This is a genomic window from Shewanella phaeophyticola (genome assembly GCF_025398315.1).
Classification (GTDB): domain Bacteria; phylum Pseudomonadota; class Gammaproteobacteria; order Enterobacterales; family Shewanellaceae; genus Shewanella; species Shewanella phaeophyticola.
In genome coordinates, this window is sequence record NZ_JAODOQ010000001.1 from 346,029 (window position 1) to 403,699 (window position 57,671).

Genomic DNA, 57,671 nt, shown 5'->3' on the forward strand with positions numbered 1-57,671 from the left:
AAAATTAAATGATGACAGTATCTTACTTGGATATTTGTTGAATGAGTTAACAGTAGATGAAACGCAACTTATTAATGGTGAAACTTTACCGCTAGAGGTGCAACTCAACAGTATTAACGATGACCAATTGCAGGCAACTTTAACATTTATACCCAGTAATAGTATTTGGTCTTGTGAGATAATCCCGGCAGTTCTGCCTCAGCCACATTGAATAAATCCATCTTTAGGTTAATATCGATAACATCGGTGAAACTTTAAATGGTATGTAATTTAAAACAGTGGCAAAAGTTAAAGTAAAACAAGAAGAAGCGTTATCAATCAAATTTAGCCATCAAATGGCTCCAGGGGATCAGCGTACATTTGATTTGTACTTCTATTTACCTACAGAGATGGGGATCGGTTCACACACTCTCGATGAAGAAGAATATTACCACAGTGGTATTTTAGGCCGTCGTTCGTATTACTCTAAAGGGTTGCACCTGCCACTCGTTCAGTCTCGTTTTATTAGTTTAAACAAGCGGACGATGGAAGAGTTTCGTTTATACCTTAATTTATTTGCCTATCAATTTGCTGTCGCGATCGAAACTGACGGTAAAGAGCTGCGCCAAAAAAGTGATGCCAGTGAGTTTTATCTGGCATTAGACGAGCTGTGTGATGTGGTGATGCAATTACTTAAAAAGTTTCGTCGTAATGAACCAAGCGATCCCAAGTGGAAGTCGTATTTTGAACACGCAGATAATTACCTTTCTTGGTTTTGTGAGCAACAATTACTTAAAATATTAGCTTATTCTCCTCGCAGCGCAGACTTTAGCGAAGTGAAAGATAAAGTGTTGGATTTATGTCGGAGCGAAAATTATTATCGCGAACAAGTGTGTAAATACAATTCGATGCAAACCCAGCAAGATGCCAATCGGATATCAAATAAAATGTTGTTGCTGCGACGCCTTATCCAACAAGGCGTGGTATTAAAAGAAGAGCTAAAACCACTTGGTGTTGGGCTGAAAAAATTTGTAACAGGCCTTGCAACCGGTTTAGTGATGTTGGTTGTGTCGGCGTTAATTATTAAAGCCCAAGGCTTTTTTAATGGCCTAACCCTAACCCTTGTCCTTACGCTTGCAGTGATTTATGGCTTCAGGGAAATCTTTAAAGAAGACTTTCGTAATGCCATGTGGCGTTTCATTCAACGCGGTCGTCCACGTTGGAGTCGTATTTTACGCGACACAAGCACTCAAGCTATTGTCGCTAAACAGCTAGTTTGGCTTGAGTTTATGCGCTCACAGGATATTCCTGGCACCGTCTCTGAAATCATGAAACATCGAAATAGCCAAAATAAGGTCGACTCGACGGTGTTGCATTACCGTATTGCCACTAAAGTGGCCAATAAACCCTTTGAGGCCGGATATTCTGAAATTCAAGAACAAGTTAACTTTAGCTTAGTGCCATTTGCTCGTCATTTAGAACGCGGCAAAGCTAAAATCTATAAAGAGTCTGAAGGTAATATCAGTAATGAATCTGTTGAGCGTCGCTATCAAGTGAATCTTGTTGCAGTGTTACGAGATGGCAAGCAACAACCAGAGTATGCTCGCTTCAAAGTCACGATGAATCGCTCAAATATTGTTGAGATTACCGAAAGTAAACTGCCTGATAACATCCAACCTTTTACATCTGAAGCTGACAGTAACTTACACGAAGAGACTCAGGTCGTTGATCATCACCAAGTCGAACCTTAACCGTTTAAGTTGAGTCAAGGTACGACTTATTGTTAATTGAGGTGGTCGGTATAGGTTGGGCGAGTAAATGCTTGGCAAATGTTTTGGTCAACCGACTGCTTAGCCCGCTTTAGCGCAATTTCAGCATTGGCAAGATATTGCTCTAAACTTTGCGGCGACATATACCCTGCAATACCAATATTAATCCCTTCTGCCAACTGGTTTTCCGCTAAACAGTGCATTACATTCATAGCGTATTGATGTGCACTAGTGGCATTGGTGTCGGGCAATAAAATGACCAATTTACCAAGTTGCCACTGGGCTATTTGATAATTAAGCGGTAATTCGATTAACAACTGAAGTTCAATGTCTTTTTGGCGTTTTTCTAGCTGACTCATGTTGCCCATACTACTGAAAATACCTTCTGGGTTAATGTCCATGACTAACAAACTCGATTGAATTTTGGTTTGCTCATTGAGGTTATTAAAGTGATGTTCAAGCTCGGTTAAGCGCAAAACAATGGCGCTACTATGGCCAAATACATTACTGCTATTGTGTACGGCTATCGTGGGAGCCGTTTCTTCAAAGGTGCAAATTAAGTACTCAATATCACCATCAAAGGTAAGTTGCCCAGCCAAGGTTGTTTTTAGGCACTGATTATAACGGCTTTGGGTAAACGGCATGATTTGCGCAGTCCATTCACCTTGTAAGCTAATTTGGGCACAAATGTCTTGCCACTGGTTTTTAAGTTCATTACCCAACAAATCAGTAATTGGGATGTCGGTTTCACCATTGAGTTTCATGAGGTGATCGAATTGACTATTACATTTAATCAATTTGCCGCTCGAGTCAGTTAATGCTGTGGCTACAGCACTGTCACTCAACAGTTGATACAAATAGGCTTGGCGTTGGCTGTCATATAAAATAGTAATATCTTCAAAGGTAACCAACCAATATGACTCTTTGCTATTGGGGCATAACTCACTTCTTATGTGGGTTTGTAACGTGCTATTAACACTCTCAATACTCACTTCGCCGCGCCATTGTTGGTGATGCGCTAACGCTTCTTTTATTTGCTCAAAGCGATCGTTATCGAGTTGCAATACACGTTGGAAGTTACGATCTGTTAAGGTGTCGATCGACAAGGCTAGTGCTTTGGCTGCTTTTAGATTGGCACTGCTTATTCGGCCACTATCATTAACTATCAGACAGCTTATTTCACTGTTAAACAACCCTTGGCTTAACTGTAAGCTATTGAGTTTAGCTCGGCGCTCAAGCACAAACAGATGTCGTAATACGATCAAGGCCGACGCCAGTAAAGCGATTAACACGCCAGCAATTAAAATCACCATGCGCCATTCTAGGTAACGGGCGGCAATATCATCGTGACGGATATACGACAATAAAAAGTATTCTCTCTTGGTTTCGTATTGGCTGGTGAGTTCAACTTTTAAATAAACAAATGTGGCATCGTTACTATAAAACTGGCCAAAATTATTCATTGCCATGTCTTTCCACAATTCGGGATAAGTTTGTTTAACGCTTGACCCTAATGAGTCTGGCATATTGCTTAAAGGTTCAGGTTGATTTGCTCCAGCATATAAAAAGCCTTGAGTGTCGAGAAACAACATAGGCGAGTTTTGATTAAAAAATGCCGGTTTGATTGACTCAAGTAATTTTGTGATTGAGTTGTAAGTGACTAAGTAACCTTTAACGCTTTGGTCGGGGTTTTCTATCCAAGACAATTGATAAAAGTAAGGTTCAAGCCGGCCATCTATTGGTGTGAATGACATGGGCGATGTGTAAATGTCGCTGCCACCCATATTGCGGCCAGAGCCTAGCAGCATGGCGGGTAGTTGCAGGTTGTCGAAACTGTCTGTGGTTGAAAATTGTAAATTTCCTTGCGGGTCGTAAAGAGATAACCCTAGCAGTTCAGGAATGTTCTGTGTGAGAGAGAGCCAACTGTCGGTGACTTTACGTTGTTGCGTTTTTGAAGGCTGTTGTAAATATTGTCTAAGTAACTCAGCTTTAGCAAAAGTTTGAGTTCTAAATTGTAGAAACGCGACTTTATCCGATGCCAACGAGGCGACAGTTTGCAGTTCACTGTAGCGTTGATCTGCCCAGTCTTCTTGCAAACGACGTTCGCCTAAATTAACAACCATATTGGTGATAATAAACACCGCAATGAGCAGGATAATTAATTGGCTGAGCAGCGACAAAATATGCTGCTGTGACCATCGCGCGGCTTGTGATGAAATTAATAACGGATTAGAAGAGCTTACTACTTTGCGTTTAAACATTGAGTTTTTTTTAGCATTCACTTGTCAGCAATATAGCATGAAGGTGCGCTAGGAAGAATGTCTAGTTTAGCCAATTTTATCTAATTCTCGTTGCTTAAATTGAGTACCGTATTGTTCAGCGATAGCGCGGCAACGCTCAATATTCACGTTGTCTAAGCCATTTATGGCCGTGACCTGCACTTGCGAAATGTATTGCGGAGCTAACTCAATAAACTTGAGCAGCGCTTCGTACGAGTTCGCCAACTTAGGTCGGCAGTGCTGCAAATACCCTTCAGGGGTGTCGGCATTGAGTGAAATCGATAAACTGTCTACATACTGGCTTAACTCTGGCAGGATATTACGACGATGAAAATGATTGCCTAATCCATCGGTATTGACTCTGACTTTACCGCCCCGGGCTTTAATTTCTTTTGCGACTTGCAATAAACAGCTCAAGTTTAAAGTTGATTCGCCAAAGCCACAAAATACATATTCTTCAATTTGTGTGACATCGCCAAGTAGCGGAATGATGTCTTCTGCGGTGATGGGCTTACTTAATGATAAGTCGTATTCATGCACCTGTTTTGAGCCATTGTGTTTGGGGCAAAATTGACATCGTAAAGTACATCTAGCAGTAATGTTGAGATAACGATGATGACCGATATCGTAAATTAAGGTGGGCTTTGTAGTACTCATAATGATTGTGATGATTAAATTAACATCGGCATATTGTAGCGAAATAACCGCAAAGACTTTGTTGTTTGGCTCGCATAACACATAAAAAAGCAGAGCGAAAATTGCTCTGCTTTATTAACTCATTCACTTATGTTGAGTTAATGATGTTCTTCTGACCCCAATGGCTCTGCAGCCGTTTTAGGTTGCCACCACCAGATAAAGAATCGTCTTAATGCACGTTTTATATCATCTAAAATAATGTACAAAATCGGCACTAAAATAAGGGTGACCACGGTTGAGAATAAAATACCAAACGCCAGCGATGTTGCCATTGGGATAACAATTTTAGCCTGTAAACTACGCTCCATAATAATCGGCACTAAGCCAACAAAGGTGGTTAACGAGGTTAAGATAATTGCTCTAAATCGGTAACAGCCCGAGTCAATGGCCGATTGCATTAACGACTTGCCTTGTTCTCGGGCGCGGTTAACAAAGTCGACTAAAATCAGTGAGTCGTTAACCACGACTCCTGCTAACGCCACAATGCCGCATAAACTCAAGATACTCATTGATAAGCCAAGAATAAAGTGACCAAATAAGGCGCCAATCATGCCAAATGGAATAACCGACATAATGATTAATGGCTGGGTGTACGACTTAAGCGGAATGGCCATTAACGCGTAGATGGTGAACATGGCAAAGAAAAAGCCTTGTGCCAAACCTAGCATCGCATTTTGTTCGTCTAAGCTGCCGCCATCTAAAGCTGAGGCCACTTTAGGGTACTGCGCGGTTAACTCGGGCAAAAAGTCTTGTTGAATTTCTGCCACCACTTTTGACGGCTCAACATTGTTTTTATTTACATTGGCGCTGATGGTAATAGCTCTGCGGCCATCAACACGAGTAATTGAGGCGTAAGACTCACCTAGCTCGATTTCTGCCACGGTTGAAAACGGTACCGCGACACCTTCAGGTGTGCGGATCAGCATGTTTTCAAGGTCGCCCACAGTACGGCGCTGCTCCAGCGGATAACGCACCATGACTTTGACTTCTTCTTTATTGCGTAAAATACGTTGTGCTTCATAACCATAAAAGCCGTAACGAACCTGGCGCGCTAAGTCTGATAGTGTTAGTCCTTGTGCTTCAGCCTCTGGGCGTATGTTTAAACGTATCTCATGTGAGCCCGATGAGAAGTTATCGGTAATATCAAACACGCCTTCGTAAGTCGCTAATTTTGATTTAAGTGCTTTGGATGCTTCAGACAATTGGGCTAAGTCACTAGAGGTTAAGCGGAATGATAAATCTCCGCCGGCATCGTTAGTGCTGGCATTAATCGTTAATTTTTTAACCGATAACAGTTCAGGCAGTTGCTTGCGCCATTCTTCTGCAATTGAAACGCCGTCGACTTCGCGGTCTTCACCTTTTGTCAGCTCGGTAAATACAAAGGCACTGCTGCGCGAGCTGAGCTCAATGTAGCTGTGTTTCACCATTGGATAACCGTATTGGTCTTCAAGTTTGGCGTTCATTTTGTATAACGCATCTTCAACTTGTTGTAGCACTTTTAAGGTGTTTTCTTCTGAGCTGCCTTCTTCCATTTCAAGCTGCACTTGAATAAAATCTGATGGAATATCAGGGAAAAATACCCAACGCACTTTGCCACTTTGCACTAATGCCAGTGATAAAATTAATACCCCAATAAACACCGCGACCACACTGTAACGTACTTTAATGCAGCGTTCTAAAAAGTCACGGTACCTGTTGTGAATAAAGTGCTGCAACCATTCGTTTAATCCGAATTTTATTCTCGAAAATAAGTGGGTCGGGGCTGTCCGCTTTTTGATTTTCATGTGGGCTAAATGCGCGGGTAAAATCAGTTTTGATTCCACTAACGAAAATGCTAAACATAAAATCACCACCATGCCGATGGATTTCCAGATAACCCCCATAGGACCCGATACCATAATCATCGGGATAAAGGCGGCAATAGTGGTCAAAACCCCAAAGGTGGCTGGCATTGCCACATTTTGCACCCCTTTAATCACATTGTTTAACGAGTGGCCTTTTTCTTCCAGCTCAGTGTAAGCACTTTCGCCGATGACAATGGCATCGTCGACCACGATCCCCAGTACTAGGATAAAGGCGAATAAGGTCAACATGTTGATAGACATATTGAAAGGCTCAATAGGCATCAATAGCATGGTGCCTAAAAAGCATACCGGTAACCCCAGCATGACCCAAAACGCGAGTTTAAGGTCTAAAAACAAGGCCAAAATAATAAATACCAGCAGCGCGCCATAAAACATGTTCGACAACATCATGTTTAAACGGCCTTGCAGGTAGTGTGTTAAGTCACCCCAGGTATCGAGTTCAATATTACTCGGTAGGGTGAGTTTGCGCTCGGCGACATAGTCTTTAACTTGAGAGGCGATATCTAAAGCATTTTGATCATCAATACTGGCTATTTCTATTACCGCTGCCGGCTTGCCATTAAAGCGGGTGTACTCTAAACGTTCTTCAAAGTCATCATTAATGGTCGCCACTTGTGGCAACATAATACGGCTACCGTCAGCCCGAGTTGTGACCACTATTTTGGCAAAGTCATCGGCATTGTAGGCCTGGCCTTTGGTGCGCAATAAAATATCACCATCTTTGGCGCGGATTGACCCACCGGGTAAGTCGATAGATGAGTTTTGTACGGCTAGCGCAACTTGGGTAAAGGTGATGCCATATTCACGAAGTTTATCTTCAGACAGTTCAATGCCAATTTCGTAATCACGCACACCATTGACTGTTGCACGTGTAACCGCAGGCAGATCGGTAATATCATCACGGATTGCTTTAGCCATTTCTTTCATGTCATGTAGATTCATGTCTCCATAGACAGACACCCAAATCACACTGTTTTCAGGCTTTATTTGGTAAATATTGGGTTTTTCAATGTTGTCTGGAAATGTGGCAATCGCATCGACCCTTAGTTTTGCTTCGTCGAGCACTTGCTGTACATCGTAACCATCTTCAACTTCAATTGTCACTGAGCCCACACTGTCACTGGCAACTGAGGTGACTTTGTCAATGCCGCTGATGTCTTGAATGGCTTCTTCAATTTTGATGTTAATCCCTTCTTCAATTTCTTGTGGTGCCGCACCTGGATATGCCACATTGATATTGATTAGGTTTAATTCAAAAGTCGGAAACACTTCTTTATTAATGATAAACGTACTAAATAAACCGCCGATAAGCAGTGCTGCCATGAGTAAGTTTGCCGCGACACTGTTGCGGGCAAACCAGGCAATAATTCCTTTATTGGTATCCATGATTATTCACCTGCTGTCGTAGCAGCTTCTGGGGGTGTCAGTGTTGCTGGATTCTTCACCCAGTATTTTCACTGTTTGCCCAGAGCTTAAGCTGTTGACACTGGTCGTTGATATTCGCTCATTGGCTTTAAAACTGCCTTTGATGTAAAGCGTATCAACGTCGGAGCGGATAATATTAACCTGACGCATTTCGATGATATTGTCTTGAGTCACCACAGCTACCTGACCGTTACGTACAACATGGCGTGGCAATGTGACAACATCATTAACGGTGCGACCGGTGATCACCGCGTTAACAAAACTGCCATATTTAAGCGGTAATTGACCAGAGGTTTTGGTGTTACGAAGATAAGGATCGCGAATTTCGGCCACTAGGTAAACCATGCGGGTTTGTTCATCAATCACGTTTTCGCTGCGCACAATAGTGCCTTGCCAGGTGACTTGTTTACCGGCTAGTTGGGCTGTGAGTGTGACGCTAGTGTCTGGGTTTTCAACTGACTCAAGGTAGGCGAGTTCTTCGTTTGTGAGTGGTAATCTAATTTCAGCAATACTGGTATCGTAAAGTTCGCCTAGGTTAGTGCCCAATGTGACATATTGGCCTAAATCGACATTGCGCGCTTTAATGATGCCGTCAAAAGGAGCACGGATAACAGTACGCTCTAAATTGCGTTGGGCTCGTGCTAATGCCGCCTGGGCATACTTGACGTTAGCTTGTTCTTTTTTCAATTGTGGAATACGTAACCCAAGTGCTGGTGGTAAGCCTTGGGTAAAATCTTTAAATTCTACTTTTGCGACTTCACCGCGGGCTTTTTCTTCGTTTAATGCGGCCGTTGCTTGTGCAAGTGTCGCTTCAGCCTGGATTAAATCGGCTTCGTAGTCGGAGGGTTCAATGATAGCCAGTTGCTCGCCTTTTTTTACCACACCACCGGCAACAAAGTTTGCTGAAATGTTTAGCATGCGCCCTTGGACTTCGGTGACTAATTGCGTTTTGTATTTGGGATTAACCACACCATATGACGGTAAATTGAGTGACAGGGTTTGTGGCGTCACGGTTTGCACATCAACAATAGGAATATTGATGGGCTCATCTTTTTGCTCTGGGGCTTCTTGGGTATTAATTAATAACCAGGCTGCTGCAGCAAACACTGCAATAATAAAGAGTGGTGACAATCTTCTTAGAATTTTTTTATCATTTTTATTGCGTATCCATGCTTAAATAAGACTAACGACAGTTAACTACGTTGGCTAACTTGTTCATTCAGATTCATTTTATTACTCATAGTTCATAAATTAACAGAGTCTTGGGCTTAGCTAAATAGTTTTATGTAAATAAAATGTTTATATTTTTGAGTTTGCTGCCTATTTTGCGATTGAATCTGGATAAATCCTTGTTAATGGCACTAATCAATGAAAATCCATCTTGTGAGGATATGATTAGTGATTTTAAATCAATACTTTAAGTTTGGTCTTGCTGGTGGGTGTTTTTTGCGCGTAAATTGACATTTCTTGACACTATTTGCCGTATTGCATCTAGTTAATTGTGATTTAACTTACTTAGGCAATAAAAAAAGCGAATTATTAAATAATTCGCTTTTTTTATTGGAGACCATATACAGCCCTAGTGTGAAAAATTACTTTTTCTTGTACTTTTTCGACTTCACTTTGGCATCTTTTGCATTGGCTTTTTTCTTGCCTGGCACTTTTGCTTCTTTATGCTTAGGGCGAAGTTCTTCAATCACACGACGCTTCAGTGGCAGTTCGATATATCGCTCAATTTTAGACACAATACGCATGTCATGCGCTTCAACTAGCGAAATTGCGGTACCTTTTGCACCTGCGCGTGCTGTACGCCCAATACGGTGAACATAAGCATCAGCAGAGCGTGGCATATCATAGTTAATCACATGAGTAATGTCGTCAATGTCGATACCACGAGCAGCAACGTCGGTTGCTAGCAATACATTTACTTCGCCTTTTGAGAACTTACCTAACGCCTGGAAACGTTTTTTCTGCTCCATATCACCGCGCATAAAAGCACAGGGAATCTCGGCTTTTAGTAATAGCCCTTCAAGGCTGGCAACAATGTCACGGGTTTTCACAAACACAATGGCACGTTTAACGTTTTCTTGGCGTAAAATATGACACAGTAAAGCAAACTTATGAGCGTTGTCATCGGCAAGGTGGATCCATTGATGCACTTTAGCTTTTTCACTGCGAGGTGATTCAACATCAACCACCTCAGGGTTATTTAATAAATCGCGCGCAAAACGGTTAACGCCGTTGCCCTCAAGCGTTGCCGAAAACAACATGTTTTGCTTACGCCCTTGAGCTTCAATTGCAATGGTTTGTACCACAGATGAAAAGCCCATATCGAGCATTCGGTCAGCTTCATCGATGATTAAAATCTCAACTTCAGTTGCATCAAACTTATCTTTATCTAGGTATTCCATTAATCGACCAGGTGTAGCGATCAATAAATCGATGTTATCTTCTAACGCTTCTTCTTGCGTCGTAAGGCACACCGCCAGTAATGATGGCGATATTAAGATCAAGGTCGGTAGCAAGGTGGCAAGCATAGCGATGAATCTGGCTGGCAAGTTCACGTGTTGGCGTTAATACCAAAATACGCGCTTGCCCCTCAAAGCGGCGAGGAAAGTCGATAAGATGCTGTAAAGCAGGCAGTAAAAAACTGGCTGTTTTACCGGTGCCGGTTGGCGCACGCGCTAAAATATCCCGCTGATCCATGGCCAATGGAATGGTTTGTTGCTGAATAGTGGTAGGGGTGTTGTGTCCCATGGCCTTGAGTGACTCTAATAAGCTAGGGTCGAGCTGGAAATCTTCAAATTGCATGCGCTGGTCTCGCTGAAAAATAGTTGAGTATTATAGCTGACCTAATGAGCAGGCTAAAGCTTTAAGTAGAAAGGGCGGCATAAATCTATCATCGTGTCGCTGTATCCCCCTTGTTTGTTGCGAATAGCCATTTGCAGATACTCAGTTTGCTCTGTTGTATCAGTGGCATGTTTGAGTACCAGTATCGAGCGGTTAGGCGATTTTCCTTCAGCGCTAATGATTTCAAGGTGCTTGGCGACAAAGAGTGTGTGCCCTTTAAGCTGTTGAATAAAACTGGCTAAACTCTGTTGTGGCAAAATAATACTGGCGTGGCCATGTGGCGCAAGTAATTGGCTAATCGCGTGCTGCAATTCTGCAAATGACAAAGTGTTGGTGTGCCTTGCATCTGCGCGGGCGCTATTTTTGGCTTGAGTACCTTGTTCAAAGAACGGGGGATTACAAATTATATGGTCGAATAAGGATGCTGGAATTAGGCTGTTTTGCTGTAAAAAGTCCTGAATTGCGCCTCGATACAATTGCACTTTATTGAGCCAAGGACTTTGTTCAATATTATGTTTACAAGCACAGGCTGCTGCGGAGTCTAATTCAACCGCGGTAATATGTGTGTGTTCTAGGCTGCGTTGTGCGGCCATTAAACTCAATAACCCGCTACCTGCGCCAATATCAAGAATATGACTTGATTGGGTGAGTTGTGCCCATGCTCCGAGAATAACGGCATCGGTACTGACAGCCATGCCACATTGCTCGTCGTCGATATGAAATTGTTTAAACGTAAATGGCATAATTAAGCTTGTGGTTATTGGGTAAATATAAAAGTTACGGCAGATGATAATCGCTTTAAGTTAGCATGTCGTGAGTTAATTGGTGCAAGGATAAATCGTTGAGTTTTTGTTATCAAAAATTAAACTAAAACGGATAACTTGGCGATTATGTACACAAGGATTAAGAGAAACGCATGCCAAAAACATTATTTTAGTTATTTTGTGGAGCAAAGCTTGTGTCAGTTAATGATGTTTGGTATTAGTTTGGCCGTTTTAGTTCATTGAAATGGGGTAGAAAGTCTAACTGCAGCTATTTTGACAAGGATGTAGCTGATAAAAACAGGATTAGATTTACATTTAATCGCATTTCACAGCAGAATTTAATATTTAAAAGTGTATTTTTAACGTTACAAAAATGGGCGCGTTCAGTTCAGCAGTAGCTAATTTTGGCGTAATCAATTAGGTTTGTTAAAAAACATAACAATAAAAAGAGGCAAGTAGTGCAAACAACCAAGATGAGTTTGACAGATACGCTAGGGTTAGGCTTTATGACTTTCGCGTTCTTTTTAGGTGCAGGGAACTTAATTTTTCCTCCTTTTGCTGGCATGTTGGCTGGCGAAAATATGTCATTTGCGATGCTCGGCTTTTTGATTACTGCTGTGGGTATGCCATTGATTGGTTTAATTGCTGTTGCTAAAGCTAATGGCAAGGTCATGGCGCTATTACCTGCGTTTGCAGCTACCGCATTGGCGATTGCTATTTACATTATTATTGTACTCTGCATTTGCCGCGCCGCGTACTGGGTTAGTGGCATTTGAAATTGGTGCAAGACCCTTTATTGATAACCCAGACGCTGTGATGATGTTAGCGGGTAAAGAATTCAATATCGCACAGTTGATCTACACCTTAGTGTTTTTCTTTATTGTGATGTTTTTGTCTTTATACCCAGGCAAGTTGCTGGATAATGTGGGCAAAGTGCTAACACCTATTTTGATTCTATTATTAGTCAGTTTAGCCAGTTCAGTGATTATTTTACCGGGATTTGAAGTTAATCAACCGGTTGGTGAATACATCAATAGCCCATTAACGAAAGGGATTATTGAAGGCTACAACACCATGGATACCTTGGCATCGTTAATGTTTGGTATGTTGATTATTGATTTGTTACGTAAAAAAGGGGTTAACGACACAACAGATCAAACTAAGTATTTGGTGCGTGCCGCCTTTATCGCTGCTGGCGGATTAGCGTTTGTTTATGTGTCGTTATTTTATCTTGGCGCATCGGCTGGTGATTTTGCCATTGGTGCTGAAAATGGCGGCCAAATTCTCACAAACTATGTCACCCATCATTTTGGTAGCATTGGTATGTTGATGTTGTCTACCGTGGTAACACTAGCGTGTTTAACGACAGCGATTGGCTTAGTGACGGCATGCGCTGAGTTTTTTAATGAGTTAATACCAAGTTTGTCGTATAAATTATTGGTTGTGTTGTTAAGTCTAATTTGTGCCACGGTTGCTAACGTAGGCTTGTCGCAATTAATCAGTATTAGTATTCCGGTGTTGATGACAATTTACCCAGTGGCGATTGCTCTGGTATTAGTGACATTTTTAACCGAGCGTTTTGCTCGACCAGCATTTTCACATCGAGTGATTTTAAGCGTGGCGTTATTTTTTGGTATTTTTGATGGTTTGCAAACCGCGGGTATGGACATGAGCTTCTTGGACTTTATGCCACTGCACGCTGAGGGTATGGCGTGGTTGTTGCCGACAGCACTGACCGCTATTGTGTGCTTGTTTCTACCCAAAAACCGTGTTGCAGCCGCATAAAGTCAAGCGGAGTGTGAGACGCCAACATTCAGCTTGTAAGTGAATAAAGGCAAACAATAAGACGACGTTATGATATTTTATCTAACGTCGTTTTTTTACCCAATTAGAGATGTTATTTTGGTTAAACCTGCATATCAGCCCAACCCGTTAATCAACCAGTTTTTGGATGATTTATGGTCGACAAAGGGGCTAAGTGATAATACCTTGGCTTCATATCGCACTGACTTGCAGCATGTAGAGCGTTATGTGTTATCGCAAGGCTGTGATTTATTGCGTGTCGATCAAGGCTTGCTGCGTGATTATTTGAATGCCCGCTTTGAGCAGCAGTTTGCTAAAAGCAGTACCGCACGGTTATTAAGTAGTTTGCGACGCTTTTATGGCTACTTATTGGTAAAGCAATTGATTAGCGAAGATCCTACCGCCTTAATTAAATCGCCTAAGCTAGCACGTCAACTTCCCGATTCATTGTCTGAAGCACAAATCGACAGTTTACTGGCTGAACCCAATGAGGACGATCCGATTGAATGTCGTGATAAAGCCATGTTGGAATTGTTATATGCCACTGGGCTGCGCGTCACTGAGTTGGTGAGTTTAACCATGGAGCAAATAAGCTTGCGCCAGGGGCTTGTGAGGGTGATAGGTAAAGGCGGTAAAGAGCGTTTAGTGCCTTTAGGCGAGTTAGCGGTGACCGAGGTTGAGCGGTACATGCGTTTTGCTCGTGGCGAATTATTGCATATGAAGCAATCTGATGTGGTGTTTCCATCAAGACGCGGACAAATGATGACTCGGCAAACGTTTTGGCACCGGATTAAGTTGTATGCAACAAGAGCGGGGATTCAGTGCCATTTGTCTCCACATACTTTACGTCATGCCTTTGCGACTCATTTACTCAATCATGGCGCGGATTTGCGTGTGGTACAATTATTACTTGGCCACAGTGACTTATCGACAACCCAAATCTATACCCATGTGGCCAAAGTGCGCTTGCAACAGCTTCACAGTCAGCATCATCCTCGAGGGTAGTGCTATGGGTATCAAATCCTTACATTTAAGAGTTTGAGTATTTGTTGCGTTCATTTAATTAAATCTGTAAGTTTTGCTTACGAAGTCGGGTCTATTCATTTTGAACCCGTGCAAATTAGGAATTATCATGAAGTTAACTAAAGCCATTGCCCTTGTTGCTAGCCTTGTAATTGCGCCAATTGTGTTTGCTGCTACAGCAACGGATGTGTCAAACGAATCAGCTTTAAAACAAAAGCTTACAGAGACTCTAGGCGTTAATGTCGCACAGATCCAACCTTCTCCTGTGGACGGTTTGTACCAAGTGTTTACTGACCGTGGGGTGCTATATGTCACTCAAGATGGCAGTAAATTATTTCATGGTAATTTATATGACTTAGACCAAGGCATGAAAAACCTTACAGAGCTTGCGTTAGCAGCTCCTCGTTTAGAAATGCTTAAGCCATTTGAGCAAGATATGTTGGTTTATAAAGCCAAAGACGAAAAGCACGTTGTGACTATTTTTACAGATGTGGATTGTGGATTTTGCCGTAAGTTGCATAACCAAATGCAGGGTTATAACGATTTAGGCATTACTATTCGCTATTTAGCTTATCCACGTGCAGGTATACCTTCTGCTAATGCTGATGAAATGCAAGCGGTATGGTGTGCTAAAGATCCGTTAAAAGCGATGACAGAAGCCAAAACGGGCGGCAATGTTACATCGGCAAGTTGTGATATCGATATTGCGAAACAGTTTCAGTTAGGTCAAGCATTCGGCGTCAACGGAACACCAGCAATAGTGTTAGAAAACGGCGTTATGGTACCAGGGTATCAACCGCCTGCTGATTTACTGCGTACGATTGAGTCAAACCTGTAATTGGTTGTCGTCAAGCAAGTCGTTATTGCGTAATATCTAAGGTGAGCTCAGGCTCACCTTTTTTTATGTATTATTTCATCTCAATTCACGTTTACAAGTGAGTCAAACAAACTAAGTCGTCATTTGATTATCATTAAATACCTGAGTTGAAAGGTTTACTCATTGTTCGAATAAGGTTGTCTCTTGTCACACAAAATAGTCCGTCGTCCGCAAGTCGATGATTCACACTTACCGGCATCATTACCACCACTTTTAAAGCAGCTTTATGCTCGTCGCGGTGTCACAGAGACAGACTGCGAATTAGTGTTAACCAAATTGCTTCGTCCCGAAACCATGAAAGGCCTAGCTGAAGCCGCAGTGTTAATCGCTGATGCAATGGCTGCATCAAAGTCGATATTAATAGTTGGCGACTTTGATGCCGATGGTGCAACATCAACCAGCGTGTGTATGTTGGCATTAAAGATGATGGGCGCAAACAAGGTGGATTACTTAATCCCTAATCGCTTTGACTATGGCTATGGCCTCAGCCCTGAGATTGTTGCGGTTGCCTATTCTAAATCTGCAGATGTATTGATTACTGTCGATAATGGTATTTCATCTATCGAAGGGGTCGCCGCTGCCAAGTTACTAGGTATGCAAGTTGTGGTCACTGACCATCATTTACCAGGGCAATCGTTGCCCAATGCCGATGTGATTGTGAATCCAAATCAATCAGGGTGTGAGTTTGCCAGTAAATCGATTGCTGGGGTTGGTGTGGCTTTTTACCTAATGTCAGCCTTGAGGGCAGAGCTGCGACAACGAGATTGGTATAAACAACACCACATTAATGAACCTAACCTAGGCACTTTATTGGATATTGTTGCATTAGGCACTGTTGCAGATGTGGTTTCTCTTGATGCTAATAATCGTATTTTAGTCAATGCTGGTTTACAGCGGGTGAGAAGCGGCCGTTGTCGAGTCGGCATCACGGCGTTGCTAGAAGTGGCTAAACGAAACCCTGATAAAATTGTGGCCGCAGATTTTGGTTTTGCGGTTGTAGCCACGGTTAAATGCAGCAGGACGGTTAGATGAAATGGCGCTGGGGGTCGAAACCCTGTTGTGTGATGACATGATGCGAGCAAGAAGAATGGCTGCCGAGTTAGACGGCTTAAATCAAGAACGTCGTGAACTTGAAACCGGTATGCAACAAGAAGCGCTTAAAAGTTTGCAACAGGTGTCGCTCAATGAAGATAATTTACCCTGGGGTATTGCCATCTTTCAAGATGATTGGCATCAAGGGGTGATAGGAATCTTAGCCTCTCGGATTAAAGACCGTTATCACCGCCCTGTGATTGCGTTTGCCGATGCGGGTGATGGCGAAATTAAAGGGTCGGCACGTTCAATTAAAGGTTTGCATATGCGTGACTTGCTTGAGCGTATTAATAGCCAACACCCAGGCATGATCACTAAATTTGGTGGCCATGCTATGGCGGCAGGTTTATCGCTTAAAGCAGATGCATTTGAGCAGTTTAAACAAGCTTATGATATCGCAGTGCGGGATATTCTAGATTATGAGCAACTAACCGGTGAGTTGCTTTCCGATGGGGAGCTACCTACCGAGTTAATTAGCCTTGATACCGCATTTACTTTACGTAATGCAGTAGCTATGGGGGCAGTCGTTTGAGGAGCCATTATTTGATGGGGTGTTTAGGGTTGTCCAGCAACGTATTGTTGGAGAGAAACATCTTAAATTACTCGTAGAAACCCCTTGTGGCACGTTAATGCTCGATGGTATCGCGTTCAATATTGATTTAGCGATTTGGCCAGATGCCACGATTCAACAAGCAAGGATTGTGTATAAGCTAGATGTGAATGAGTTTCGTGGTAATCAAACTGTGCAGCTTATGGTGGATTACATCGAGCCGCTGTAATGATGGGCTGCATTAATGTGATTTATACCGATCAGCACAAGAATGTGATCATTCTTACTGGTTAACATCGCTTATCATACCATTTCCATTAATTATGTGACCAATCAGAGTCACTCAGACTGTTCAGTTTGAGGCGCATTGTTGAAATAATGGTTATTCCCTTTTAAGGCAATGCAACAAAGAAATGGACTGTCTGAGCGTCTCCTGCAAGGCGGGTTTCTGTACCTTCTATGCTGCTTAATAGTATTTTGACGTAGAGCAACTATACCTACAATCCTATTACTTGCCTAGAAGACACAGAACTCCCGCTGAATGACCAGATAATTGCTGGAATTGGTATCACTTCGTTAGAAATTTTGAAGGTAGAACAACTCGCTCGCTGCAATTTCTGCCTTATTCTAAGCGATTTTTCCTACGCAATCTCTGATCACTTATTTACCATATATGGTATTAGTACAAGGATGTACTGACCATCATCAATGTTGAAAACAAAAAAGGCCTCGCAATGCGAGGCCTTTTTGTTAATTTTTTATTAGTCGCGTTAGCCACCAATCTAAATATGGTGCCCGAACCCGGAATCGAACCAGGGACACGAGGATTTTCAATCCTCTGCTCTACCGACTGAGCTATTCGGGCGACGGACGCAATTTAAAGGGTTTTGGCCTGTTGAGTCAACTTGTTTTTACTATTTATCTTAAAAATCGATTTATTTGGACGTATTTTATCCGTATCGGCGTTAATTTATTCATTTTTTTAATACCAAACCTGATTAGAATGCGAGCTATTTTAGTCGTCGTTTAGTTGTATCAACGTCATTTGAAGCCTAAATGGGGGGCGAAGGGCGAAATTATCAACGTGATCTTCTTTAGGGGCTGTTGTCGGGCGCACTATGCCCTCAAAAGGCTGTCGCGAATTTTGCACTAATAATGTTCGCTAAAGAGCATTCTCTCATGCGGATTTGTATCACTGCCCGCAAGTTGGTTTTGCACTCAAAAAGTGGTTTGCCATTTTTACATCTATAAAAAAACGCTCCGAAGAGCGTTTTATTTAATATTGTGTTATCACTAGTTAGTGAGTATTTCATTGTTCGGAAAGTTAGCTCGCATCACCATTTTAATGTGCGCTTGTAACTTTTCTTGACCTAATTCATCGTATGCTTCAGACATGATTTCGAGAGCGCGTTCGGTTGCAGGAGTACCTGGGAATTTTTCCATTACAGTCTGCGCACGAATTGCTGCTGCACTCCAGGCGTTCATTTTGATATAATACTCGGCTACCTTAATAGAATACTGCGCTAAACGGTTTTTCAAAAACTGCATGCGGTGCTGCGCATCCGCAGCATATTTACTATTTGGGTATGATTTAATTAAGCGGTCAAAATCTTTAAATGCATCTTGAGCATTTTTAGGATCGCGATCAGTACGATCGATATTCATTAAATCGTGAAATAAATAATTATCTGCCTGCATATTGGTTAAACCGCGCATATAATGCACGTAATCAATATTTGGATGCGTTGGATTGAGGCGTAAAAAGCGATCAATGTTAGCAATTCCAGAGGCCGCGTCGTCCATTTTGTAATACGCATAAATCAAATCTAATTGAACTTGAGTCTTGTGCGATCCAAATGGATAACGAGAATCCAATGCTTCAAGTGAACGTACGGCTTTAGAGTAATTTCCTAATTCCATTGATGTTCTTGCTTGAGTATAGAGCTGATCTGGAGATGCATTTCTTGTAAATTCATCTTCTTCTGGACTGCTACTACAGGCTGTTAAAGCCAGTGAAAGTAATACTAGGGCGGCACCTTGGGCAAATTTATACATACTTGAATTCAATTCTTTTTAAGTTGTTGTTAAGAATTTTTCCATTTCACGGTAAAATAGAAAACATCCGATTGTAACAGATAGCACATTCACTTTGGACCCCTAAACTGGGGTACGGTTCCTATGACACAAGAGATTAATCTAAAAAGCGAGATCACAGCAACACAAACCGGTCTAAGATTAGACCAAGCATTAGCAGGTTTGTTCCCTGACTATTCTCGCACACGCATCAAGGAATGGATCCTATCTGGTGCAGTTACTATTGACGGTATCACAGTCGACAAGCCACGGGAAAAGGTTTTCGAGTCTCAGTTGGTAGAAGTGGAGGCCACACTTGAAGAAGAAGTACGGGCTCAAGCTCAAGATATCGAGCTGAATATCGTTTATGAAGACGAACACATTATTGTTGTTAATAAGCAAGCTGGTTTAGTTGTTCACCCTGGTGCGGGTAATGCCGATGGCACTTTAATGAATGCATTACTGCATCATTGCCCTGATATTGAGCATGTCCCAAGAGCCGGTATTGTGCATCGTTTAGATAAAGACACGACTGGATTGATGGTGGTTGCCAAAACCGTTGAAGCACAAACTCATTTGGTTGCAGCCTTGCAAGCGCGTGACATTGTACGTGAATATGAAGCCATTGTACTTGGTACTATGACTGCGGGTGGCACCGTTGATGAGCCGATTGAACGTCATGCCACAAGACGGACACAAATGGCGGTGATTCATGGTGGTCGTCCATCTGTAACTCACTATCGAGTCGCTGAAAAGTTTCGTGCTCATACGCGTTTACGTTTACGCCTTGAAACCGGTCGTACTCACCAAATTCGTGTACACATGGCACATATTGGCCATGTGTTGGTTGGCGATCCAGTTTACGGCGGCCGCCCAAGACCCCCTAAAAATGCTAGCCCTGAGTTTTTTGAATTACTCAAAGGCTTTACCCGCCAAGCGTTGCATGCGGTGCGTTTAGAATTAGCGCATCCGTTTACCTGCGAAATCATGACTTGGCATGCGCCAATTCCTGATGACATGGTGGAGCTGACCAAAGCATTACGTGAAGATACGCAATTAAACCCTATTGAGTATTTATAATGCTCCAGCACGATTGGCCTTTACCTGATAATGTCGCAATAGCGATGACTGATCGACATGGTGGTATGAGTTTTCCGCCATTTGACAGTTTAAATTTAGGGTTACATGTTGGTGATAATCAACAGCATGTTTTGGCTAATCGTGCTTCTTTACGCCAGCGGTTATCTTTACCTGCAGAGCCATTTTGGCTCGAGCAAGTGCATGGTGTAGATGTAGTGAATATGGCGCATCTAAAACTGAGTGATTCAGTGAGGGATTCTACAAGCCTTTCACCGACAAAAGCTGATGCAAGTTACAGTAATAAAGCAGGTGACGTGTGTGCAGTCATGACTGCAGACTGTTTGCCTGTGCTGTTATGTAATCAACAAGGTACTGAAGTTGCTGCCGTGCATGCAGGCTGGCGCGGGTTGTGTGCTGGCGTGATTGAACAAGCGGTTGAATTATTTGACTCATCCACTGCAGATTTAATTGCTTATCTTGGTATCCGCAATCGGACCTGCTGCTTTTGAGGTCGGCGCAGAAGTACGCGATGCTTTTATGCAAAAACACCCTCAAACCGCGCAATATTTTACTCCTCATCATAACAAGTACCTTGCTGATTTACCGAGCCTTGCTTCGTTACGTTTAGCGCAAATTGGTGTAACACAAGTATTTAATGCAAACGTGTGTACTTTTAATAATTCTGATTATTTTTCTTACCGTCGCGATCATCACACCGGCCGCATGGCGTCACTTATCTGGCTAAAATCATAATAATTTGTTCGAGTTCAAAAAATAGACGATTTATTGATCTAGATTAATTTTTAAGCTTGAATTAAAAAAAATAGCCCCCATCTTTAAAGTAACAAATTATTCATTTCTGAATTAATTTCCTATTACGTAAGTATCAGATCCTAGGAGGTTATATGAGACTCGATCGTATGACTAATAAGTTTCAAATTGCTATTTCTGATGCCCAATCATTAGCCTTGGGGCGCGATCATCAATTTATCGAACCCACTCACTTAATGATGGCGCTATTAAATCAAGATTCTGGCTCTATTCATCCATTATTAACCCAAGCTGGCATTCGTGTTAGCGCGCTTCGCTCTGCAGTGACTCAAGAGTTAGAGCGTTTACCACAAGTCGATGGTACCGGTGGCGATGTTCAATTGTCTCAGGGATTAATCCGTCTACTGAATTTATGCGACAAGCTCGCCCAAAAACGTAAAGACAAATACATTTCGTCTGAATTGTTTGTGCTTGCAGCCTTAGAAAACAACGATTCATTGTCAAAAGCATTAAAAGAGTCGGGTGCTAGTAAAGAACTCATGGAAAAAACCATTGAGGATATGCGTGGAGGTCAAAAAGTTGATGACCCAAATGCAGAAGACCAACGCCAAGCATTGAAAAAGTTTACTGTTGATTTAACCGAACGCGCAGAGCAGGGCAAACTGGATTCCGTGATTGGTCGCGACGATGAAATTCGCCGCACCATTCAGGTATTGCAACGCCGTAGTAAAAACAACCCAGTATTAATTGGTGAGCCAGGTGTCGGTAAAACGGCCATTGTTGAAGGTTTAGCTCAACGAATAATTAATGGCGAGGTGCCAGAAGGCATTAAAAACAAGCGGGTGTTATCACTCGACATGGGCTCGTTGATTGCGGGTGCAAAATATCGCGGTGAGTTTGAAGAACGTCTCAAAGCAGTATTAAACGAATTGTCGCAAGAAGAAGGGCAAGTCATCTTATTTATTGATGAGTTGCATACTATGGTGGGGGCAGGTAAAGGCGAAGGTGCCATGGATGCCGGTAATATGTTAAAGCCTGCTCTAGCCCGTGGTGACTTACATTGTGTTGGCGCCACAACGTTAGATGAGTATCGCCAATACATTGAAAAAGATGCTGCACTTGAACGCCGTTTTCAAAAAGTGATTGTTGATGAGCCAAGTGTTGAAGACACCATCGCTATTTTGCGTGGTTTAAAAGAGCGCTATGAGTTGCATCATCATGTTGAAATTACCGATCCTGCCATTGTTGCCGCTGCAACCATGTCACATCGTTATATTTCAGATAGAAAGTTACCCGATAAAGCCATCGACTTAATTGATGAAGCGGCATCGAGTATTCGTATGCAAATCGACTCTAAGCCAGAGGCGTTAGACAAATTAGAGCGTCGTGCTATTCAGTTAAAGCTAGAAGAGCAAGCACTCAGTAAAGAAACCGATGACGCTAGCCGTAAACGTTTAGATTTTTTACAGCAAGAGTTAAAAGAAGTAGAAAGCCACGCTGCTGAGCTCAATGAAATTTGGCATACTGAAAAAGCAGCTCTTGCAGGCACTCAGCATATTAAAGCCGATCTTGAACAAGCTCGCTTAGATTTAGAAGTCGCAAGAAGGGCGGGTGATTTAACTAGAATGTCCGAATTGCAGTATGGGCGGATCCCTGAACTTGAAAAACAGCTCGATTTAGCGTCACAAGCTGAAATGCAAGATATGACCTTATTACGTAATAAAGTCACTGATGTTGAAATTGCAGAAGTGTTGTCAAAAGCAACAGGTATTCCCGTTTCAAAAATGCTTGAAGGTGAGCGCGAAAAACTCTTGCACATGGAAGATGCATTACACGAGCGGGTTATTGGACAACATGAAGCCGTTGATGCGGTATCAAACGCCATTCGTCGTAGCCGTGCAGGTCTTGCTGATCCACAGCGCCCTATTGGTTCATTTTTGTTCCTTGAAGTCAACGGGTGTCGGTAAAACCGAATTATGTAAATCACTGGCTAAGTTTTTGTTTGATACCGAATCGGCATTGGTGCGTATCGATATGTCCGAGTTTATGGAAAAACATACCGTGTCACGTTTAGTCGGTGCACCTCCCGGGTATGTCGGGTATGAAGAAGGTGGCTATCTAACAGAAGCGGTTCGACGTAAACCTTACTCGGTTATTTTGCTTGATGAAGTTGAAAAAGCGCATCCAGATGTGTTTAACATTTTACTGCAAGTGCTAGATGACGGCAGGTTAACCGATGGCCAAGGCCGTACGGTTGATTTTAAAAACACCGTTATCATCATGACATCTAACTTAGGTTCAGACCGGATCCAGGAAAGCTTTGGTCGTGCCAGTTATGACGAAATGAAACAAAGCGTGATGGAGGTGGTGATGCAAAACTTCCGCCCAGAGTTTTTAAACCGTGTGGATGAATCTGTGGTGTTCCATCCATTGGACGCCGAGAACATTAAACACATTGCTAGTATTCAACTTGAACTATTGCGTAAACGATTGGCAGAAAAAGAGTTTGATATTCAGTTAACTGATGCGGCGTTATCGCTAATCGCCGAAGCCGGGTTTGATCCTGTTTATGGTGCGCGGCCATTAAAACGTGCGCTACAGCAAGAGGTTGAAAACCCATTGGCGCAAAAGCTCCTTCGCGGACAATTATTGCCAGGTAAAATGATTAATGTCGATGTCGTCGATGGACAGTTAGTATTTGAGCAATAAGCTAACGGTGTAAAATAAAAAAGGAGCGAAAGCTCCTTTTTTATTTGAGTGTTTGATATTTAATCTGAGTTAGGGGTAATACCAATCCGCATTAGCATTTGCTCTTTTAGCGAAAATGATCAGTGAGGTATTCGAGGCAGCCTTTTGAAGACATAGTCGTTCTCGGCAACTGCTCCTGCGTTGCTCTATCTCCTGCATCCATGCAGTCGTACGTTAAGAAAGGCTAACAAAGAAGACCACTCTGATAAAGTCGCCCTTCGGGGCTGTGTCACAACCCCCATTACTGCTTCAAATGACTTTGATGTAGCGACTATTGTAAGTTGATTCAATGCAGATAGCAGGGCAAAGGATCGTTTGAAAGTCGTTTATTATCACGAGCTCAGGTTATTGACAAAATAACTTTACCCGTTCAGTGTTTTCGGCAATCGCAGCTTGTCTTTGCTCTTCTGTCATGGCAACGGTTTCGCCAGTTTCTTTATTCTGTTGGTTTAACTGGGTATGAGTCGTTAATACATTAAGGCTGTGTTTAGCACTTTCGCAAATTTCTACAGCTTGTTTTTGGTCTTGTGCATTAATGATCTGTGCCGACTTTTCTAAATCAGTCATCTCTTTAGTGGGTGGCGTTTTTCTTTGCGGAGTACGAGTCCCTATTTTGGCAGGTTCCATATCTTCGCTATAAATTAATGTAGCATCTACATCTTTAGGCGGCTGCTGACTGTAATGCACTACGCCAGCTTTATCAACCCATGTATAAATGGGTTCAGCATACAAAAAACAGCAGAAGGTAATAACGATTAAACTAATAACTAAACGAAAAGTTCCCATGTGAGTTCCCAAGGCTAAAATGACGCTATGCTTGATTGTTCCAAAATATGCTATCTTGAGTATAAATCCAACATCTAAAACAATATTGTTTAAAGTGTATGCAAAATTCATCCAATCAAACAGTAAAAAATAAAGGTATTTACTTATTACCTAACTTATTTACCACAGCAGGACTCTTTTCTGGGTTCTATGCCGTGATTTCATCTATGAATGGTCACTTTGAATCTGCTGCAATAGCAATTTTTATTGCGATGATTTGTGATGGACTAGACGGAAGAGTCGCTAGACTCACTAATACACAAAGCGACTTTGGTGCCGAATACGATAGCATGGCCGACATGGTGTCGTTTGGGATGGCTCCAGCAATATTAGTTTATAACTGGGCTTTACAAGATTTAGGCAAAATAGGTTGGTTGGCTTCTTTCATCTATTGTGCTTGTGCCGCATTACGGCTTGCTCGGTTTAATACACAAGTCGGTGTAGCTGATAAACGCTTTTTTCAAGGGCTTGCAAGTCCAGCCGCTGCCGCATTAATCGCCGGAAGTATCTGGAGTGGCAGCAAATATGATATCGATCCAACAAACATTAGCTATATGGTAGCCTTTGTCACTGCCTTAACAGGCTTGTTAATGGTAAGTAATTTTAGATATCACTCATTTAAAGAAGTCGATTGGCGCGGTAAAGTCAATTTCATCGTCATGTTATTATTGGTTGGCGTGTTTGTTGTCGTTTCTGTCGAGCCGGCGATTATTTTGTGCTTAGGCTTTTATATATATGCATTGTCAGGCCCATTCATTACAATTAAGACCATTAAAAAGTTAAAGGTTGAACATATTGTTGGGGATGAGCCAGTAGATGCTAATGAAACAGAACCGCAGCAAGACACGGCAGAACCTCATGACGAAGACAAAGCCCAAGCAAAGCCAACAAAGGATAATCCACAATAGTATCGCTTCCAAAATCAACCTGATAACTGCTAAGTTGTATCATTATAAATAACGCCATTAATTCGATGGCGTTATTTTTTTTAAAAGCATCACTTTTTGATCCCATAGACTGTATATGTACTATAGTTAAAGTCTGCCCAAAATAACTAACGGTTAATGTCTGCGCAGACTTGGAGTGCTTGAACATAGTTTGCTTTTAAATAGATGCTAAAAACATCTCGCCGCCTCATTTAAAGCTACAGTGACATTTCATATAGAGTTTATTTCTATTAGAAGGTAGAGAGTGATGACTGGCAGGATTGTAATGAGGTTCACTATCTTCGCTTAATCATATATCGGTATCGTCATTATCAGCACTCACTTACTTATCAAAGTCTGTTCATCATGTTAATGAGACCGAAAATAACTGGCCTTTATAGTCTATTTAACCGTAAAAGCTCTCTGTATTGGCTTTTGTGTTGAGCTTTTAACCGTTTTTAATGCGTTCTGTTCGAATAGTGTTCGCTTGAACTGTTTTTAGAAAAAACTGTTAAAAAAGGGGTTGCACTAAATCTCATGGTGCCTATAATGCGCATCCACTGACACGGCAGACAGCGAAAGCAGTCACCAGGTTAGGTTGAATTAAGTGCTTAAAAACATTGTATTCAACAGCGAAAAGAAAGTTTGAAAAAACACTTGACGCCAACACGGGAAAGCGTAGAATACGCCTCCCAAGCCAACGACCTAGCGTCTAACGGCGGTGCATGAAATAAGGCATCAACGCTCTTTAACAATCAAAACAAGAAATCTGTGTGGACATTCACAGGTGTTGAGTTATTCGAAATTGTCTTCTTGTTCTTCGGAATGTAGGCAATCAAAAAATTTAAACTCAATGCAACGATGAATGTTCATAGCAATATGTACAAAAGATTTGTTTCACTTCGGTGAGATAAGCAATCAGAATTCATTGAGCCGAGACTTTGTCTCGAAAAAACTTTAATTGAAGAGTTTGATCATGGCTCAGATTGAACGCTGGCGGCAGGCCTAACACATGCAAGTCGAGCGGTAACAGAAAGTAAGCTTGCTTACTTTGCTGACGAGCGGCGGACGGGTGAGTAATGCCTAGGGATCTGCCCAGTCGAGGGGGATAACAGTTGGAAACGACTGCTAATACCGCATACGCCCTACGGGGGAAAGGAGGGACCTTCAGGCCTTTCGCGATTGGATGAACCTAGGTGGGATTAGCTAGTTGGTGAGGTAATGGCTCACCAAGGCGACGATCCCTAGCTGTTCTGAGAGGATGATCAGCCACACTGGGACTGAGACACGGCCAGACTCCTACGGGAGGCAGCAGTGGGGAATATTGCACAATGGGGGAAACCCTGATGCAGCCATGCCGCGTGTGTGAAGAAGGCCTTCGGGTTGTAAAGCACTTTCAGTAAGGAGGAAAGGTTAACGATTAATACTCGTTAGCTGTGACGTTACTTACAGAAGAAGGACCGGCTAACTCCGTGCCAGCAGCCGCGGTAATACGGAGGGTTCGAGCGTTAATCGGAATTACTGGGCGTAAAGCGTGCGCAGGCGGTTTGTTAAGCCAGATGTGAAATCCCCGGGCTCAACCTGGGAATTGCATTTGGAACTGGCGAACTAGAGTCTTGTAGAGGGGGTAGAATTCCAGGTGTAGCGGTGAAATGCGTAGAGATCTGGAGGAATACCGGTGGCGAAGGCGGCCCCCTGGACAAAGACTGACGCTCATGCACGAAAGCGTGGGGAGCAAACAGGATTAGATACCCTGGTAGTCCACGCCGTAAACGATGTCTACTCGGAGTTTGGTGCCTTGAGCACTGGGCTCTCAAGCTAACGCATTAAGTAGACCGCCTGGGGAGTACGGCCGCAAGGTTAAAACTCAAATGAATTGACGGGGGCCGCACAAGCGGTGGAGCATGTGGTTTAATTCGATGCAACGCGAAGAACCTTACCTACTCTTGACATCTAGAGAAGCCGGAAGAGATTCTGGTGTGCCTTCGGGAACTCTAAGACAGGTGCTGCATGGCTGTCGTCAGCTCGTGTTGTGAAATGTTGGGTTAAGTCCCGCAACGAGCGCAACCCCTATCCTTATTTGCCAGCACGTAATGGTGGGAACTCTAGGGAGACTGCCGGTGATAAACCGGAGGAAGGTGGGGACGACGTCAAGTCATCATGGCTCTTACGAGTAGGGCTACACACGTGCTACAATGGCGTATACAGAGGGTTGCAAAGCCGCGAGGTGGAGCTAATCTCACAAAGTACGTCGTAGTCCGGATTGGAGTCTGCAACTCGACTCCATGAAGTCGGAATCGCTAGTAATCGTAGATCAGAATGCTACGGTGAATACGTTCCCGAGCCTTGTACACACCGCCCGTCACACCATGGGAGTGGGCTGCAAAAGAAGTGGGTAGTTTAACCTTCGGGAGAACGCTCACCACTTTGTGGTTCATGACTGGGGTGAAGTCGTAACAAGGTAGCCCTAGGGGAACCTGGGGCTGGATCACCTCCTTACCTATACGACTAGCTCGATACTTGGTAGGCAATAAACTGCATCCGTGCGTTTATTGCACACAGCACATCCATGTGCTTGAGTGTTCACACAGATTGCTTGTTAACTTCTTCGGAAGTAGAGCGAAAATGCCCCGCGAGCCGGTAAGCATTGTTCTTTAACAATTTGGAAAGCTGATAGTACTAACTAAAAGGCGCATAAATGACGATTCGTTGTTGTTTGTGTGATTAGGTTAGTGCGAAAAACGTTAATGCGAAAGCATTAACACTTGAGTTCTCAAAACACTGTTTAAGTGTCTTGAATATTCTAAAAACTAAGGCGATTTCGTGTGCGAAAGTGCATGAATTATCAAAGTAAAAACCAGCTGGTCATGATATGACCCAGAGTTCACGTAAGTGAAACTCATTTGGGTTGTATGGTTAAGTGACCAAGCGTATACGGTGGATGCCTTGGCAGTCAGAGGCGATGAAGGACGTAGTAACTTGCGAAAAGCGTTGGCGAGCTAGTAACAAGCATTTGAGCTAACGATGTCCGAATGGGGAAACCCACTCACATAAGTGAGTATCTGCACATGAATACATAGTGTGTAGAGGCAAACCCGGGGAACTGAAACATCTAAGTACCCGGAGGAAAAGAAATCAACCGAGATTCCCCTAGTAGCGGCGAGCGAACGGGGATTAGCCCTTAAGTCAGTGGGGTGTTAGTGGAATGTGTTGGAAAGCACAGCGGCACAGGGTGATAGCCCCGTACACGAAAACTAACCATTGATGAAAACGAGTAAGGCGGGACACGTGACATCCTGTTTGAATATGGAGAGATTCATCCTCCAAGGCTAAATACTCCTGACTGACCGATAGTGAACCAGTACCGTGAGGGAAAGGCGAAAAGAACCCCTGTGAGGGGAGTGAAATAGAACCTGAAACCGTATACGTACAAGCAGTGGGAGCGGTTCTTGAGACCGTGACTGCGTACCTTTTGTATAATGGGTCAGCGACTTACATTTTGTAGCGAGGTTAAGCGAATAGCGGAGCCGTAGGGAAACCGAGTGTTAACTGCGCGTTTAGTTGCAAGGTGTAGACCCGAAACCCGGTGATCTAGCCATGGGCAGGTTGAAGGTTGAGTAACATCAACTGGAGGAATCGAACCGACTTATGTTGAAAAATGAGCGGATGACTTGTGGCTGGGGGTGAAAGGCCAATCAAACCGGGAGATATCTGGTTCTCCTCGAAAGCTATTTAGGTAGCGCCTCGTACGAACACCATTGGGGGTAGAGCACTGTTAAGGCTAGGGGGTCATCCCGACTTACCAACCCTTTGCAAACTCCGAATACCAATGAGTGCTATACGGGAGACAGACGGCGGGTGCTAACGTCCGTCGTCAAAAGGGAAACAACCCAGACCGTCAGCTAAGGTCCCAAAGTGTATGTTAAGTGGGAAACGATGTGGGAAGGCTTAGACAGCTAGGATGTTGGCTTAGAAGCAGCCATCATTTAAAGAAAGCGTAATAGCTCACTAGTCGAGTCGGCCTGCGCGGAAGATGTAACGGGGCTAAACATACCACCGAAGCTACGGGTGCATTTCATTAGAGATGCGCGGTAGAGGAGCGTTCTGTAAGCGGTTGAAGGTGAAGGGGTAACCCACACTGGACGTATCAGAAGTGCGAATGCTGACATGAGTAACGATAAAGGGAGTGAAAAACTCCCTCGCCGAAAGACCAAGGGTTCCTGTCCAACGTTAATCGGGGCAGGGTGAGTCGACCCCTAAGGTGAGGCCGAAAGGCGTAATCGATGGGAAACAGATTAATATTTCTGTACTTTTGCTAACTGCGATGGAGAGACGGAGAAGGCTAGGCTAGCGCGGCGTTGGTAGTCCGCGTTTAAGGTGGTAGGCTGATTTCTTAGGCAAATCCGGGAAATCTTAAGGCCGAGAGCTGATGACGAGTCACTAAGGTGATGAAGTAGTTGATGCCATGCTTCCAGGAAAATCTTCTAAGCTTCAGGTTAGTAGAAATCGTACCCCAAACCGACACAGGTGGTCGGGTAGAGAATACCAAGGCGCTTGAGAGAACTCGGCTGAAGGAACTAGGCAAAATGGTACCGTAACTTCGGGAGAAGGTACGCTCCTGACGGTGATGAGACTTGCTCTCTAAGCTGTTGGGAGTCGCAGATACCAGGTGGCTGCAACTGTTTATCAAAAACACAGTACTGTGCAAAATCGCAAGATGACGTATACGGTATGACGCCTGCCCGGTGCCGGAAGGTTAATTGATTGGGTTATCCGTAAGGAGAAGCTCATGATCGAAGCCCCGGTAAACGGCGGCCGTAACTATAACGATCCTAAGGTAGCGAAATTCCTTGTCGGGTAAGTTCCGACCTGCACGAATGGCGTAATGATGGCCACGCTGTCTCCAGCCGAGACTCAGTGAAGTTGAAATTGCGGTGAAGATGCCGTATACCCGCGGCTAGACGGAAAGACCCCGTGAACCTTTACTATAGCTTGGCACTGAACATTGAACCTACATGTGTAGGATAGGTGGGAGACTTTGAAGCATGAACGCTAGTTTGTGTGGAGTCAATCTTGAAATACCACCCTTGTAGTTTTGATGTTCTAACCGCGGCCCCTTATCGGGGTTCGGGACAGTGCCTGGTGGGTAGTTTGACTGGGGCGGTCTCCTCCCAAAGAGTAACGGAGGAGCACGAAGGTTGGCTAAGTACGGTCGGACATCGTACGGTTAGTGCAATGGCATAAGCCAGCTTAACTGCGAGACATACACGTCGAGCAGGTACGAAAGTAGGTCATAGTGATCCGGTGGTTCTGAATGGAAGGGCCATCGCTCAACGGATAAAAGGTACTCCGGGGATAACAGGCTGATACCGCCCAAGAGTTCATATCGACGGCGGTGTTTGGCACCTCGATGTCGGCTCATCACATCCTGGGGCTGAAGTCGGTCCCAAGGGTATGGCTGTTCGCCATTTAAAGTGGTACGCGAGCTGGGTTCAGAACGTCGTGAGACAGTTCGGTCCCTATCTGCCGTGGGCGTTGGATGATTGAAGGGGGCTGCTCCTAGTACGAGAGGACCGGAGTGGACGAACCGCTGGTGTTCGGGTTGTTATGCCAATAGCATTGCCCGGTAGCTACGTTCGGGATCGATAACCGCTGAAAGCATCTAAGCGGGAAGCGAGCCCTAAGATGAGTCATCCCTAGAGCTTTAAGCTCTCTAAAGAGTCGTAGGAGACTACTACGTTGATAGGCAAGGTGTGTAAGCGTTGTGAGGCGTTGAGCTAACTTGTACTAATGACCCGTGAGGCTTAACCATACAACCCAGATGGGTTTTACTGATACTTAGTATTAGAATAGAGCACTTAAGTGGTGTGTAGAGACTCAAAGCAATCAGCTTTTCGAATTATTATTTAATGCTCTATGTAGCATTAGATAGAGGAGCAATTTATCAAATACATCCATGTATTTGACCCTAACGAGCCGCACTAAAGTGCGTTAAAAATTTGTTCCGTACAATTTTTTGTCTGGAAACCATAGAGCTGTGATTCCACCTGATCCCATTCCGAACTCAGAAGTGAAACACAGTATCGCCGATGGTAGTGTGGGGTCTCCCCATGTGAGAGTAGGTCATTTCCAGACGCCTAATAAGTACGAAAGCCCGTTGCTAATGCATCGGGCTTTTTTACGTCTCGAATTTGAGTTTTATACATCAATCTGTATTTATCAAATTGAGCAAGATAGCAGTGTGGTCGATATGCCCATGTGAGAATAGGTCATTTACAGACGCCTAATTGATTCGACGTTGCTAACGTAACGGGCTTTATTACGTCTGGAATTTGAGCTTTTGCATCATACCAATTCGCATTAGACTTTGCCCATATTAGCCCTGTCTCGTGTGCACAAACTTTTTACCCTGTCATTGCACTGACTAAACGTATTCCAAGCACTGCAACACTGTTCAACGATATCGTTATAACCTAAAACCTATTTACCAAACAATGCTGTCTTAACCATTGCCATACCTGCTCTATTGGGTTTTGCTCTGAGGAATAATACCAATCCGCATTAATAAGTGATCTCTCATAATGCTTACAATGGCTTTTGATTACAGTAGTCATGGTTTTCCCTTTCAAATAGCGATAACGCAGAACAAAAGCTGCAGGGGTATTCCATTCAGGCGAGCTTTAAAAGGGCTTACACTGCGTTGCATGACTTCTAAAGAGATCACTACACATATAGTCATGGCCTTGTTTAAGCCTTTTGAACACTCGCTGAGTCAAAACTAATTAACGCGGAATGGTATGATTACTCAAAGTATTGGAGATATTGCTAGTTAATTTCAATATTACATTTTCTGGTTTAATAAATACGCTAGTCTGCCTGAAAAAACTGCAATTAAACTGATATTTCAAAAAAGTACTTTACCTTTGGAAGGGGTTTTAGCATAATGCCCTCGTCAACAGGGGTGTAGTTCCAATTGGTAGAACAGCGGTCTCCAAAACCGATGGTTGCGGGTTCGAGTCCTGCCACCCCTGCCAAATTTAGAAGGCCTAGCAGTAATGCTAGGCCTTTGTCTTTTCTGAATTTTAATTTCAACGTCCTACCAACTTATTACCTAGTTAATCTCTTGCTCATTAACTTCATATACAAATAGATTAAATCATTCGTGTCTGTTCTAATTCGCTTTCGGGAATACTTCGACAAAATATGACCTTTGGGCTAGTGCTAGGTTTCCCCTGATAATTTTGTGTCTGTGTCTTTTGCATTCGCATTATCATTAACTTTGGTAAGTATTAATTTCGATGTTGTGATTGATTTCTCTTAGTCAGTTTTAATAGTGAATTAACATGGGCAAGTCGGTTATGACTTATCGTCAGTATATGCTGTGCCATATTGATGAGGTCATGTTCGCCGTATCGGTTAAGTTCATTTGTTTGTGTTAACTTGAGGGTTTAATTACTATAGTTAGGTAACTGTCGAAATATTATCATAATAAGGTGCTTTGATGAGGTTGTTGTATATTGAATATTTCGACGTGTTTTTCTAATGAAAGTAGGGTTTATGAAAGAAAGAACAAAAGTTAAAGCGAACATTTTTAAAGCGCTTGGCCATCCAACTCGCTTGTGGATAGTTGAGCAACTGGCCGATGGCGAAAAATGTGTCTGTGAATTTGTAGAGGAAGTTAATGTTGATTTCTCGACAATTTCTAAGCATTTGGCTGTATTACGTCATGCTGGTGTTGTGAATATGGACAAGCGTGGCAAACAAATTTTTTACTCATTAAAAATGCCATGCTTGCTGAGTTCGTTAGATTGCATTGATGTTGTATTGAATAACCAAATTCAGCAACAGATCACATTAATGGATTAATTTTTATCTTACATTTGGTCAAAAGGTAAAATGACCAATTGAGTGAAGCATCATTAATCGGAGAACTATTATGGAAATTAAAATACTCGGCACAGGGTGTACTAAGTGTCAAAAGCTTGCAGAAGCAGCTGCCGAAGCGGCAAAAGTGCATAACCTAGATTTTCAGATCTCAAAAGTGACAGATATTGCCCAAATTATGGATTATGGTGTGATGTCGACGCCAGCTTTAGTGGTTGATGAGCAGGTTGTGATGAGTGGCCGTTTAGCCAGTGTTGAAGAAATTGTTGCGCTGCTCAAACCTTATGCAAAATTCTAATTAGACGGAGGCTCTATGAATGCTAAAACCATCGTTAGGTTTTTGTTATTGAGCGTTGTTTGTCTAGGCGTTGCTTTAGTTGGCTACCAGCAATTTACTGCATCAGCGGATAACGGTAATGACTCCGTCAGTGTGAAGCAACAACTCAAAGATGGCATTAATGTTTATTACTTTCATGGTAATCAGCGATGCACCACATGCGTTAGGATGGAGGGGTTCACTAAAGACACCTTGAACCAATATTTTTCGCAACAAGTCAACGATGGCCAAGTTCAATTAAATATCGTCAACGTAGACTTAAATGAAAACCAGCACTTCATTGATGACTACCAATTAATCTTTAGAACGGTTGTGATTGCCAACGCTAAAAATGGTGTTGAAACAGATTGGCGCCGTTTAGATAGGATATGGGAACTTGCTAATGATGAAGCAGCCTATCAAGGTTATTTAGCGGAAGAGATTGACTCAATGATACAGCATTCTCATGGATGAATGGTCAATTATGTTGGTGTCGGCATTTTGGTTCGGCATCTTAACATCTATTAGTCCGTGCCCATTAGCGACAAATGTCGCGGCGATTTCGTATATCAGTAAAGGTGTTCAATCGCCGCCTAAAGTGATTTTTACTGGGCTGGCTTATACTTTAGGACGCATGCTTAGTTACTTGGCCTTAGGTGTAATATTGGTTGGCAGTTTACTGTCGGCGGTGTCATTGTCGGTAGTATTGCAAAAATACATGAACCTGTTACTGGGACCTATTTTAATTCTAGTGGGGATGTTTTTGCTGGAGTTACTGACCTTACGCTTACCGGGCAAGGGAGATTTAATCGAAACCCTAAAAGCCAAAATTAACCCACAAGGTTACGTTGGGGCGTTATTACTTGGGGTATTGTTTGCCTTGTCTTTTTGCCCTACATCAGCGGCATTATTTTTTGGTTCACTATTGCCTCTGGCATTGGAGTCTCAGTCGAGTATTGCGCTTCCGGCTATTTATGGCATTGCTACCGGTTTACCCGTGTTGTTATTTGCGATCCTGTTAGGGATTAGCGCAAATAAAGTGGCGAGTGCCTATAACCATTTGATGACATTTGAACATTGGGCTAGAAAGATCACCGGTGGGGTATTTATTGCGATTGGTGTTTACTACGTTTGGAGTAATATATTTGCCCCCATTTTGATGATGTAATATGGCAATAACACGCTATTTACTGTATTGCCGATGGATATAACGTTGATTTGTTTATCACGAGTGAGTCAGAAAGCACTAAAAGCGAGTTTTAGTGCTTTCTGTAACCGTTAGATTGATAACCGCAGTGCAAGTGCCGCGAGCGTGACAAATAACACGGGTAAGGTCATTACTATTCCGACTTTGAAATAGTATCCCCAACTAATTTTAATGTCTTTTTGAGCCAAAACATGGAGCCACAACAAGGTAGCTAAGCTACCGATTGGGGTGATTTTAGGACCTAAATCACTGCCGATGATATTGGCGTAAATCATTGCTTCTTTAATCACGCCAGTGGCATCACTACCATCAATAGACAAGGCGCCAACCAGAACAGTTGGCATGTTATTCATGATGGATGATAAAAACGCGACTAAAAAGCCTGTACCCATGGTCGCAACCCAAAGCCCTTGCTGAGCAAAACTATTTAATATGCTAGATAAGTAGTCGGTTAACCCTGCATTACGCAGACCATAAACCACTAAATACATACCAAGCGAAAACACCACAATTTGCCATGGGGCACCACGAATTACTTTACTGGTGTCGATGATGTGTCCCATTTTAGCCACGACAAATAAAACAAATGCGCCTACCGCAGCCACTAAACTGACAGGCACGCCAAGTGGTTCTAGGCCAAAAAATCCAACTAACAGCAGCGCTAATACGCCCCAACCGGTTTTAAAGGTGTGTAAATCTTTAATCGCCTCTTTGGGTTGGCGCAGCTTTTGTACGTCATAAGTGGCAGGAATATCTTTACGGAAAAACCAATGCAACATGATTAAGGTGGCAATAATGGCTGCTATATCAACAGGAACCATAACCGCGGCATACTGATTAAACCCAATATCAAAAAAGTCAGCTGACACGATATTAACCAGATTAGAGACAATTAAAGGCAGACTTGCGGTGTCTGCAATAAAGCCAGCTGCCATGACAAAGGCTAACGTTGCCCCTTTGCTAAAGCCTAATGCTAATAACATTGCGATGACGATAGGGGTTAATATGAGCGCGGCACCATCATTGGCAAACAATGCAGCGACACTGGCACCTAATAACACAATATAACTAAATAATAACCGTCCACGGCCGTTGCCCCAACGTGCAACATGAAGCGCTGCCCATTCGAAAAAACCTGACTCATCTAATAATAAACTGATAATAATAACTGCAATAAATGTGGCTGTTGCATTCCAAACAATATCCCATACAACGGGGATATCGCCTAAATGCACTACACCTAACATCAAGGCGAGTATTGCCCCTAAAGAGGCACTCCAGCCAATGCCTAAACCCTTAGGCTGCCAAATTACTAACACTATGGTAAGAACAAAAATTGCTCCGGCCAACCACATATAACCTCCTAAAATGATAGTTATTACCTACCGTAAATCATAAAAATCTCGCTATTTTAATCATTGGTTTAAACTTGGTGCACCAATGCGCATGTTGCTGTGTACTTTTACTCGCAGCGTTTAGCGAAGTCATCAAATCACGACTTTGATTTGACAGTCTCATATTTTCAAAATCTCAGTTGAATATAACATATATGAAAATCCGTATGTACTATACACTTGATATTAACAGAGTCAATCATCTTGAGTATTAATAGAGTGATTATAAAAATTAGAAAATGCTTAAATAACAATTTGTTGTTTGCCATCACATTTTGGTACTAATCATCGCCATCGTTCACAAATATATTACAACAAGGCTACAATAAAAGCGGTTTATTGATCTTAATCGCAGATATATAACGTAATGTGTATATATTATTTCCCATACCCTTATAAGGAGTGTGGATAATGAGTCAAAAAAATCAAGTCAGCATTGGTCGGCGTCAGCTGCTCAAATCAACCGCGGCAACGACGGCATTAACCGGTCTGGGTGGGACGTTATCGTTTACACCCATTGTCGAGAGTATTGCTGCAGAATTACCAGCACCTTTGCTACGAACAGGTACCGGAGAGTGGGTAGCCACTACCTGCCAAGGTTGTACTTCTTGGTGTGCAAAACAAATCTATGTCATGGATGGTCGAGCGGTAAAGGTTCGTGGTAACCCTAGCTCTGGTGTACATGGTATGTCGAGTTGTCCTCGACAACACTTGAGTCTACAGCAGGTTTATGACCCAGATAGATTGCGTACGCCAATGATGCGAACCAATCCTAAAAAGGGTCGAGATCAAGATCCTAAATTTGTACCGATCTCGTGGGACAGAGCACTCGACATGCTAGCAGAAAAAATCATTGAGTTACGTGCAAACAACGAAACTCACAAGTACGCACTGCTACGAGGGCGATACTCCCATATTAATGATTTACTTTATAAAAAAATGACTCATCTTATTGGATCTCCAAACAATATATCCCACAGTTCAGTATGTGCAGAAGCCCATAAAATGGGACCATATTATTTAGACGGTAACTGGGGTTACAACCAATACGATATTAACAATGCTAAATTTATTTTGTCTTTTGGTGCCGATCCTATCGCCAGTAACCGTCAAGTATCGTTTTACTCTAAGTCTTGGGGAGATGCCCTAGAGCATACAAAAGTCGTTGTCGTTGATCCAAGATTTTCAGCTTCTGCGGCGAAAGCGCATAAATGGGTGCCTATTGAGCCTGGCCAAGACAGTGTTTTGGCACTCGCCATTGCCCATGTAGCTTTAGTTGAAGGTTTATGGCACAAGCCTTTTGTTGGCGATTTTATTGCGGGTAAAAACCTATTTAAGGCTGGAGAAAGTGTTGCTAGCGAAAGCTTTAAAGAAAACCATACTTACGGTTTAGTTGCTTGGTGGAATGAAGCACTCAAAGATTACACGCCTGAATGGGCAAATAAAATAACGGGTATCGATCCTAAAACCATTATTGCTATAGCCAAGGACATGGGGGCGGCGGCTCCCGCTGTGCAAGTCTGGACATCTCGCGGCGCGGTGATGCAAGTGCGAGGAACCTACACTTCAATCGCCTGTCATGCCTTAAATGGCGTATTTGGTGCAATTGATAGTAAAGGTGGGTTATTTCCGGGCAACAAAATACCTTTGTTAAAAGAATATCCAGATGACGGTGCTTATTTAGATAGCATTGCTAAAGCAGGCACCAAGAAAGAAAAAATTGATCAACGTGGTCGTCTTGAATTCCCAGCATTAAAGAAAGGTAAATCGGGGGGTGGGGTGATCACCGCCAATGCCGCTAACGGTATTCGTAATCAAGATCCATACAACATTAAGGTGATGCTGGCTTATTTCAATAACTTTAATTTCTCTAATCCAGAAGGACAGCGTTGGGATGAAGCCTTAACCAAGGTGGACTTTATGGCGCACGTTACTACTAACGTTTCTGAGTTTAGTTGGTTTGCTGACGTACTATTACCATCGAGTCACCACATGTTTGAAAAGTGGGGCGTGTTAGATTCTATTGGTAATGGGGTACATCAAGTATCCATACAACAACCGTCAATAAAACGTTTGTGGGATACACGAATTGATGAGTCTGAAATTCCTTATATGCTTGCCAAAAAGCTTGCTGATAAAGGTTTTGATGCACCATGGCGTTATATTAACGAACAAATTCTTGATCCTGAAACTGGTAAGCCGGCTGAAAACGAAGCGGACTTTGCCAAAGTGATGGTTAAATTTGTTACCGCACCACTATGGCAAGGAGATGCATCTAAATACGGTGAAAAACTAAACTCTTGGGATGAGTTCGTTCAAAAGGGAGTATGGAATAGTAGTCCTTACAAACTTGAATCCCGTTGGAGCAAATTTAAAACAGCAACCCACAAGTTTGAGTTTTTCAGTAAAACATTAGAAAAAGCCTTACAAGGTCATGCCGACAAACACAAAGTCAGTATTGATGATGTCATGCAAGCCTGTGATTACCAGGCTCGTGGTCAGCTAGCCTTTGTCCCCCATTATGAGCAACCTTATCGTTTTGGTGATGAAGCGCAATTCCCATTGTTATTAGTGGATCAAAAATCTCGTCTTAATAAAGAAGGCCGTTCAGCAAATAGTCCATGGGTTTACGAGTTTAAAGATGTCGATCCTGGTGATGTAGCTAATCAAGATGTTGCTAAATTTAATCCTATTGACGGTAAAGCATTGGGGCTCAAAGACGGTGATGATATTCGGATCTCAAGCCCAGTTGGTTCGTTAACGTGTAAAGCCAAGTTATGGGAAGGAGTGCGTCCTGGTACGATTGCAAAATGCTTTGGACAAGGCCATTGGGCTTACGGTCGTTATGCCAGTACTGAGTTTGGTGTCACCGCGAGAGGTGGTTCAAATAATGATCTTATTGCTGATAAATACGACCGGTTAAGTGGTGCGTCGGCATTTTATGGTCATATCCGTGTTCGTGTTGAGAAAGTATGAGGTAATCCATTATGAGATTAGGAATGGTAGTTGACTTACAAAAATGTGTAGGATGCGGTGGCTGCAGTTTAGCCTGTAAATCAGAAAACAACACGAGTGATGGTATTCATTGGTCGCATCATATTGCGACGACTGAAGGGATTTTTCCTGACGTAAAATATACCTATATACCAACATTGTGTAATCATTGCGATGATGCCGCTTGTGTTAACGTTTGTCCAACTGGCGCAATGTATAAAGATGAACGTGGTTTAACCCTGCAAAATAATGATGAATGCATTGGCTGTAAAAAATGTATGCGTGCATGTCCATATGGTGTGATTAGCTTTAACTCAAGCACCCCTCATCGTCGCTGGCAAGATGATTCTGAGGTGGTAGCGCATGGTACAGCTTCACCACGATTATTGTTAAAACGCAGCGGCGCCAATGCATCGCCTAATGAAAATCCTGAACGAGGAGATACTTACCCTGTAACCAGACCAAAGCGGATCACAGAAAAATGTACCTTCTGTGATCATCGCCTTGACCAAGGTTTGAACCCTGCTTGCGTCGATGCTTGCCCGTCTGAGGCTCGAGTGATTGGCGATTTGGACGATCCACAAAGTAAGGTGTCGCAGTTAATTAAGTTGCATAAACCGATGCAATTAAAGCCAGAAGCTGGCACTGGCCTCGGGTATTTTATATTCGTAGTTTTGGGGTTAAAACAGCCTATTAATTGATATTCGTGAAGTTGAAACAAAGCCACAGATACTCTCTGTGGCTTTTTGCGTTACTGAACAACAATATTGAACATTGTTATGGCCAAACTGATTCTTGATACACTGCCCTCTAGCGCAGGTAGCGGTAAATGGTGATACTCAAGTGTTAATTTTGTGATCCCTTGCCGTTAAACGTTAATGTAATGGTGTCGTCGGTTTAAGCTTCCTGATAACATTATTGTCTGTGATTCGCAATCTGAGCAGTAAATTAAGTCAGGTACGATAAGATCACACGTTTCATTCATTCGGTTTAAGGTGCTTAATGATTACTCCAATTCAATTTTTTAAATGTTTAGCTGATGAAACTCGCTTGCGCTGCTTAATGTTGATCCAACAAGAAGGTGAGCTATGTGTGTGTGAATTGACAGAAGCCTTACAAGAGATTCAACCTAAAATATCGCGCCATTTAGCTCAGTTACGCAAATGTGGCATATTGGTCGATCGCCGTCAGGGACAATGGATTTTTTATCGTATTAATGCTGATTTACCACAATGGGCTAAAGTTATTTTTAACGAAGTAACAAGCCAGAATAGTGAGTTTTTAGACCAGAATACCGTTAAGTTACGCCAAATGGGTGGCCGCCCTGAGCGAGTAAAAAACTGTTGTTAGACAAATTTTATAAAATTTGATCTAGAACATATGAAATTCCATATATATAGGTAATAATACTTCTACCTAGTAACTTCAATGCATAAGTGTTGTGATAACAGTATGCTTTAAGGCGGTTTCATTATGTTGCAAATTTTTTCTGATTTGGCAACGTGGTTAACGTTTACAGTCTTTAATTTAGACCCAAGTACCAAGCTTGCAGATGCGGTGCATTTCTTTATTGAAGATACCACTAAGATTTTTGCGTTACTGATATTGATGATTTACGTCATCGCACTGATTAGAGCCTCGCTGAATGTTGAAAGAGTGAGAGATTATTTAGCCGGTAAAAATCGCTTTGTCGGTTATTTTATGGGATCGGTTTTTGGTTCTGTCACTCCTTTCTGTTCTTGTTCGAGTATCCCTGTCTTTTTAGGCTTTACCTCCGCCGGGATCCCTGTTGGGATCACTATGGCTTTTTTGATCACCTCACCGCTGATCAACGAAGTGGCTATTTTGTTGCTAATTAGCCTGTTGGGATGGAAGTTTACTGTTATTTATGTCGCTGTTGGTATGTCAGTTGGCATCTTGGCTGGGGCATTTTTAGATGTCATTCACGCAGAACGTTGGCTGCAATCTTTCGCGGCTAAAGCGTTAGAGAGGGTACAAGCAAAAACGAATGATAATCAGCCTAACCAAACCCCATCTACCTCGCTGACATTAGCTGAGCGACATCAATTTGCTAAAGATGAGATGCTAGAAATATTCGGTAGAGTATGGAAGTGGGTCATTATTGGGGTTGGGTTAGGCGCGGCATTACATGGTTTTGTTCCCGACGGCTGGATTGAAGCTCACTTAGGCAATGGCCAATGGTGGTCTGTGCCCGTTGCTGTTTTGGTGGGTATTCCGTTGTATTCAAATGCAACAGGGGTTATCCCTATCATGGAAAGCCTTATCATCAATGGCTTGCCCATTGGTACCACATTGGCATTTTGTATGGCCACGGTTGCTGCAAGTTTCCCTGAATTCATTTTACTGAAACAAGTAATGCAATGGCGCTTGCTGATGATTGTATTTAGTATTTTGCTGATTTCATTTACCTTTATTGGGTGGATATTTAATATCATTAGCCCAATGTTATAACGGCTAATAATGTAGCGCAGGGTAATAGCGTGTGATAGCTCTCTTTTTACCTTAGCGCTTAGCTGTTATGCTTAGGAGTGAATTAATTGTTAGCAATGAGAGCCTAATGGATCAATCTGCTTTTTTAGATGCAATGAATATTACTCGTTGGCGCAGTGCTGATAAGCCGATAAAACCCTACCTTGTGTTGCACGATCTTGACGCCGATCTCTCTGATGAGACATTAATTGCTGATGTGTTGCGGTTATTAAGTGTGAAAATAGAAGATTGTGAATTTGATTGCGAAATGGTGAAAGGCACTCAAGTTGTTTGGGATATGCGTAAAGTTAAAGTCAGGCCGAGAGTGGCCTGGATAGTCAGTGCGCCGTTAAGCGACTTACCTGTAAACCCGCAAGAGAAACGTCAACTTTGGCAACAAATTAGCCAGCATCTTGATAAAAAACACACTACTGATGGTGGTTATAATGCACAACACTGAAGCCTATGGTGTGATTCATCTGAGTATTGATGATGTGGCTGCGATGACCACTATTGAAAACCAAGCACACACCCATCCCTGGACCAGAAGCCGTTATCGCAGATTGTTTTGGTCTTTATATCGTACTATCGGCATTAAGCAGCAGAGTACAGTTATTAGGCTTTGCGATTGTGCAGCAAATTATTGATGAAGCGACTTTGCTTGATATTTGTGTGGCGCCTGCCTATCAAGGCCTGGGATTTGGGTTATTACTTATTCGACACCTCTTGAGCGAAGCAAAACAAGCCCAGGCCGTTGTGATGATGCTAGAGGTGCGTGAGTCAAATACCTCTGCCAAAGGGTTGTACGAGAAAGTGGGTTTTAGTGAGTCAGGTAGACGCAAAAATTATTATCAAACTAACAATGGCAATGAAGATGCTATTTTAATGGATAAACCCTTATAAACTTTATAGGCCCCTTACTTCGATATTGCAGACATAAAAAAAACAGCGCTTGAGCGCTGTTTTTTATTGGTCAATTACGGAAAAGGTTATTTGACCAGAGCTCAGGTTATTTAACTTCTTTACCTTGAGCTTGCAAGTCTGCATGGTAGCTTGAACGAACCAACGGTGCACAGGCTGCATGAGTAAAGCCTATTTCATCCGCTAGGGCTTTTAATTCATCAAACTCAGCTGGTGGCACGTAGCGTTCAACTGGCAAGTGGAATTTAGAAGGCTGTAAGTATTGGCCTAGCGTGAGCATTTCTACGTTATGAGCACGTAAGTCACGTAATACTTGAGCAATCTCTTCGTTGGTTTCGCCTAGCCCCATCATTAAGCCCGACTTAGTTGGTACATTTGGGTGACGCTCTTTAAAGCGTTTAAGTAAGTCTAACGACCACTGATAGTTAGCACCTGGACGGGCTTTGCGGTAATGCGCAGGCGCTGTCTCTAGGTTGTGGTTAAATACATCTGGTGGCTCAGTCGCTAAAATATCGAGTGCGGCATCAATACGACCACGGAAATCAGGAACCAGAATTTCGATTTTGATTTCTGGATTCAGTAAGCGGATTTCGCGAATACAATCAGCAAAATGTTGTGCACCACCATCTCGCAAATCATCACGGTCTACTGAGGTGATAACCACGTATTTAAGCTTCATATCTCTAATGGTTTCAGCTAATTTTACGGGTTCTTGTGCATCAGGCTTTAATGGACGGCCGTGGGCAACGTCGCAAAACGGGCAACGACGAGTACAAATTGCACCTAAAATCATAAAGGTTGCCGTGCCGTGGTTAAAACATTCTGCAAGGTTAGGGCATGATGCCTCTTCACATACAGAGTGTAAGCCGTTTTTGCGCAAGGCTGATTTAATATCCAGAATACGCTGATTTGATGCAGGTAATTTTACGCGTAGCCAATCTGGTTTACGTAACATGGTTTCGCGCTCAGATGGCACCACTTTGACAGGAATTCGTGCGACTTTTTCAGCATCACGCAATTTAACACCTGGTTGTAATCTTTCAGGCCTATTCATTATTCTGCTAATCCTTGATGATGTACAAGTTGTTGATAGCCCATAATTTGGCTAAAGGTTTGGATTAATTTATCACCGGCTTCTAGCACGGTTTGCGGTTCACCTAAGGCTTTACATTGCACCATTTCTAAACCAGCATAACCACACGGGTTAATGCGTTGAAATGGGGCTAAATCCATGTCGACGTTCAGTGCTAAACCATGGAATGAACAACCTTTACGAATACGTAGCCCTAAAGAAGCGACTTTTCTTTCGTTTACATACACGCCAGGTGCATCGGCTTTGGCATAAGCCTCGATATCGTATTGAGCCAGCATATCGACAATACATTGCTCAATGTGGTTGACCAATTGACGTACGCCGATTTTATTACGTTTTATATCGATAAGTGGATATACCACTAATTGGCCTGAGCCGTGATAGGTGACTTGGCCGCCACGATCTACCTGAATAACGGGGATGTCGCCAGGGTTTAATACATGCTCACTTTTACCTGCTTGGCCTTGGGTAAATACTGGCGAGTGCTCAACTATCCACAACTCATCTTGGCTGTTGCTGTCACGGGTGTCAGTATAGTCCTGCATGGCATGCCAAATAGACTCATAGTCTTGCATGCCTAGGTGGCGAATGTGCAGTGTATTAGTTTGCAAGGGCAACGTCTCCCCTAGGTAAATGGTGTGATTTATTCTTGAGTATTATACTCAAGTTTTACGCGAATGCTGACTCTTTTGAGTTACAGAACGCGTTTAACACCGTCAATGGCGGCAAGATCGGTATACGCTTTTTCAATGTGTTCTTTGCTGGTCACCGTAATACGTATGGTCACCGAATAGTAACTGCCTTTGCTTGATGCTTTTACCGTTGGCGCATAATCACCAGGGGCAAGTTGTTGTGCTACTGCTACAACGCGATCAGCAAGCGTGTCATCGGCATCACCAATCACTTTGAATGGGCATGAATTTGGAAATTCCATTACTTGGTCAAAAGTTGTATCTAACATTGGCTACTCAATTGGGTTGGCTATGACTTAAATATGGTGGCGATTATACCCGATTCAAGCCTGATAGGGCTGAAAAAATTAAAGCCGCACAAATGCGGCTTTAATTGATTGATTCGACGGTATTTTACAAATCAGTTTATTCGAACCAGCTAGCAAACATTTGCTTAAAGTAATCCATGAGTTTGCTAAACCAGCTGCCTTCTTCAACTTCGTTCAAAGTGACGAGTGGAAATTGGGCAATGTCTTTGCCATCAAGTTGAAAATACACACGGCCAACCACTTCGCCTTTAGCCAATGGTGCTGTCAGCTCTTTGGTTAATTCGAAGTTAGCTTGTAAATCTTTTGCTTTACCACGGTTGATAGTAATCGGCGTGTCTGTCATTACGCCTAAATCAACGGTTGCTCTGTCGCCATACCAAATGTTTTGCGTGACAAAAGTATCACCTGCTTTGTATGGGGTAATGGTTTCAAAAAAGCGGAAACCGTAGTTAAGTAGCTTTTTACTTTCTGCTTTACGGGCTGACTCGCTAGCTGTGCCCATCACAACTGTGATTAAACGCATACCTTCACTGGTTGCAGATGACACGAGGTTGTAGCCAGCGCCAGAGGTATGGCCGGTTTTAATGCCGTCAACATTTAAGCTTTTGTCCCATAACAGACCGTTACGGTTATATTGCTTGATACCATTGTAAGTAAAAGATTTTTCTGAATATACACGGTATTCTTCTGGTACATCGCGAATAAGCGCTGCACCTAATATTGCCATGTCATAAGCGGTGGTTTTATGGTTTTCTGAATCAAGACCGTGCGAGTTTTCAAAGTAGCTGTCTTGCATACCCAATTGTTTGGCCCATGAGTTCATTAGGTCAACAAAGGCGCCCTCAGTACCGGCAATGTGTTCTGCCATGGCCACACAGGCATCGTTACCTGATTGAATAATAATTCCGCGATTTAGTTCATGAACCTTGACCGTTTTACCTACTTCAATAAACATTTTAGATGAGTCAGGGAAGTTTTTTGACCAGGCATTTTTGGTGATGGTGACATCATCATCGAGTGAAATATTACCTTCACGGACTTCATAACCAATCACATAGCTGGTCATCATTTTGGTTAAACTGGCAGGGTTTAAGCTTTCGTAAGCATTTTCTTCTGCGATAACTCGACCTGAGTTGTAGTCCATTAGCACATAAGCTTTGGCGGCAACACTGGGTGCATCAGGGGTAACCATAGGGGCACGGCTAGGAGTTGGGCGATCGGGCTGCGGTGTGGCTGCAAGTGAAGAGAATGACACTACCGATGCAAAAAGCATTGAAGTGAGTTGAGCGGTCTTAGAAGTCATCATGAATTAGGCACGTCTCTAGTTAGTCGAAGAAAAGACAAAAAATGTAATTTAATAATTGTTAATGATTATACATGAGTAGACAATCATTTCGCATTAAGGTTCTTTCATTGAGCGTAAATGTACTTTGCTTAAGGCACGATAAAGCTTTGTGGGTAGCCTTCTGCCTTTAATCTATCTAAGAGTTTATTGGTTAAGTGTATTTGCTTAACCGGACCAAGTTGTAACCTGTGGATCTCATTAGAGGAACTCACCCTTGAAGATACTGAATATTTATTTTCAAGCTGTCTTGCCAGCATGTTGACCCGCAATTTATCTTTGGACGCGACAACCTGAATATAATGATTGTCGTTGTCTTTTAAATCGCTAATCACTCTTTGCTCTGCTGATGGCACATAAATGGTTTCAAGTTGAACTCTTGCTGTGCCCTTAGCCAGCATGCCAAGGTGGTAAGCGCCTGCGTAAGACAAGTCGATAACGCGGCCATGATGAAACGGTCCTCTGTCGTTAACGCGAACAATAATTTGTTTGTTATTGTCCAGGTTAGTGACTTTCACATAACTCGGTAAGGGTAAGTTTTTATGTGCTGCTGACATGGCATACATGTCATAGGTTTCACCATTTGAGGTTAAATGGCCATGAAACTTTGAGCCATACCAAGAGGCGTTACCTTGTTCTTTAAAGCCTTTACCTGTGTCGAGTACTTTATAGTTTTTGCCTAACACCGTATAGTCGCGATTACCTTGACGACTGTAGGGTTCATATTTGGGCTGAGCACTTTTAACTAAGCTTACATCAGGCGCGTCATCAGGGTAACGATCCTTGTCCATTTGATAACGGCTTTTGCTTGCAGAGTTTTTACCTGCTTTACTACCTTCATTGGATGAGCAGCTAATCATCAACATGCTACATAGCAGGGTGAGCAGAAGGGCACGAATAGACATTGGCATACTGGATTACCTAGCGCTGATAATGAGCATTAAGCTGCTCACTAAATTGGTAAACGGCCATGGCGTAAAGTGGACTTCTGTTATATCGGGTAATGACATAAAAGTTTTTCAAGCCTAACCAATACTCAGTAGTGTCTGGTTGGTCTAATTTGACTAACAGGGCTTTTTGCGACGCGTCGATGTCTTGGTTTTTGGCTAGGCTAAGGCTTGGGCTAAGAATGTCAGACACTTTGTAGTGGAGCTTTTTTTGGTCCAGACTTTTGCTTTAGGGGCTTGATTTGACGTGTGGTTAAGCAATAACGCCACCGGTTGACCTTTTTGCCAACCATGTTGATGAAAGTAATTTGCAACACTGCCAATGGCATCTGCTTTGCTGGTTAACAAGTCTCTTCTGCCGTCGCCATCAAAATCCACAGCATAGTGGCGGTAGCTTGAAGGAATAAATTGACCATATCCCATCGCACCAGCATATGAACCTTTTAGGGTGCTGTTATCGAGTTTTTCTTCTTTTATCAGTGCCATTAGGTTGGCGTACTCGCTACGAAAGAAGGTCGCGCGTGGTGGATAGTAAAAGCCTAAGGTGTATAGTGCATCTTGTACACGGTGGTTGCCCATGTAGCCGCCATAAAAGGTTTCAATTCCGATAATAGCCACAATAATTTGCGGGTCGACATTAAACTTGTCGGCTGCTTTGCTGATGATCGCCTGGTTTTCTTTCCAGAAGGCTAAGCCTTTTTCTAAGCGTTTGTCGGTGAGAAAAATGGGGTAATACTGATGCCAAGGCTTGGCTTCCCACGGTTTAGTGATGGCGTCGATAATGCTTTGTTCAAAGGTTGAATTCGCTAAAAAGTCTTCAACTTCGGCTTGGTTGGCTCCTTTGTTCACTTGTTCTGTTATAAAGGCACTTTGTAATGCTTGTGGATCATCGTCAGCAGCTTGTGCATTTAAAAAGAGGCTGCAAAGCAATGTCAGGCTGGCGATTTGTAATGTTGTTTTTGCCATGATTAACCGTATCCCTATCTATCGACAAATCGTCTATGTGTTTGAATGCTCATTAAAATACCAAATCCTGTCATTAGGGTTAGCATGGATGTACCTCCATAACTAATGAGCGGAAGTGGTACGCCTACTACCGGTAATATCCCTGATACCATACCAATATTAACGAAAACGTATACAAAGAATGTCAGAGTGATGCTGCCTGCTAACAATCTTGCAAAGCTGGTTTGTGCTTGTGAAGCAATAATGAGGCCTCGGCCGATGACAAATAAATACATCGCCAGCAGCAATAAACTCCCGATTAAGCCAAACTCTTCACCTATTACTGCAAAGATAAAGTCGGTGTGACGTTCTGGCAAGAACTCTAATTGCGATTGAGTGCCATTGAGCCAGCCTTTACCCCACATCCCTCCAGAGCCAATACCGATTTTAGATTGAATGATATGATAGCCTGCGCCAAGTGGGTCTTGCTCAGGATTAAATAAGGTTAATACCCGAGTGCGTTGGTAGTCGTGCATTAAGAAAAACCACAAAACCGGTAAAAACATCAGTACAGCAGCAACGGCGCCGCCGACAATTAACCAACTCATTCCCGATAGAAACAACACAAAGACCCCCGAAGCAGCCACTAAAATAGAGGTACCTAAGTCAGGCTGCTTAGCAATCAGTAGTGTTGGGATTAGTAGAATCACTACCCCGCCAGCAAGGTGGCGTTTTTTAGGCGGTAACGGAAATTTACTGATATACCATGCCATGGTGATCGGGAAAGCAAGCTTGATGAGCTCTGAGGGCTGAAACTCCATAAAGCCTAAATTTAACCAGCGCTGAGCACCTTTATTGATAGTGCCAAATAACTCAACACCAATGAGTAATGCGATACCGGCTAAATAAATCGGTAACGCCCAACGGCGGAGTATTTCTGGGTTAATTTGCGCAAAACAAACCATCACCCCAAGCGACAATGACATGCGCACTAATTGGCGCTCCATCATGGCTGGGTCTTCACCACTGGCAGAGTAAATTACAAAAAGGCCAAATAACATCAATATCAAAATACCACTTAATAACGGGGTATCTATGTGTATCTTTTGCCAAAATGACTGTTGGTGTGGATGATTATTCACGGTTTTACCGCCCATTCGTCACGTAAAATATACTCGTCGAGTAATGCTCTTGCCAATGGCTCTGCGTTTGCACCACCCCAACCGGCATTTTCTAATACTACGGCTAATACAATGCGTGGGTTTTCATAAGGTGCGTAAGCAATAATTAATGCGTTATCGCGTAAGTGCTCTGCGATAGTATCGGCATTGTATTTTTGGTCTTTGGCGACACTAAATACCTGTGCTGTACCGGTTTTCATGGCTGCGGTATAAGTAGCATCGGTAAAGCGTGATTTGTCTGCGGTTTGGCGCATTGCTTCATTGATGATGTCCCAATTGCGTGAGTTTTTAAGCTCTATTGGTGGCAGCTCATCAATTGGCGTGTCGATTTTTACCGTATTATTTTTAAATGATTTTAATAAATGCGGGGTAAAGCGTTTGCCTTTGTTGGCCATAATGGCTGCTGCATTAGCAAGTTGCAGTGGTGTGGTGATCCAGTAACCTTGGCCAATTCCAACTGAAATCGTGTCGCCATTGTACCAAGGCTGATTGTAACGCATGCGTTTCCAGTCTCGTGATGGCATCACGCCATCTGATTCTTCAAAAATATCGATGCCAGTGCTTTTACCAAAACCAAACGGTTCCATAAACGTAGCCATTTTATCGATGCCAACTTTATAGACTAAATCGTAAAAGTAGATGTCGCATGAGTCGACAATGGCGTGATAAACATCTACCCAACCATGGCTCCATTTTTTCCAGTCGCGCCATTTACGCTCAACTCCAGGCATTTGCCAGTATCCAGGATCCCATACTCGAGTATGTTCATTAATAATTTTCTCTTCTAACCCGAGTAAAGCAACGTGTGGCTTAATGGTTGATGCGGGTGAATACTGGCCTTGGGTAGAGCGGTTTATTAACGGACGAGACTTGTCATTTAATAAGTCAGCATAGGCTTTACCACTAATACCATGTACAAATGGATTTGGGTCGTATGTTGGGCTAGATACCATTGCCAGTACACCTCCGTCTCTAGGATCAAGTGCAACAACAGAACCACGGCGTCCGGCTAATAATTCCATGGCCTTTTGTTGTAGCTTTAAATCTAGGGTGAGGTATATATCTTGCCCTGGTAACGGTGGTGTAACTTTGAGGGTTCGAATGACTCGGCCGCGGTTATTAACCTCTTCTTCAAGGTGGCCAGGAATGCCATGCAGTAGGCCTTCGTAGTATTTTTCGATGCCTTGTTTACCAATATCTTTAGTGGCCGCGTAGTTTTTCCATTGCTGGCTTTTTTCAAGTTGTGCTTTATCGCGGGTGTTAATTTTACCCACATAACCCAGAACATGTGTCATCAGTCCATTGAAGGGGTAATGGCGTTTCAAGCCCGCTTCAACATAAAGACCAGGGAACTTATATTGGTTAACACTGAACGTTGCCACCTGGTCTTCGGTTAGTTTATTTTTAATGGTCAGTGGCTTAAAGCGGCGATGATACTTAAGGGTTTCGGTGATGTTTTCGCGTTCATCAGGGGTTAATTCAATGAGCTTGTTAAGTTCATCTAATGTCGCGTTAATGTCTGAGACTTTTTCAGGGATGAGCTCAAGCGAATAATAGGGTTGATTTTCGGCCAGTAATACACCGTGGCGGTCGTATATAAGCCCACGGCTTGGGGCAGTTGGTACCACACGAATACGGTTGTCGTTAGAGCGTGTTTCGTAGTCTTTATATAATACGACTTGTAAAGTGTAGAGGTTATAAAACAACACGCTAAGGAGTGCAAAAACGCAGAAAAAGGTAAATAAAGCACGACGTTTAAACAACGCTGCTTCTGCGGCGTGATCATGCATGGTAATGCGCTTTTTTGGCGGCACTTATGCTATCCCCGTCGTTATAAAGTGGAAGGTTGACTAAAAAAGATCACTGTATCAGCTGATGAATATGAAAAAAAGAGTTGCATGATAATCATTATCGATTGGCCTAATTATCTATGCTCAACGCTTATTCTCGGTGATAAGGATGGTTGTTGTTAATGCTCCATGCACGGTAGAGGCTTTCTGCCACAATAACCCGCACCAAAGGATGGGGTAAGGTGAGTGCAGATAAGCACCAGCTTTGGTTGGCCGCCTCTTTACAAGCAGGTGAGAGTCCTTCTGGAGCCACCAATAAGCAAGCTGACATCTCTGCCGTCGAGCTGCCATTTTGTCATTTGCTCGGCAAGGTCTGGCGTTGTCCAGTTTTTGCCGGGTAAATCTAAGCTGACAATATGGTTACCTTTGGCTACCGCCGCTAACATGAGCTCGCCTTCTTTGTGAAGAATTCGGGCTATATCTGCATTTTTTCCGCGTTTTCCCGCAGGAATTTCGATAAGTTCCAAAGCCATGTCTCTTGGGAAACGGCGTTGATACTCTTCGAAACCTCGGGTAACCCAGTCAGGCATTTTTGTGCCAACGGCAATAAGCTGTAACTTCATTATGCGCTGTGTTCAGACCATAATTTTTCAAGCTCGTAGTAATCACGAGTTTGTTCTTGCATAACATGCAAAATAACAGAGCCTAAGTCGACCAGTACCCATTCGCTGCTGTCACGACCTTCAACCCCTAGAGGTTGCACGCCAGCATCTTTAGCCGACACAATGACGTGTTCGCCGATTGAACGAACGTGAGTTTTTGATGTACCAGTACAGATGATCATGGTGTCTGTGATGGTTGACTGTTTAGACACGTCTAAAACAGTAATGTTTTTAGCTTTTAAATCATCGATTTTATCGATAACGAAATCTTTTAGTTCGGTGCCTTGCACTCGAAGTACCTCATTAGTAAAAATTAACGGAGTATTATACTCAAATTCGCTGTGAATGCGCAATTAAGCTTATTTAATCCGGTTGGCGTTATCGATACAGTTGATGTTGGTCGATGTATTGGCGTGTTGAGGATAATAATACTTTACTGGTATCAGCATTTTGCGCCAATTGCTGACGTATTTCGGTGGATGAAATATTGACGAGCTGACTGTTAACGCTGAATATCTTTCCATGAGTCGCGTGATTTTTTAACGTCAGTTCGCTGACCTGTGCATGGCGAAATAGCAATTGTTTGGCCATTTCACTTTGGGCATCCATTGTCCATCCGGGGCGTTGACATAGGGCGATATGACACAGAGAAAACAATGATTGCCATCGATGCCACAATGGTATTTGAATAAATGAGTCCATGCCCATGATAAAAAAGAACTCATGTTCAGGGTATTGTTGTGTGAGTAAGGTCAGAGTGGTAACACTGTATGATGGTGTATCACGATTAATTTCGATGTCGCACAATTCAAACTGAGGGTATTGCTGACAGACTAATTTGACCATTTCTAAACGATGATAGCTGCTGACCATGGTGCTATTTTTATGCGGTGGAATGTGGTTTGGCATTAACCACACCTGGTCTAAATTAAGCTGCTGTTTGACGTCTAATGCTGGATTGATATGGCCAAGGTGAATGGGGTCAAATGTACCGCCCAATATACCAATTCGCATGTGTTGTCCTTTATTGTTAATCCGTGAGTTCGATATGCGCCAGACGGTTGTGTGCCCGCGGGTCGAATAAAATGCAAAGATGACTAATGCCGACCCAGTCTTCAATGCCTTTTTGCTTAAGATTGAGTTCAAGCTTAGAGGCAAAGGCGAGCATGTGTTCGATGTGGTCGAGATTTAAACGTGTCAGTGCCGCTTGAAATAACGGTTTACGCTTGTCCCAAATTCGGTGTTTTCCCCATAACTGATTGAGTTGTTCGCCATTGTGTTGGGCAAGCTTTAACGTGAGTAACAAGTTAATTTCTTTAAATAATGCCCACATTAAAATCGGCATTGCAGTGCCTTCAGCTTGTAGTTGCGCCAACATGTGTTGCGCCTGATTTTGGTGATTAGTCAATATGGCATCACACAGCTGAAATACACTAAAGCGCGATTGGTCTTCAAAGTATTGGTTAAGTTGTTCAGGGGTAATATTTTGCTTAGGGCTGAGTAGTTGCAGCATTTGCATTGCTTGTTCTGCGGCTAATAAATTGCCTTCAAATAAGGTAAATAACATGGCTTTCGCATCGTGATGTACCGTGAGGCTGTAATGAGCGATGCGGCCGTCGAGCCAGCGTTCAAATTGTTTGCCTTCGGGGGTAGTGCAAGGCAGGTAGATGCCTTTGGCGTCGAGCGACTTAAACCATTTGCTGTTGGTTTGTTCTGCACCGGCCTTAGTGACCTTGAACAATTAATAGCATGTCGGGGTTTGGGTGTTGTAGCAAGGTTTTAAATGCGGCAGCCCCCTCAGTACCGGGCTTACCTTGGGGTAAAGTTAATTCCACAATCCGTCTACTGGCAAATAAGCTCATGGCTTGCCATTCTTGAATTAACTCGTTCCAGTTGAAGCCTGTTTCTTGGCTGAGTTGCACCCGCTCTTCAAATCCTTGCTTTTTAGCCGCAGCAAGAATGTGTTGTTTGCTGTTTTCGATCAGCCAAGGGTCATCACCAAATAATAAAAAACAATCAGGCAAGTTTTTAAGGTATTGTTTTAACTGATCGGGGTAGACCCGCATTATTCTGCTCCAATCGATGCCAGGGTTTGAATAATGTAGTCGGCTGCTTGTACTCGCATTTCTTTTAGCAATAACTCCATTTCACGACTTTTTGCTAATGCGGTACGTGGATCGTCTTGATAATCACGGCGAATTTCGGTGTCAAACTCTTGTGACTCTTCTCCCGGAAGCGTGACCGAGTAGTGACTCACATAAATGAGTTCGTATTCTGCAACGTTACCGGTTGGGTATAGTGACAAGGTGGCACGTTCTAAAGTGTCGTTAATTAAGCGCAATGTCGGTGTTTTTTCCGCGGCATTAACAAGGGTAATTCGGTTAATGCGTAAACGGTCGCGTACAAGGCGGGTTAATTCACTGTATTCGTCGCTACTGCTTAAGTGCAGTTCGGCTAACTCAGCAGGAATTGAGTAACTGCGCTGCAGTTTAAAACCGCAACCGGCAGTGGTCAGTAGTACCAGGGTCATTATGGCTAAACAGATTTTTTTGGCTAGCATAGTGAGGGGAGGCATCCTTGTATATTGCATGGTTAACATAAATAACTTACTGATGTTTTACTAGGGTAAGTTATTTTACTGCTAATAATATTACAACCTGTGAGAGTTGCTCACTCCCACAGGGTGTTGCCGTTGTGGTTAACGATTAATTAGCCACAATGCTTAACAGTTTGCCTGGCACGTAAATCACTTTACGTATGCTTAAGCCTTCTGTGTGTTTTTGTACATGCTCGTCACTCATGCCAAGTGCTTCAACATCTTCTTTAGATGCATCTGCAGCTACGGTAATTTTTGCACGAACTTTACCGTTAACTTGAACCACAATCAGTTTACTGTCTTCAACTAATGCTGATTCATCAACTTCTGGCCAGCGGCTGTCTTCAATGTTGTTTTGGTTACCCAGTTCTTTCCACACGGTAAAGGCAATGTGCGGAACGATTGGGTAAAGAAGACGTGTCACTGCAGAAAGCGCTTCAGCAAGTAAGGCACGGTCTTGTGCGCTTTCTTGTGGTGCTTTTAATAAGTGATTCATCAATTCCATTACTGATGCAACGGCGGTGTTAAACATTTGACGACGCGCAATATCATCGCTGACTTTAGCAATCGTTTTATGTAGTTCACGGCGCAACGCTTTTTGGTTAGCGTTTAATTTGCTGGCATCAAGTGTTTCTGTTGAGCCTGCGGCAACATGGTCGCTGGCCAGTTTCCAGAAGCGCTTAATAAAACGGTGTGCGCCTTCAACGCCAGACTCTTGCCACTCAAGTGTCAGCTCTGGTGGTGATGCAAACATCATAAATAAACGGACGGTGTCAGCACCGTATTTCTCAACCATTACTTGTGGGTCAATACCGTTGTTTTTTGATTTAGACATCTTGCTCATACCAGTGTAAACCAGTTCGTTGCCTTGATTGTCTACCGCTTTAAGAATGCGGCCTTTATCGTCTTTTTCTTCTACGGTTACGTCTAAAGGTGACACCCATACGCGGGCACCTTTTTCATTGGTGTAGTAGTAAGCGTCAGCTAATACCATGCCTTGGGTTAATAACTGTTTAGCAGGCTCATTACTGTTAACTAAACCGGCATCACGTAATAATTTGTGGAAAAAACGGAAGTAAAGCAAATGCATACAGGCGTGTTCAATACCACCAATGTATTGATCGACAGGTAACCAGTAGTTAGCTTTTGCAGGATTTAACATTTCATCAGCATGTGGACTACAGTAACGCGCGTAGTACCAAGATGACTCCATAAAGGTGTCAAAGGTATCGGTTTCACGCAGTGCTGGTTGGCCGTCGACAGTGGTTTCTGCCCAGGCTTTGTCAGCTTTAATTGGACTTTGAATCCCGTCCATGACCACATCTTCTGGCAGAATCACTGGCAGTTGATCTTCTGGTGTAGGGATAACAGTGCCGTCAGCTAACGTAACCATTGGGATCGGTGCCCCCCAGTATCGTTGACGAGAAACCCCCCAATCACGGAGACGGTAATTAACCTGGCGCTTACCTTTGCCTTCAGCAGTTAAGCGCGCGTCGATGGCATCAAATGCTGCTTGAAACGCTAGGCCGTCTAATTCAGGGAAAGCGTCACCAGAATTAAACACCACGCCTTTGTCGGTGAAGGCTTCTTTGCTCACGTCTAACTCGCCTTCAAGTGGCTTAATGACCGCTTCAATAGCTAAATTGTACTTAGTGGCAAATTCATAATCGCGTTGGTCATGTGCAGGCACAGACATCACTGCACCGGTGCCGTAATTCATCAATACAAAGTTAGCGACCCAAATTGGCACAAGTTTGCCAGAAATTGGGTGAACTGCATTGAAACCGGTTGCAACGCCTTTTTTCTCCATAGAGGCCATGGCGGCTTCGGTGGTGTCAGCGTTTTTACACTCTTCTAAAAACTCAGCTAATTGCGGGTTGTTTTCGGCGGCTTGTATTGCAAGAGGGTGACCGGCTGCAATGGCAACATAGGTCACACCCATTAATGTGTCAGGGCGAGTGGTATAGATATCAAAGCTGTCGTCACTATCTGCTACCGCAAAGGTCATTTCTATACCTTCACTGCGGCCAATCCAGTTACGCTGCATGGCTTTAACCTGTTCAGGCCAACCATCTAATGTATCGATGTCGTTAAGCAGTTCTTCTGCGTAGTCAGTAATTTTAATAAACCACTGTGGAATTTCTTTTTGCACGACTTCAGTGTCACAACGCCAGCAACAACCGTCTTGTACTTGCTCGTTAGCCAATACGGTTTCATCGTTTGGACACCAGTTTACTGATGAGGTTTTTTTGTACACTAGGCCTTTTTCATACAACTTAGTGAAAAACCATTGCTCCCAACGATAATACTCAGGAGTACAAGTGGCAATTTCACGGCTCCAGTCATAACCAAAACCTAATAATTTAAGCTGGTTTTTCATGTAGTCGATGTTTTCGTATGTCCACGGCGCAGGAGACGTCTTGTTATTGATCGCGGCATTCTCTGCAGGCAGACCAAATGAGTCCCAACCAATCGGTTGCAACACATTTTTACCTTGCAAACGTTGATATCGTGCCACAACATCACCTATGGTGTAGTTACGGACGTGGCTCATGTGAAGACGACCTGAAGGATACGGGAACATAGAAAGACAATAGAATTTCTCTTTGCTTTCATCTTCAGTGACTTCAAAGGTTTTATGTTCTTGCCAGTGCGTTTGCACTAAGGCTTCAATTTCTGAGGGATTATATTGCTCTTGCATCAATCTATTTCCGGCCATGCCGCCTATTGTTTGATCTAACGCTCAACAGCGCGATTTATAACTGCATAGAATAAACCAGAAGTGATCTATTAAAAAGGTGCGTATTAAGGAGTATTACTTATGAGTGGAAAAAGTTCAGCACTATTAGCCTTATATCAATCACTATTTGAACAGGTGAAAACCACGTTTGAGCAAGATAACTCATTGACAGCTAAAAGTTTATTTGAGTCTGTCACCAAAGGGAAAGCCTATCTACAACTAAAATCAAATGCCGATGAAGAAGAGTTAGCTTTAGTAGAAGAATTTTTAAAGCGAGACATTGCCAACTTTTTAAATGAAAAAAATGAAGACAATTTGAGTCTCAGCCCGACAGTTATTGGTATTGAGAACACATTATGGCAATGGCTCAGTGAAATTACCGACAGAAGCCAGGTTGAATGGCATGAACTATTACAAGATTTTAAGCATCATGGGGTTTATAAATCTGGGGAAATCATTAACCAAGGTAAATTGACGTGCAATAAGTGCGGTCACGAAATGCAAATCGATTTTCCTGGGGTAATCCCCGAATGCCCTAAATGTGACAATAATGAGTTTTCACGCGAGCCGCTTACACCATAAAAGTTATGGCGAGCTCGGTTAAAACTCGACTCGGTAACGGCAATGATGACTGCTGCTGTTACCGATCATTTCATCATACGCCGTTTGGATTTGTATCATGGCGTAATGTATCCCTTGCTGTTTAAGCAACATTTCCGCTTGTGTAATTGAATTAAGGCTCATTAATTTACCTGTTTTATCTCGAGCACTTTT

At 43.0% G+C, this 57,671-nt stretch carries 37 protein-coding genes, 2 tRNA genes, 3 rRNA genes and 9 pseudogenes (2 of these 51 cut by a window edge); 25 read left to right on the plus strand and 26 right to left on the minus strand.

Annotation, left to right across the window (positions count from 1 at the left end; all coding sequences use genetic code 11):
• Positions 1 to 211, plus strand: partial view of a hypothetical protein gene (locus N4T56_RS01665; RefSeq protein ID WP_261732013.1) — the 3' end only. 335 nt of this gene lie to the left of the window's left edge; only the last 211 of its 546 coding nucleotides appear in the window; its start codon lies beyond the left edge, outside the window; the stop codon is at positions 209 to 211.
• 67 nt (positions 212 to 278) lie between these two features.
• Positions 279 to 1,730, plus strand: a complete 1,452-nt coding sequence (locus N4T56_RS01670) for a hypothetical protein (RefSeq protein WP_261732014.1) — start codon at positions 279 to 281, stop codon at positions 1,728 to 1,730.
• Between the two features lie 32 nt (positions 1,731 to 1,762).
• Here the strand turns inward: N4T56_RS01670 and N4T56_RS01675 are convergent, their stop codons facing one another.
• From N4T56_RS01675 to N4T56_RS01700, 6 genes and pseudogenes are all read right to left on the minus strand, one after another.
• Entirely contained in the window at positions 1,763 to 4,009 is a 2,247-nt protein-coding gene (locus N4T56_RS01675; protein WP_261732015.1) for a PAS domain-containing protein, read from the minus strand.
• A gap of 66 nt (positions 4,010 to 4,075) precedes the next feature.
• The gene (locus N4T56_RS01680; protein ID WP_261732016.1) at positions 4,076 to 4,684 is read right to left on the minus strand and encodes a TatD family nuclease-associated radical SAM protein; all 609 of its coding nucleotides are present in this window, start codon (positions 4,682 to 4,684) and stop codon (positions 4,076 to 4,078) included.
• Between the two features lie 137 nt (positions 4,685 to 4,821).
• Positions 4,822 to 7,974: an efflux RND transporter permease subunit gene (locus tag N4T56_RS01685; RefSeq protein WP_261732017.1), complete on the minus strand. Its 3,153-nt coding sequence runs from the start codon at positions 7,972 to 7,974 to the stop codon at positions 4,822 to 4,824.
• A gap of 6 nt (positions 7,975 to 7,980) precedes the next feature.
• Positions 7,981 to 9,180, minus strand: coding sequence for an efflux RND transporter periplasmic adaptor subunit (locus N4T56_RS01690; RefSeq protein WP_261734729.1), 1,200 nt, complete (start codon positions 9,178 to 9,180; stop codon positions 7,981 to 7,983).
• A gap of 425 nt (positions 9,181 to 9,605) precedes the next feature.
• Positions 9,606 to 10,824: pseudogene (gene srmB, locus N4T56_RS01695) on the minus strand (ATP-dependent RNA helicase SrmB).
• Between the two features lie 53 nt (positions 10,825 to 10,877).
• On the minus strand, positions 10,878 to 11,606 hold the full coding sequence (locus N4T56_RS01700; protein ID WP_261732018.1) for a tRNA1(Val) (adenine(37)-N6)-methyltransferase: 729 nt from the start codon (positions 11,604 to 11,606) through the stop codon (positions 10,878 to 10,880).
• A 494-nt stretch (positions 11,607 to 12,100) separates the two neighbouring features.
• Between N4T56_RS01700 and brnQ the strand changes: the two are divergent.
• The 4 genes and pseudogenes from brnQ to recJ all read left to right on the plus strand — a co-directional run bounded on the left by brnQ (position 12,101) and on the right by recJ (position 17,201).
• Positions 12,101 to 13,412 (plus strand): annotated as a pseudogene (gene brnQ / locus N4T56_RS01705) (branched-chain amino acid transport system II carrier protein).
• Between the two features lie 69 nt (positions 13,413 to 13,481).
• The gene (gene xerD, locus N4T56_RS01710; protein ID WP_261732019.1) at positions 13,482 to 14,435 is read left to right on the plus strand and encodes a site-specific tyrosine recombinase XerD; all 954 of its coding nucleotides are present in this window, start codon (positions 13,482 to 13,484) and stop codon (positions 14,433 to 14,435) included.
• Positions 14,436 to 14,562: 127 nt separating this feature from the next.
• The gene (gene dsbC, locus N4T56_RS01715) at positions 14,563 to 15,291 is read left to right on the plus strand and encodes a bifunctional protein-disulfide isomerase/oxidoreductase DsbC (RefSeq protein WP_261732020.1); all 729 of its coding nucleotides are present in this window, start codon (positions 14,563 to 14,565) and stop codon (positions 15,289 to 15,291) included.
• Positions 15,292 to 15,474: 183 nt separating this feature from the next.
• Positions 15,475 to 17,201, plus strand: a pseudogene (gene recJ / locus N4T56_RS01720) (single-stranded-DNA-specific exonuclease RecJ).
• A gap of 560 nt (positions 17,202 to 17,761) precedes the next feature.
• Here the strand turns inward: recJ and N4T56_RS01725 are convergent.
• Both N4T56_RS01725 and N4T56_RS01730 read right to left on the minus strand, forming a co-directional pair.
• Positions 17,762 to 17,837, minus strand: a tRNA-Phe gene (locus N4T56_RS01725).
• Positions 17,838 to 18,265: 428 nt separating this feature from the next.
• Positions 18,266 to 19,027: an outer membrane protein assembly factor BamD gene (locus N4T56_RS01730; RefSeq protein WP_261732021.1), complete on the minus strand. Its 762-nt coding sequence runs from the start codon at positions 19,025 to 19,027 to the stop codon at positions 18,266 to 18,268.
• 123 nt (positions 19,028 to 19,150) lie between these two features.
• Here N4T56_RS01730 and rluD point away from each other — a divergent pair, with 123 nt between their 5' ends.
• The 3 genes and pseudogenes from rluD (at position 19,151) to clpB (ending at position 23,605) form a co-directional block, all read left to right on the plus strand.
• A complete protein-coding gene (gene rluD, locus N4T56_RS01735; protein WP_261732022.1) occupies positions 19,151 to 20,125 on the plus strand; it encodes a 23S rRNA pseudouridine(1911/1915/1917) synthase RluD in 975 nt (324 codons plus the stop codon).
• A pseudogene (gene pgeF, locus N4T56_RS01740) lies at positions 20,125 to 20,878 on the plus strand (peptidoglycan editing factor PgeF). The gene rluD and the pseudogene pgeF overlap by 1 nt, the downstream one beginning before the upstream one ends.
• 152 nt (positions 20,879 to 21,030) lie before the next feature.
• Positions 21,031 to 23,605, plus strand: a pseudogene (gene clpB / locus N4T56_RS01745) (ATP-dependent chaperone ClpB).
• A gap of 384 nt (positions 23,606 to 23,989) precedes the next feature.
• Here the strand turns inward: clpB and N4T56_RS01750 are convergent.
• The gene (locus N4T56_RS01750) at positions 23,990 to 24,430 is read right to left on the minus strand and encodes a DUF4124 domain-containing protein (protein WP_261732023.1); all 441 of its coding nucleotides are present in this window, start codon (positions 24,428 to 24,430) and stop codon (positions 23,990 to 23,992) included.
• Between the two features lie 98 nt (positions 24,431 to 24,528).
• Between N4T56_RS01750 and pssA the strand changes: the two genes are divergently transcribed.
• The 4 genes from pssA (at position 24,529) to rrf (ending at position 31,530) form a co-directional block, all read left to right on the plus strand.
• Complete coding sequence (pssA, locus tag N4T56_RS01755; protein ID WP_261732024.1) at positions 24,529 to 25,377, plus strand: CDP-diacylglycerol--serine O-phosphatidyltransferase; 849 nt, start codon at positions 24,529 to 24,531, stop codon at positions 25,375 to 25,377.
• Between the two features lie 976 nt (positions 25,378 to 26,353).
• Positions 26,354 to 27,894 (plus strand): 16S ribosomal RNA (locus tag N4T56_RS01760).
• A 415-nt stretch (positions 27,895 to 28,309) separates the two neighbouring features.
• Positions 28,310 to 31,207 (plus strand): 23S ribosomal RNA (locus N4T56_RS01765).
• 207 nt (positions 31,208 to 31,414) lie between these two features.
• Positions 31,415 to 31,530, plus strand: a 5S ribosomal RNA gene (gene rrf / locus N4T56_RS01770).
• The 16S, 23S and 5S rRNA genes sit together here, the layout of an rRNA operon.
• 225 nt (positions 31,531 to 31,755) lie before the next feature.
• Here the strand turns inward: rrf and N4T56_RS01775 are convergent.
• A pseudogene (locus N4T56_RS01775) lies at positions 31,756 to 31,943 on the minus strand (IS630 family transposase); the annotation flags it as partial.
• A gap of 409 nt (positions 31,944 to 32,352) precedes the next feature.
• On the opposite strand from N4T56_RS01775, the gene N4T56_RS01780 reads away from it, so the two are divergent.
• From N4T56_RS01780 to N4T56_RS01800, 5 genes are all read left to right on the plus strand, one after another.
• Positions 32,353 to 32,429: transfer RNA gene (locus N4T56_RS01780), tRNA-Trp, on the plus strand.
• A gap of 523 nt (positions 32,430 to 32,952) precedes the next feature.
• On the plus strand, positions 32,953 to 33,261 hold the full coding sequence (locus N4T56_RS01785) for an ArsR/SmtB family transcription factor (RefSeq protein ID WP_160054028.1): 309 nt from the start codon (positions 32,953 to 32,955) through the stop codon (positions 33,259 to 33,261).
• Between the two features lie 70 nt (positions 33,262 to 33,331).
• Positions 33,332 to 33,577 carry a thioredoxin family protein gene (locus N4T56_RS01790; RefSeq protein ID WP_160054029.1) on the plus strand — a complete coding sequence of 82 codons (246 nt, stop codon included), beginning with the start codon at positions 33,332 to 33,334 and terminating at the stop codon, positions 33,575 to 33,577.
• Between the two features lie 15 nt (positions 33,578 to 33,592).
• On the plus strand, positions 33,593 to 34,069 hold the full coding sequence (locus N4T56_RS01795) for a nitrophenyl compound nitroreductase subunit ArsF family protein (protein WP_261732025.1): 477 nt from the start codon (positions 33,593 to 33,595) through the stop codon (positions 34,067 to 34,069).
• Entirely contained in the window at positions 34,062 to 34,763 is a 702-nt protein-coding gene (locus N4T56_RS01800) for an aromatic aminobenezylarsenical efflux permease ArsG family transporter (RefSeq protein WP_261732026.1), read from the plus strand. The genes N4T56_RS01795 and N4T56_RS01800 overlap by 8 nt, the downstream gene beginning before the upstream one ends.
• Positions 34,764 to 34,873: 110 nt before the next feature.
• Here the strand turns inward: N4T56_RS01800 and N4T56_RS01805 are convergent, their stop codons facing one another.
• A complete protein-coding gene (locus N4T56_RS01805) occupies positions 34,874 to 36,157 on the minus strand; it encodes an arsenic transporter (protein ID WP_261732027.1) in 1,284 nt (427 codons plus the stop codon).
• Positions 36,158 to 36,607: 450 nt separating this feature from the next.
• Here N4T56_RS01805 and arrA point away from each other — a divergent pair, with 450 nt between their 5' ends.
• The 6 genes from arrA (at position 36,608) to rimI (ending at position 42,583) form a co-directional block, all read left to right on the plus strand.
• The gene (gene arrA, locus N4T56_RS01810) at positions 36,608 to 39,172 is read left to right on the plus strand and encodes an arsenate respiratory reductase molybdopterin-containing subunit ArrA (RefSeq protein ID WP_261732028.1); all 2,565 of its coding nucleotides are present in this window, start codon (positions 36,608 to 36,610) and stop codon (positions 39,170 to 39,172) included.
• Positions 39,173 to 39,183: 11 nt separating this feature from the next.
• Positions 39,184 to 39,891 carry a 4Fe-4S dicluster domain-containing protein gene (locus N4T56_RS01815; protein WP_261732029.1) on the plus strand — a complete coding sequence of 236 codons (708 nt, stop codon included), beginning with the start codon at positions 39,184 to 39,186 and terminating at the stop codon, positions 39,889 to 39,891.
• Positions 39,892 to 40,192: 301 nt separating this feature from the next.
• Positions 40,193 to 40,540 carry a metalloregulator ArsR/SmtB family transcription factor gene (locus N4T56_RS01820; protein ID WP_261732030.1) on the plus strand — a complete coding sequence of 116 codons (348 nt, stop codon included), beginning with the start codon at positions 40,193 to 40,195 and terminating at the stop codon, positions 40,538 to 40,540.
• 123 nt (positions 40,541 to 40,663) lie between these two features.
• Positions 40,664 to 41,662, plus strand: a complete 999-nt coding sequence (locus tag N4T56_RS01825; RefSeq protein WP_261732031.1) for a permease — start codon at positions 40,664 to 40,666, stop codon at positions 41,660 to 41,662.
• Between the two features lie 106 nt (positions 41,663 to 41,768).
• The gene (locus N4T56_RS01830; protein ID WP_261732032.1) at positions 41,769 to 42,140 is read left to right on the plus strand and encodes a hypothetical protein; all 372 of its coding nucleotides are present in this window, start codon (positions 41,769 to 41,771) and stop codon (positions 42,138 to 42,140) included.
• 53 nt (positions 42,141 to 42,193) lie between these two features.
• Entirely contained in the window at positions 42,194 to 42,583 is a 390-nt protein-coding gene (gene rimI, locus N4T56_RS01835; protein WP_261732033.1) for a ribosomal protein S18-alanine N-acetyltransferase, read from the plus strand.
• A gap of 106 nt (positions 42,584 to 42,689) precedes the next feature.
• On the opposite strand, the gene lipA is transcribed toward rimI, so the two are convergent.
• The 14 genes and pseudogenes from lipA to leuS form a co-directional block, all read right to left on the minus strand.
• Entirely contained in the window at positions 42,690 to 43,655 is a 966-nt protein-coding gene (lipA, locus tag N4T56_RS01840; RefSeq protein WP_261732034.1) for a lipoyl synthase, read from the minus strand.
• Positions 43,655 to 44,305 (minus strand): lipoyl(octanoyl) transferase LipB, encoded by a 651-nt coding sequence (lipB, locus tag N4T56_RS01845; RefSeq protein WP_261732035.1) that lies wholly within the window; start codon positions 44,303 to 44,305, stop codon positions 43,655 to 43,657. Before lipB ends, lipA begins: the two co-directional genes overlap by 1 nt.
• Positions 44,306 to 44,388: 83 nt before the next feature.
• The gene (gene ybeD, locus N4T56_RS01850) at positions 44,389 to 44,655 is read right to left on the minus strand and encodes a DUF493 family protein YbeD (RefSeq protein ID WP_238107243.1); all 267 of its coding nucleotides are present in this window, start codon (positions 44,653 to 44,655) and stop codon (positions 44,389 to 44,391) included.
• A 136-nt stretch (positions 44,656 to 44,791) separates the two neighbouring features.
• Complete coding sequence (locus N4T56_RS01855) at positions 44,792 to 45,997, minus strand: serine hydrolase (RefSeq protein WP_390904101.1); 1,206 nt, start codon at positions 45,995 to 45,997, stop codon at positions 44,792 to 44,794.
• 131 nt (positions 45,998 to 46,128) lie between these two features.
• On the minus strand, positions 46,129 to 46,941 hold the full coding sequence (locus tag N4T56_RS01860) for a septal ring lytic transglycosylase RlpA family protein (protein WP_390904102.1): 813 nt from the start codon (positions 46,939 to 46,941) through the stop codon (positions 46,129 to 46,131).
• Positions 46,942 to 46,957: 16 nt separating this feature from the next.
• A pseudogene (gene mltB, locus N4T56_RS01865) lies at positions 46,958 to 47,949 on the minus strand (lytic murein transglycosylase B).
• 14 nt (positions 47,950 to 47,963) lie between these two features.
• Entirely contained in the window at positions 47,964 to 49,085 is a 1,122-nt protein-coding gene (gene rodA, locus N4T56_RS01870) for a rod shape-determining protein RodA (protein ID WP_390903992.1), read from the minus strand.
• The gene (mrdA, locus tag N4T56_RS01875) at positions 49,067 to 50,923 is read right to left on the minus strand and encodes a penicillin-binding protein 2 (RefSeq protein ID WP_261732038.1); all 1,857 of its coding nucleotides are present in this window, start codon (positions 50,921 to 50,923) and stop codon (positions 49,067 to 49,069) included. The genes rodA and mrdA overlap by 19 nt, the downstream gene beginning before the upstream one ends.
• Positions 50,924 to 51,050: 127 nt before the next feature.
• A pseudogene (gene rlmH, locus N4T56_RS01880) lies at positions 51,051 to 51,522 on the minus strand (23S rRNA (pseudouridine(1915)-N(3))-methyltransferase RlmH).
• Positions 51,522 to 51,851, minus strand: coding sequence for a ribosome silencing factor (gene rsfS / locus N4T56_RS01885; RefSeq protein ID WP_261732039.1), 330 nt, complete (start codon positions 51,849 to 51,851; stop codon positions 51,522 to 51,524). Before rsfS ends, rlmH begins: the two are co-directional and overlap by 1 nt.
• Positions 51,852 to 51,939: 88 nt before the next feature.
• Positions 51,940 to 52,575, minus strand: a complete 636-nt coding sequence (gene nadD / locus N4T56_RS01890) for a nicotinate-nucleotide adenylyltransferase (RefSeq protein WP_261732040.1) — start codon at positions 52,573 to 52,575, stop codon at positions 51,940 to 51,942.
• Positions 52,576 to 52,591: 16 nt separating this feature from the next.
• Positions 52,592 to 53,627 (minus strand): annotated as a pseudogene (holA, locus tag N4T56_RS01895) (DNA polymerase III subunit delta).
• On the minus strand, positions 53,627 to 54,121 hold the full coding sequence (locus tag N4T56_RS01900; RefSeq protein WP_261732041.1) for an LPS-assembly lipoprotein LptE: 495 nt from the start codon (positions 54,119 to 54,121) through the stop codon (positions 53,627 to 53,629). Before N4T56_RS01900 ends, holA begins: the two are co-directional and overlap by 1 nt.
• A 145-nt stretch (positions 54,122 to 54,266) precedes the next feature.
• Positions 54,267 to 56,858, minus strand: a complete 2,592-nt coding sequence (gene leuS, locus N4T56_RS01905) for a leucine--tRNA ligase (RefSeq protein ID WP_261734731.1) — start codon at positions 56,856 to 56,858, stop codon at positions 54,267 to 54,269.
• A gap of 120 nt (positions 56,859 to 56,978) precedes the next feature.
• Here leuS and N4T56_RS01910 point away from each other — a divergent pair, with 120 nt between their 5' ends.
• Positions 56,979 to 57,479 (plus strand): zinc ribbon-containing protein, encoded by a 501-nt coding sequence (locus N4T56_RS01910; protein ID WP_188919683.1) that lies wholly within the window; start codon positions 56,979 to 56,981, stop codon positions 57,477 to 57,479.
• A gap of 18 nt (positions 57,480 to 57,497) precedes the next feature.
• On the opposite strand, the gene N4T56_RS01915 is transcribed toward N4T56_RS01910, so the two are convergent.
• A protein-coding gene (locus N4T56_RS01915) for a DUF6482 family protein (protein ID WP_261732042.1) crosses the window boundary here: on the minus strand, positions 57,498 to 57,671 show its 3' portion. The gene runs 117 nt beyond the window's last position; only the last 174 of its 291 coding nucleotides appear in the window; the start codon falls outside the window, past its right edge; the stop codon is at positions 57,498 to 57,500.

Bases quoted from the DNA above. Each gene is read 5' to 3' on its own strand.
- N4T56_RS01675 (WP_261732015.1), bottom strand. From the start codon at position 4,009: ATGTTTAAACGCAAAGTAGTAAGCTCTTCTAATCCGTTATTAATTTCA.
- N4T56_RS01680 (WP_261732016.1), bottom strand. From the start codon at position 4,684: ATGAGTACTACAAAGCCCACCTTAATTTACGATATCGGTCATCATCGT.
- N4T56_RS01685 (WP_261732017.1), bottom strand. From the start codon at position 7,974: ATGGATACCAATAAAGGAATTATTGCCTGGTTTGCCCGCAACAGTGTC.
- N4T56_RS01700 (WP_261732018.1), bottom strand. From the start codon at position 11,606: ATGCCATTTACGTTTAAACAATTTCATATCGACGACGAGCAATGTGGC.
- xerD (WP_261732019.1), top strand. From the start codon at position 13,482: ATGATATTTTATCTAACGTCGTTTTTTTACCCAATTAGAGATGTTATT.
- dsbC (WP_261732020.1), top strand. From the start codon at position 14,563: ATGAAGTTAACTAAAGCCATTGCCCTTGTTGCTAGCCTTGTAATTGCG.
- N4T56_RS01730 (WP_261732021.1), bottom strand. From the start codon at position 19,027: ATGTATAAATTTGCCCAAGGTGCCGCCCTAGTATTACTTTCACTGGCT.
- rluD (WP_261732022.1), top strand. From the start codon at position 19,151: ATGACACAAGAGATTAATCTAAAAAGCGAGATCACAGCAACACAAACC.
- N4T56_RS01750 (WP_261732023.1), bottom strand. From the start codon at position 24,430: ATGGGAACTTTTCGTTTAGTTATTAGTTTAATCGTTATTACCTTCTGC.
- pssA (WP_261732024.1), top strand. From the start codon at position 24,529: ATGCAAAATTCATCCAATCAAACAGTAAAAAATAAAGGTATTTACTTA.
- N4T56_RS01785 (WP_160054028.1), top strand. From the start codon at position 32,953: ATGAAAGAAAGAACAAAAGTTAAAGCGAACATTTTTAAAGCGCTTGGC.
- N4T56_RS01790 (WP_160054029.1), top strand. From the start codon at position 33,332: ATGGAAATTAAAATACTCGGCACAGGGTGTACTAAGTGTCAAAAGCTT.
- N4T56_RS01795 (WP_261732025.1), top strand. From the start codon at position 33,593: ATGAATGCTAAAACCATCGTTAGGTTTTTGTTATTGAGCGTTGTTTGT.
- N4T56_RS01800 (WP_261732026.1), top strand. From the start codon at position 34,062: ATGGATGAATGGTCAATTATGTTGGTGTCGGCATTTTGGTTCGGCATC.
- N4T56_RS01805 (WP_261732027.1), bottom strand. From the start codon at position 36,157: ATGTGGTTGGCCGGAGCAATTTTTGTTCTTACCATAGTGTTAGTAATT.
- arrA (WP_261732028.1), top strand. From the start codon at position 36,608: ATGAGTCAAAAAAATCAAGTCAGCATTGGTCGGCGTCAGCTGCTCAAA.
- N4T56_RS01815 (WP_261732029.1), top strand. From the start codon at position 39,184: ATGAGATTAGGAATGGTAGTTGACTTACAAAAATGTGTAGGATGCGGT.
- N4T56_RS01820 (WP_261732030.1), top strand. From the start codon at position 40,193: ATGATTACTCCAATTCAATTTTTTAAATGTTTAGCTGATGAAACTCGC.
- N4T56_RS01825 (WP_261732031.1), top strand. From the start codon at position 40,664: ATGTTGCAAATTTTTTCTGATTTGGCAACGTGGTTAACGTTTACAGTC.
- N4T56_RS01830 (WP_261732032.1), top strand. From the start codon at position 41,769: ATGGATCAATCTGCTTTTTTAGATGCAATGAATATTACTCGTTGGCGC.
- lipA (WP_261732034.1), bottom strand. From the start codon at position 43,655: ATGAATAGGCCTGAAAGATTACAACCAGGTGTTAAATTGCGTGATGCT.
- ybeD (WP_238107243.1), bottom strand. From the start codon at position 44,655: ATGTTAGATACAACTTTTGACCAAGTAATGGAATTTCCAAATTCATGC.
- N4T56_RS01855 (WP_390904101.1), bottom strand. From the start codon at position 45,997: ATGACTTCTAAGACCGCTCAACTCACTTCAATGCTTTTTGCATCGGTA.
- N4T56_RS01860 (WP_390904102.1), bottom strand. From the start codon at position 46,941: ATGTCTATTCGTGCCCTTCTGCTCACCCTGCTATGTAGCATGTTGATG.
- rodA (WP_390903992.1), bottom strand. From the start codon at position 49,085: ATGGGCGGTAAAACCGTGAATAATCATCCACACCAACAGTCATTTTGG.
- nadD (WP_261732040.1), bottom strand. From the start codon at position 52,575: ATGCGAATTGGTATATTGGGCGGTACATTTGACCCCATTCACCTTGGC.
- N4T56_RS01900 (WP_261732041.1), bottom strand. From the start codon at position 54,121: ATGCTAGCCAAAAAAATCTGTTTAGCCATAATGACCCTGGTACTACTG.
- leuS (WP_261734731.1), bottom strand. From the start codon at position 56,858: ATGCAAGAGCAATATAATCCCTCAGAAATTGAAGCCTTAGTGCAAACG.
- N4T56_RS01910 (WP_188919683.1), top strand. From the start codon at position 56,979: ATGAGTGGAAAAAGTTCAGCACTATTAGCCTTATATCAATCACTATTT.